Below are 57,671 nucleotides of genomic sequence, written 5' to 3'. Positions count from 1 at the left end.
GAAGGGCTGGTCGACTTCCACCTGGACTTCGCGTTCGGCGAGCCCGAACTCATTCGCATCCAGGACCGGGACCTGGACAACGTGCCCGCCGGCCCGCGGCGCGAGCTGCGCCGCACCCAGCGCCAGTACGTGGAGGTCTGGGTGGAGGTGCTGCGCAAACTGCACCCCCGCCTGCCCGAGGAGGCGGCGCGGGTGCAGGCGCACGCCGCGTTCGGCCTGCTCAACTCGACCCCGCACAGCGCGCCCCCGGCGACCGCGAGCAAGGCAAGGCCGATCCTGCGCGAGATGGCGCTGTCCGCGCTGACCCGAACCAGCTGATCGCGCGCGGATCGGCCCTCGCACGCTCATCGCGCGCTCCAGCCCCCGTCCATCGTGTAGGAAGCGCCGGTGACCATGCCCGCGTGCGGGCCGGTGAGCCAGCCGACCAGGGCGGCGACCTCGTCGGGTTCGACGAGGCGCTTGACGGCGCTCTCGGTCAGCATGATCTTCTCGATCACCTGCTGTTCCGGAATGCCGTGCGTCCTGGCCTGATCGGCGATCTGCTTGTCCACCAACGGGGTTCGGACGTACCCCGGGTCGACGCAGTTGCTGGTGACGCCGTGCGCGCCGCCCTCCAGCGCGGTCACCTTGGACAGCCCTTCCAGCCCGTGCTTGGCCGTCACGTACGCGGCCTTGTACGCCGAGGCGCGCAGCCCGTGCACCGATGAGATGTTGACGATGCGCCCGAATCCGTTGCGGTACATGTGCGGCAGCGCCGCACGGATGAGCAGGAACGGAGCCTCGACCATCAGGGCGAGGATGTCGCGGAACTGCGCGGGCGGGAAGTCCTCGATCGGGTGAATCCGCTGCACGCCCGCGTTGTTCACCAGTACGTCCACCTCGAGGCGCAGGTCCTCGAGGGCCGCGACGTCGAGAAGGTCCACGTGCCAGGGTTTTCCGCCGATCTCGTTGGCCAGCTTCAGCGCGCCGTCGCCATCGATGTCGGCGACGGTGACCTCCGCGCCGCGGGCGGCGAGCTCCCGCGCGCACGCCGCGCCGATGCCGCTCGCGCCGCCGGTGACCAGGGCGCGTCGTCCGAGTAGGTCGCTCATCGAGCGGTCACCTCGGCGTCGGCCCGGTCGACCGCCTGCAGGTCGAGACCGCTCGTCTCCCTGGCGAAGAGCACGGCCACCACGGTGACGGCAGCCGCTGCCGCCAGGTACGAGGCGATCGGCACCGAGGATCCGAAGCTGTCGAGCAGCCGGACGGCGATGATCGGCGCGAGCGAGCCCGCCACGATGGAGGTGACCTGATAGCCCAGCGACACACCGGAATACCGCATCCGGGTGGGGAACATCTCCGCCATGATCGCGGGCTGCGCCGCGTACATCAGCGCGTGGAAGACCAGCCCGACGATGATGGCCGACATGATGACCAGGTGGTTTCCGCTGTCCATCATCGGGAAGGCGAAGAAGCCCCAGGTTCCGGCGGTGAGCGCGCCGACGAGATACACCGGCCGCCTGCCGAATCGGTCGGACAGGTGCCCGGCCAGCGGGATCGCCGCGAAGTGCACCGCATGCGCCGCAAGCAGCCACCACAGGATGGTCTTCGTGTCCGCGCCGACGTGCACCTTCAGGTACGTGATGGAGAACGTGACCACCAGGTAGTACATGATGTTCTCGCCGAAACGCAGACCCATCGCGGTGAAAACCCCTCGGGGATAACGCTTCAGCACCTCGACCACGCTGAACGAGGTCGCCTTGATCTGTTCCGCCTCGCGCTGGGCCGCCAGGAAGATCGGCGCGTCGGTGACCTTGGTGCGGATGTAGTAGCCGACCAGGACCACCACCGCCGACAACCAGAACGCGACCCGCCAGCCCCAGGACAGGAACGCCGCGTCCGACAGCGTCGAGGTCAGCACCAGCAGGACGACGGTGGCGAGCAGGTTGCCCGCGGGCACGCCCGCCTGGGGCCAGCTCGCCCAGAAGCCGCGACTGCGGTCGGGACTGTGTTCGGCGACGAGCAGCACCGCGCCGCCCCATTCGCCGCCCACCGCGAAGCCCTGGATGAAGCGCAGCGCGACCAGCAGCGCGGGCGCCCAGTAGCCGATCTGCGCGAAGGTCGGCAGACAGCCCATCAGGAACGTCGCGCTGCCGACCAGCAGCAGGCTGAACTGCAGCAGCTTCTTGCGGCCGTAGCGGTCGCCGAAGTGTCCGAAGACGATGCCGCCGAGCGGTCGCGCGGCGAAGCCGACCGCGTAGGTGATGAAGGCGGCGAGGATCGCGTCCAGGTCGCTGGTGCCCTTGGCGAAGAACACCTTGCTGAAGACGAGCGTGGCCGCGGTGCCGTAGAGGAAGAATTCGTACCATTCGACGACCGTGCCCGCCATCGACGCGGAGACCACCCGCCGTAGTCCGGCCGTTGTCGGGCCGGGATCGCCGTCGGTCGCCCGCAGGGTATCGCGCACGCTCATCGCACTCTCCTTCATGACCGGGACCGCATCACCCCTCATCTGTGATGCGGCCCACACACTGTGCTGAGACCGAGTATTCGTGCAGATCTCTTTCGATCGCAATGCCCAGATGTGCAGGACCAATCTGCAAGGATGCAGATATGAGTCCGGCTTCACCCGGATTCGGCCGCCGTCCGAGCGCCGATGACCTGCTGGTGCTGCTCGCGGTGGGCCGATCTGGTCGTTTCGTGTCCGCCGCCGACGAGCTCGGCATCAACCACACCACCATCTCGCGCCGCATCGCCGCGCTCGAGGAAACACTCGGCGGTCGGGTGCTCACCCGGGTGACCGGCGGGTGGGAACTCACCGATCTCGGACGCGACGCGCTGGCGGCGGCCGAAGCCGTCGAATCGGCGGTCAAATCGCTCACCGTGGACCCGGCAGGGAACCGGACGCTCGAGGGCGTCGTGCGCATCTCGGCCACCGACGGTTTCAGCGCCTACCTCGCCGCGCCCGCGGTGGCGCAGGTGCAGCGCAGGCATCCGAAGATCGCCGTCGAGATCGTCACCGCCACCCGCCGCGCTTCCCAGCAACGCTCGGGGTTGGACATCGAAGTCGTCGTCGGCGAGCCACAGGTGCACCGCGCCACGGCGATTCGGCTCGCCGACTACCGGCTGGGGCTGTACGGCTCGCGACAGTACTTGCGCGAGAACGGGATACCTCGCGGGATCGACGATCTCGCCCGATACCCGCTCGTCTACTTCATCGACTCCATGCTCCAAGTCGACGACCTCGACCTGGCCTCCAGCTTCGCTCCCGCGATGCGCGAATCCGTCTCGTCCACCAACGTTTTCGTGCACGTCGAGGCGACGCGAGCCGCGGCCGGACTCGGGCTGCTGCCGTGCTTCATGGCCGACCGGCACGAGGATCTGGTGCGGGTTCTGCGGGAGGAGGTTTCGGTGCAGTTGGCGTACTGGTTGGTGACGCGGACGGAGACGTTGCGCAGGCCGGAGGTGGCGGCGGTGGTGGAGGCGATTCAGACGCGGGTGCGGGAGCAGAAGGGGATGTTGATGGGGGAGGACGCGTGAGTCCGTTTCCTTGGCCGGACCTGTCGGTGCGAGCGCCTAGGGTGTGCGCATGACCTCACTGTCGGATCCCCAGGTGCGCGAATTCCTCAGCCACGGCACGCGGACGGGCAAGGTCGCCTTCGTCGCGTCCGACGGGCGTCCGGTGGTCACGCCGGTGTGGTTCCTCGTCGATGGCGAGGAGATCGTGTTCAACACCGGGAAGGCGACCGCCAAGGGCAAGGCGTTCACGCGCGACGGTCGGGTCGCGCTGTGCGTCGACCTGGAGGAGCCGCCGTACGCGTCGATCCAGATTCAGGGCGTCGTCACGATGTCCGAAGACCCGGACGAACTGTTGCGCACCGCGACGGCACTCGGCGGACGGTACATGGGTGAAGACCGAGCCGAGGAGTTCGGCAAGCGCAACGGAGTTCCCGGGGAACTCGTGGTCCGGCTGCGCCCGACCAAGGTGATCGCCCACTTCGACGCCACCGCCTGAGCGAAGGGCTGGATTCCGGCGACCTGTGGCGGACATTTGTGCCGTCCGTTGTCGTGACCAGGCCCCGGCGTCCCACTGCCGCAGAGAGCTGATCCGCGGGGTGTCTGCGCCGTTCGACCTCCCAGACGATCGACGTTACGAGGCGGCCGAGGACAGGTCGTGCCGCCACCTAGACTGACCCGCATGACCGTGCACTTCATCGGGGCTGGGCCGGGCGCCGCGGACCTGCTGACCGTACGAGCGGTCAACCTCCTGCGCACCTCCCCTGTCTGCCTCTACGCGGGCACCTACCTCGACCCGGAGGTGCTGGCCAACTGCGCGCCAGACACCGAGCTGATCGACACCCAGCGCTTGGACATCGACCAGATCACCGCCCATCTGGTGCGCGCCCACGAATCCGGTCGCGACGTCGCGCGCCTCTGCTCCGGCGACCCATCCCTGTACTCGGCGCTCACCGAACAGACCCGCCGCCTCGACGCCCACGGCATACCCTGGGACGTCACCCCCGGCGTCCCCGCCTACGCCGCCGCGGCCGCGCTGCTCGGCACGGAACTCACTGTCCCTGAACTCGTGCAGTCGGTCGTGCTCACCCGCACCCAGGCCCGCTCCACCGCCATGCCGGAATCCGAGTCCCTGGCCAACTTCGCCCACACCGGCGCCACCGTCGTCCTGCACCTGGCCATCACCCGCATCCGGACCCTGGCCGCCGAACTGGTCGCCGACTACGGACCCGACTGCCCCGTCGCAGTCGTGTACCGGGCAAGCCAGCCCGACCAACTGATCCTGCGCGGCACCCTCACCGACATCGCCGACCAGGTCGAAGCCGCCGCCCTCCGGCAGGCAGCCGTCATCCTCGTCGGCCGCGCCCTGACCCCCGCCCTGTCGTGCACCGTCTCCCACCTCTACGACCCGGCTCGCGACCGTCACTCGGTGACGGCGGATGAACCGGGTCGCCGCTGAAAGTCGGCGGTGAGCGGGTTGCGCGGTCTTCGTCCCGCGGGATGAACCGATTGTCACCTTCGATCGCGGGCGAGCCGTACGACCGAAGGTGGCTCCCGTACGTCCGACGGTCCCTTCGATCGGCCGCCGCTCCGCTGATGAAATAGCCCTGGTTGCCGACTGAGCTCAGAAGTTGCGTGGCACTAAGCGATTCGCCTTGGCGGCGTGACGGTCCGGGACGTGGACCGTCGAGGCCGGGCAGCGGGAGGTCGGCACACACTTTTCGTACGTGTCACAGGGTCGCCGCCTATGTGCGGCGTACGAAACGTCTGTGTGGAAGGGCAAGGCGGGGATTCTTGCCGCCGGTGCTCAGAAGTAGGACAGCACTTCCGCCGGGGTTCAGAAGTAGGACAGCACTTCCGCATCGAACTCGTCGCTGTCCGGCACTTCGGTCGGCGGCTGGTAACCCGCGTCCCGGACGTGGAACAGGAACGCCTCCGGGAAGTTCAACCGGTAGGTCGCCAGGTAGTGGATCGAATCCACCCGCCAGATCCACTGCCCATCCGAGATCAGCGACGGACCGCCGGGGATCACCGTGGTGTTGTCGAACAGGTCGACCACGTCCTCCAGTACGTCGAAAACCGGTGGGGCCGAGCGCATGTACTCCAGGATCGCCTGCCGATCCGTGAGCGGTTGGGTAGCGTTCGCCTCCCGCAGCGAAGGCAGCTCGTCTTTCGGGTTCCGGTACATCTCCCGGTAGATCCCGACGGTGTTCAGGGTGGGCATTCGTCCCCTTCTTCGCGGTACTTGTCGGCGGGCGCGGTCGCTCGTCCTGGATGTCAGGCCGGCTGTGCCCAATCCCTTTCCAGGAGAGCCGACGGGAGGTAGTTCGACTCGACTTGGATTTGTATGCCGCGGTTTACGGCCTCGGAGGCGACGGCGAGAAGGGGCCAGGCGATGAGTCCGTGGGGATTCATTTCGCGATCGCCGCTGGACCAGTACGCGGAGTGGTCTTCGAGGGCTTGTGCGAGAGCTGTGTTGAAGTCGGCGACTTGGCGGTGCACAAGGAGGGAAAGGAGGTTTATCGCGGGGTAAGCGATGAGGATGCCGTAGGGTGCGGTGTCGGGCTCAGGGCGATTGTAATTCTCTGGAAGCGTTGCCTTTTCGGCGTCGAGGACTGCCTGGACTTCGTCGGCGCGTGCTGTCCAGTACTGCCGCCATGCCTTCGCCCAGAGGAAATGGTAATCGTTGATTTCGTTGCCGGAGCCGATGAGACGGTCGACGGAAAGTGGTTCTGTATCGGGAGTGCCGAGCAAGAAGTTGATGAGGCGGTGGTCGCGGCAGATGAGTGCTGCCCAGAGTCCATCGAGCCAGGCGGTGATCGGTGGCGGTGTGCTCTCGCCCGTCGTGGGGATATCCCACATACGGCGGTCGATGATTGCGGTGATGGTCGCGGCTCCGCCCGCAGCGTTGTAGGACTGGAAGCGAGCCACCTGTGCGTTGGCAGCGTTGACTACGGCGCGTTGCAGCCAGTCGGACTCCCCGTTGGGGTGCGTCAGGCTCAAGATCTCGGCTGTTGTGAAGGAACCCTGAGCTACTGCGGCGAGTGCACCTTGCGGGTCGTTCGAGATGACCTCGCGGGACAGAGTCGTCGCTATCGTCTGGGTGGCCACGCCCAGTTCGGACATGATTTCGGCGCGTGACCCGAAGCGGCCGCGGAAGGGCGCTTCGTGGCGGGGAACGACATGCGGGCTGGTCAAGCTTGCCTCCGGCTGGTGTCAGGAGATCTGCGGTCAGTAGTCCGGCGAGTGGCGAGCCGGCCACTCAGGGTCGAGCAGGGCTTGCGGCAGGTAGTCGGACTCGACGGTCAGGTCGATGCCGCGATCGATCGCCGCGCAACTGAGCGCCAAGAGCGGCCAGGCGATGAAGTCCGACGATCCGATGCCCGACTCGGGAGCGTGCCAGTACGAATCGTAGTTTCGGAGGGCATTCGCCAACGTCTCGTTGAAGGCGGCACCGTCTGTTCGGATGAGATGCCCGAGCAATTCCAGGGACGGACGGGCAATGCGATCGGCGTAGTCACGCCACCCGGTGCTCGCGTTTTCGGCATACGTGTAGGTGGCGGGATCGGTGGCACGCAAAGCATCCTCCACTGTATCCCCCGCGCCGGGGGCGTCGGTGAGGAACTCTTGCCAGGCCTGTGCCCACAGATAGTGGTAGGCATTGAACAAGTTCGTGGGGTGTCGTGTCGCGTCCAGCGGATATGTCGCGAGAAAGCCGCTCTGTTCGCTGTCGCGACAGACGATCACGGGCCACAGCGTTGCGAGAAAATCGCCAATCGAGCGGGAATGGGTCTTTATTCCCAAGCCGCGCACTGTGTGATCGCGCCCATCGATGCGCAGCGTGAAACTCTCGTTCTTTGTTTTGTAGTAGCTCAGGAGCCTAGCGTTTCTGATTCGGGTGCCGAGTAGGACCGCACGTTGTAGCATGTCCGATTCGCCGCGAGGGTCTGAATAGCTGAGGTTTCCCGCCAGATCGAATGCGTTGTTGGCAAGAAAAGACTCCAGTTTGCGCTCTAAATTGGTATCGCGAGAGAGGTCGCTGAGAGACTTGACACAAAGCCCGGTGCTGATGTCCAGGTGATCATGGCCTATAGGCGTGCGCGACACAACGACTCGATTGCTCAACGGTTGTTCCCCTCGTCTTGGGTGAGTTCCGACTCGGTGCGGAGGTCGAATTCTCGAATCACGGCGCCGGTGTAGTCATCCGACTTCGATACTTTGGCACGGGATTCGGCGTATACCACTCGTTTCTCCTCCAGTGCTCTCTCGAGTTCGTCGGCCAATAGCTTCTCGTCCGGAGTGGATCCCGGACCCCGCATTTTCCCGATTATGTGTTCGAAGTATTTCCGACTACCTTGCTGATGCCCACCGGCCGCGCCGAGCTGAGCATTCGGAGCTTTCGCTTCATAGACAACGTATCGGGTCGATCCGTCGGCCAGCTCGACTGCATAGATGAGATCGAATCGCCCCTGCTTGCGGTCATCCGTGATGCCGAGATCGGCGTCGGTGATCTGCGTGATCGCCGTGACGCCGGGATCCGCGAAGCGGTCACGGATGTGGGCGTCGGAGGCATGGTCGGCGGCCGACTCACCGAAGTCTTCGCTGGCCGTCGTGGCTCTTGCGTAGGCGTCCTTGAGCCGTTCTTCGCCTTGATCCAGATAGGGCTGCGGATCGTTGCGCTCGGGTGGGTTGAGGTTGTTGTTGTCGACCGCTTCGCGCATTTCCTCGACGACCTGACGGACATCCCTTAGGCGCTGCAGTGCGAGTTCGCGTGCGGTGGCGTGCTTTTCCGCGGTTTCGCGCCGCTCCTGATCCTGCTCGGAGGTGTTGGGAGTGGTCGCGTCGAAGTCGAAGGGCGGGCGCCCGGCGTACCGCATCGGCGTATCCGCCTTGATGACTTCCCACGAGCCGTCGGCCATCAGTCGAATGCGCGGCAGCGGATCGCCCCACTCGTCCAGACCTTGTTTGAACAACCGCAGCTCGGTTCCGGACTCGTACTCGCGGTAGTAGCGGCGGCGATAGTCGGGATCGTTGATCCGTTCGTCCATCGACCTGTCCGATAGATCGGGAAAGTTCGGGACATGCCGCCCGCGTACCCGGCCCTGTTCGTCGACGTCGTTGGGCCGTCCGGGAGGTGGCGCCGCAGCAGGTGTTTGCGGTGATGTGGTCGGTGTTTGCGGCGATGTGGTCGAGTTGTCGACCGGCGTCGGCCGAGTCGTGTCGGTGTTGCGAGCCGGTGGCTCGGATTCCCGTGTTGGGTCCGTTGCCGCGCTCTCGGTCCGCTGTGCTCCCTCGTCCGGATGCATATTGGTAGGCGGTTGACTCCGAACAGGTTCGTCGGCCGTTGTAGGCGCGCTGGTCGACGGCGCGGGCCGTTCTGCTGGATTCGGTTCGGTGTCGTCGTTGGGTGGGCTGCCCCAATCGGGCGGGGTGTCGTCGCCCATGTAGTCGACGGGTTCGTCGGGATTGGGTGGGGTCGAGGGTGTGGTTGGGGTGTGGGTGGTGGGGGCGGGGGTGTGGCCTTCGGGGGTGGTGGGGTGGTGGGTGGTCCAGGTGCCGTTGTTGCGGATGTGGGCGGGGGAGTTGGGTTTGTTGGGGGTGCCTACGGCGTCGGAGGGGGTGTGGACGGGGGCGCCGAGTTCGTTGGCGATGTGGCGGGCCAGGTCGGGGTTGTTGGCGGTGTTGCAGGCGATGAGGCGGATGGGGGTGCCGGGTTTGTAGTTGGGGTTGCTGCGGATGGCGTCGACGATTTGGTCGGGGGTGAGGTTGTTGAGGGGGGTGCCGTTTTGGTCGGCGTGGAAGATGACGTCGAAGTCGCCTTCGTTGCGGAGGTTGTTTTGGACTCGGTGGGTGGCGGGGTCGTCGCCGAGGGCGGTGCTGGTGGGGGTGTGGGTGACCGGTGGGGTGGTGGGGTCCGATGGTGTTGCTGGGGTGTCCGGTGTGACGGGGGCGTTGTCTGCGGGGGTTTGGGGGCCGCTCGGGGATTGAGTGTTGGTGAGTGGCGTGGTCGGGTGGTCGGCTGGGTTGGTCGTGGGGGCAGGCGTGTTCGCGGGGTGGCTTGCGGGCGTTTGTGATTGGGCGGGGGTAGTCGAGAGGTCGGTGGGGGAGCCCGGTGGGGTGGTGGACCATGGGCTGGAGTTGGGGTTGTACTCGTGCTGTTTGAACCAGTTCTGCCAGTCTTCGATGCTGCGCCGGTTCGGGTTTTGCGTCGTCGGGTTTTGTTGGGGCGTGGTGCGGTTGACGTCGTTGGACGGGTTGTCCTGGGTGGTGCGGTGCTCCGGGCGGGTGGGGTTGTTGGAGAGGGGAGTTCGCGGTTCCGGCCGGGTGGGCTGATTCGGTGAGGGGGTGCGGTGTTCCGGCCGGGTGGGTTGGTCCTGTGACGGGGTGCGGTGCTCGGGCCTGGTGGGTTGGTCCGCTACGGGGTCGCGGTTTTGCGGTCGAGTGGGGTGCTCGGACGGGGGTGTCCGCGCGGGGTCGCCGGATGTGTTGCGGGGGTTGGGGCTGCGCTGTGCAGGCGTGCGGGTTTCAGGCCTCGAGTCACCGACTGGCTGTCGGTTGTCGGTCTGTGCCGGGTTGCCCGGTGTGCCGGTGGTGTTGCTCGGGTTCGCGGGGTCGGGTGTGGTCGCACGGTTGTCGGGGCGGCCGGGCGCAGTGGTGCGGTTGTCCGGGCCTGTCTGGGCGCCGGTGCTCGTCGGCTGGTTGTCGGGGCCGCTCGGCGGAGCGCCGGGTGCCTGCATGGAAGGACCGGATTGCGTTGTCCCGGTGGGTGATTGGGTTCGGTCCGTGTAGTCCTGGGTGGGGCGCTGCGGTGCGGCCGATGTGGGGGACGTGGCCGGTGTGGTCGTCGACTCGGTGGCCGACGGGGAGTTCAGAACTCGAACGTCCCCGTCTCCGGCCAGGTTCCCGTCTGGCTGCGGGCTTGCGCCCATGCCGCCGCCCGACGGCAGGCCAGATGGGTTGCCGGAATCTCCGTGTGGAAGCGGTGACTGCGTTTGTTGATCGTCAGCTGATGGTCGGCTGGCGGTTGGGGCGGCTGGGTCAGAGACTCCGCTCGGACTCGGTAGTCGATCTCTGCCGGGGTCTCCCGGATTCGTTCGATCTGGACTCTCCACGTCGGTGGATACACCTGGTAGCCCTGGACCGGTTGTCCCGTCCGAATCGCTTCGTCGAATTCCCTCCCGATCACTGTCGGAGGCAGACTGCGGTGCGCCGTCACTATTCCGGTCTGTTTGTTGACCACGTAGTTCCCCAGGCCCAGTCCCCGGCCGCTCGCTAGCTCCTCCGGTGTCAGAATCGGTTGGCAGACCCAGCCGTGCTCCGTCTCGTAGATCGTGCACTGCTGGTTCGAGCCGAGGAACTCCGTCAGGTAGTCCTGCACTTGTGCTCGGGTTTGTAGCTGGCGCGCCATTGTTGCCTCCTTGATCGGGTGCGATCGGGATGGACCATAGGCCGCACGACTCGTCGACCATCCATGCGGGCGGTGTGTCGGACGTCTGCCCAGACTGCGGGTCCCACCACACGGGCCCGGACGCTCCAGGCGGGTAGACGATTACGGTCGCGTGGCTGCTGACTGTGATCGGCCTGTTGTTCTCGTCGTATCGCAGATCGCCGTTCGCATCGCGCGCATGCCATTCGTTGATGACGAGTGCGGCCGAGCCGGGACCGAGGGCAGCGACCCGGTTGTGCAGGTCCGTGAACTGGTTGACAAGCGGCGTGCCGGAATTGGAGTGGTATTCCCACGGCTGGTTGAGCCATTGGGCGGCGCGTTGGGGTCCCTTCCGTTCGCCCGAAGAGTTGTCTACGGTGCCGTCCGGCAGTACGTCGCCATATCGTGGCGCCGAGATCTGTGGGTTGCCGAAGAAGGAGGACAACGCCGAGAGCGAGCAGTCGAGGCAGTTGTTGCTGCGGCCAGGGAAAGTTGGTCCGCCGTCGTTGATGAGTTGCCCATACGGATGTGTACGCGGATCGGCACCCACTTGGAACTCGTTACCGTTCCGCAGCGAGTCCTCGACGTAGTGCTGGTAGGACGGATCTTCGACGGACTCGAGTCGTTCCGGTCCTTCGATTCGCGTATCCGAGGGATTGTCGAAGCGGGTGTCGGTGTTTGCGGCGGCGATGTCGTTGCTGAGTTGGCGGAGGTCGTCGGGGGTGAAGCCTGGGTCGCCGCCGGTGGGGCTCGGCATCAGGCCGAGGTGCATGCGGAGGTTGTCGGCGAGGGTGGCGGGGCTGTCGCCGGGTGACCAGTTGTTGCGGCCTTCGCCGATCGGGGTGGCGTTGACGTCGAGGTGGGCATTCGCGGGGTCGTTGGTGAAGACGACGTCGACGAGGACGCGGTCGCCGCTGAGCAGGCTCGGTGCGGAGTTGAAGGCGGCGTCGGCGGCGTTCTCGGTGTTGGACATCAGGCGGCGGGTGTCGTTGGGGGAGATGCCTGCGTTGGGGGAGACGTGGACGCGGACCGTCACGACCGAGACGTACTCGCCTGACGGCAGTCGGTGTCGGCGGACTTCGTAGTCGGGCCGGCCGAGCCCCGCGTGAATGCCTCGGGCTTGGACGGATGTGGTGCCGCCCAAAGGGGTTTGTCTGCGGTAGAACTCGCGGGCCGAGCGGGCCTGGTCGATCTGACGCTGTAGCGGGGAGTCCGGGGTCTGCGGGCGGTTCGATGGGCCCGGGGGTGTGCCGGGGGAGTTGGGGTTCGGTTGTGTGGTTCGGGCGGGGTCGGGGGCGGGCTGGTTGTGGCGCGGGTCGGCGTTCTGGGGGTTGGTGTGGGGGTGTTGCGGTGTGGGTGTGTTGCGCGGGTCGGCGTTTTGCGGGGACGTGCGGGGATGTTGGGGTGCGGGCCTGTTGCGGGGATCGGCGTTGCGCGGGTTGGTGTGGGGAGGCTGCGGTGCGGGTCGGTTGGGCTGGTTGTTGCGCGGGTCGCTGTTTTGCGGGGTCGTGTGGGGAGGCTGCGGTGCGGGCCGGTTGGGTGTGTTGCGGGGATCGGGGTTCTGCGGGTTGGTGCGGGGTGGCTGCGGTGCGGGGCGGTGTGGTGTGTTTCGCGGGTCGGCGTTTTGTGGGTTGGTGCGCGGAGGCTGAGGTGCGGGCCTGTGCGGTGTGTTGCGTGGGTCGGTCGTGCGGGGAGGCTGCGGACCGGGGCGGTGGGGTGTGTTGTGGGGGTTGGCGTTCTGCGGGGTCGCGCGGGTGGGCGGCTGACCGTGTTGCGGGGGAGTCGATTCCGGCGCGCGGACGTTAGGGAGGGGCGTCTGGGGGCGGCCCGGATCAGCAGGTGTGCTGGTCGGTGTGGTCGCGTTGGGCTGCGGCTGGACCGGATAGGCGCTGCTGCCGGGATGCGTTGAGGTGTCGGAGGACGGGTCGGGCGACGTGGTGTTGGTCGTCGTGGTGTCCGTGCTGTTCGAGTTGTTCTGGAGTTGCTCGCGTTCGGCGCGGATTTCGGCTTCGGTGGGTTGGTAGCGGCCGATGTGCGGGTTGTATTGGCCCGCGTAGAAGGGGTCGCGGGGGATGGGGCGGCCGTCGTTGTAGTGGGCGATGTATTTGTGGTTCGCGGGGTCGAAGCCGGGGCGGTTGGCGGGGCCGAGGGGGTTCGGTTTCTGTTGCGGGGGAGTCGAATTCGCCGGGGTTTCGTTGCCCAGACGCGACTGTGTCGGTTGGCCGGAATCGTCGGCGCGGTTGGAGGCGTTCGTGGGCGTGCCCGGTCGCGGCGCGGTTGAGGGCTGGGTGTCGTCGTCCGCGGGCGTGCCTGGGCGCTGGCTCGGCGAGGTCTCCGCCGTGCTGCTCGGGGCGGTTCCGGTCGGCTGGGCAGCGTCGGTCGGGGTCGCTGGGGCGCCGGGGCTTCGGGTGTCTGCCGGAGATTGATTGGCGGATGCGGGATTTGGTGTAGTGCCGGGTCGCTGGGGTGTCGGCGGGGTTTGCCGTCCGGTGTTCGGGGTAGTTGCCGCGGGTTGGTTTGGAGCGGTTGAAGGCTGAGTGTTCGTGGGCGTGCTCGGGCGCTGGCTCGGCGAGGTCTGGGCCGTGGTGTTCGGTGTGGTTCCCGTCGGCGGGGCGGCGTTCGTCGGAGTGCCGGAGTACCGGGTGTCTGCCGGAGATGTGTTGGTGGATGCGGGATTTGGTGTAGTTCCGGGGCGCTGAGGCGTCGACAGGTTTGGCGGGCCGGCGTTCGGCGTGGTGCTTGCGGGTTGGTTCGGGTTGCTTCCCGGCTGGGCGGTGGTCGGCGTGCTCGCCGGAGTGGACGCGGGTGTGCTGTCGCCCGTGGGCCGCGCGGTGTCGGTGGGAGTGGATGCCGGGAATGCGGGTCCCGATGGGGCGGCGGTCGCTGTAGCGGAGGCGGTGGCGGTGTCCGTCGACACCGGGCCGGTGGGGTGCAGCGTGGTGGGGATGGTGGGGTTCGACGAGCTGGGTGTGGACGAAGAGGGCGTGCCCGCGGTGGGCGTGTTCGCAGCAGGGCTGGCCGACGTGCTCGAGGTGGGAGAGCCGGCGGTGTCCGTCGAAACGGTGCCGCTCGGGTTCGACTGGGTGGGGCCGGTAGGGGGCGGTGAGGTGGGTGCGGACGGAGGTGGCGTGGCTGCCGCTGGCGCGTTCGGTGCGGGGGTTGTCGGGTTGCTCGCGGCCGGAGTGCCGGTGGTGCCCGGAGGGGTGGTGGCTGACGTTGTCGTGTCGTCCGCGTTCGATGTGCCCGGGTTCGCCCCGGTTGGGGTTACCGGTGTCGTCGCGGGGCTCGACGGGGTCGTGTTTCCCGGGGTCGACGGTGTAGACGGAGTGCCGTTCGCGGGAGTCGACGGTGTAGACGGTGTGCGGTCGTCTGTATTGCGGGACGGGTCCTGGGTGGGAATCGTTCCTGGGACGCCGGAGGTCGGGGTGGTGGGATTGCTCGGTGTGGTCGGTTGGGTGGGTACCGAACCGGTCGGGGTGCTGGACGTGGGGTTGTTCTCGCGACCGTTCTGGTCGGTGGCGTCCGGGCTGGTGGACGGTGCGTTCGTGGAACTCGGGTTGGACGGGCTCGTCGGCGCAGGGTTCTGGCTCGACGGGTTGCCGCCGCTGTTCTGGCCGGTCGGCGGCGTGCCGGTTTGGTTGGACGGGCCTTCCTGGGTGGTCGCGTGGCTCGACGGATCATCCGGAGTGGTGTCGCGTGCAGGTGGGGTGTTGTCCTGGCCGGTCGAGTCACCGGGGCCGGGACGTTGCGGGTCGCCGCCGGTCGGGGTGCTCGAGTTTGTCGAACCCGTGGGGTTCGGGGTGTTCGGTTGCGAGTCGTTGCGCTGGGTCGGGGTCTGCTCGGTGCCCGGGGACTGGTCCTGTTGGGTGCTCTGACCGGGCTGGGTGGACTGACCCGACGGCGGCTGGCCCGGATCGCCTGCCGAACCGGACGGCTGTGACTGCTGACCAGAGGGTTGTGCGGACTGGTCCGAAGGCTGCGGCTGCTGACCGGAGGGCTGTGACTGCTGACCCGATGGTGGCGTCGACTGCTCTGGTGACTGGTTCTGTTGACCTGCGGGTGTCTGCTGGCCTGAAGGCTGGCTTTGTTGGTCCGAGGGTGGCGACTGCTGGCCCGTCGGCTGGCTCGACTGTGACGGCTGTTCCGGCGACTGGTTCTGTTGACCCGAAGGTTGCGTCTGCTGGCCCGTCGGCTGGTCCGGCGATTGCGACTGCGGACCCGGTGGTGGCGTCGACTGCTCCGGTGACTGGTTCTGCTGACCCGAGGGTTGTGTCTGCTGGCCCGACGGCTGGCTCGACTGGTCCGATGACTGGTTCTGCTGACCTGTCGGCTGGTTCGGCTGCTCCGAGGACTGCGACTGCTGACCCGACGGCTGGTTCTGCTGACCCGACGGCTGCGACTGCTGACTCCCCGCAGGCTGGGACTGCTGACCGGAATCGTTCTGCGTCCCCGACGGCTGCGTCCGCCCCGGATCCTGCTGATCCCGTCCCGGACCATCCTGCTGATTCTGATTCTGATTCTGCTGACCCTGATCACCCTGCCGACCCGGATCGTCCTGCTGACCCTCATCCTGGTTCTGCCCAGGATCGTCCTGCCGACCAGCATCATCTTGCTGGTTCCGATCCCCCGGATCGCCCTGCTCCCCCTCCCCGGGACCACCCTCATCCCCGGCCCCCTCATCACCGGCACCATCCCCCGCATCCGACCCACGATCCCCCGCCGACTCGATCCCCGACTGCACACCCCCCACCAACGACGACGTCAACGTCTCCGCCGTCAACACCTCCCCCAAATCGAACGGCCTATCGTTCAACGCCGCATCCGTCGCCGCCCCCGCAACCTCCCCCGCCAACCCCGTCAACGACTCCTTCCCCACCTCCTTCAACCCCTCCACCACCGGACTCCCACCCCGACCCGGACCCCCCGAACCACCCAACAACCCCTCCGTCGCACCCGCCACCCCCGCGGTCAACAACGTCTTCCCAGACTCGACCCACTCCTCCTTCGACAACGGATCCCGCCGATCCGCCGCCACCTGCGCCAACTTCAACCCCACATCCAGGAACGCCTCCTCCAACACCGCCTCCCACGCCCCCCGCAACACCGCCCGCCCCGCCGCCTTCATCGCCGCCTTCGAAATAATCCGCTTCACCAACGCCTTGATCGCGACCCGAATCGCCACCTGCGTCGCCGCCCGCGCCGCCGCACCCGCCGCCGCCCCCGCAGGCGCACCCACCCCCGTCGCCATCGCCGCCAACGCCGCAGCCATCTCCACCGCGAAAATCACCAACGACGCAATGATCACCAACTTCGTGTGCTCGATATCCGCAGCACCATCACCGATCTGATCAGCCAACGTCTCCACATGCTTGATCAGCCCATCGAAAGCCCCCGCACCCCCACCCAACTTCTCCCAATGCGACGCCAACGCCGCACCGGTCTCACCATCCAACGCCGAGATCGCAGCCTTCACCACATACGAAGCCTCGGAATCCAACCCCCGCAACGTCTCCGCCAAACCCGACCACGCCGACTCCACCCGACGCATCGCCGTCTCATCACCCTCAGGCCAATCCCCAGCCCCCACAACATATTTCGCAGCCCACTGCAACGGCTCCGGAATCTCGATACCCACGACCGACCCCTCCGCTACTCCGCCCGAACCGTGCTGGTCCAAAACATACCGACAACCCTCTAGACGCTGCCGAACCGGCGACGGTTCCATCGAAGTCTGCGAAAGGCCGGCGCGCGGGTCTCGTGGGTGCGGAGGGTGCGGCCGAAGCGGACTGTGTGCCACGGTGTGTCCGAGCCGCGCTGGGGAACGAGCCTCCCGCCGATCGGGTCTCGTGCGGAAAGGGCACTGAACGGATTCCGCCCGGGTCTCGCGCAGTGAGCGACATCGCTGTGAGAACCGCTACATCGGATCCAGCAAACCTGACCCGAACGCGCTGCCAGGGGTGATGTTCCAACGCTATGGATCTTGGTTGGTCGGTCAGGGGAGGCGCGGGTAGATTGTTCCGGTGATCTGCGAGAAACATCCCGGCTCGGCCGGTCGGTGGGTAGTGGGCGCGGTCGAGCCCATGTAACAAGATCGGCCCACTGGACAGATAGTGCCAGTGAACATTTTTGCCTGATTGATATTGAGAACTGAACCCGGGAACGCGGGCGCCACGCTGTGAAAGGTGAGCGTCCTGTCCGGGTGTCGTCGGGGAGCGCTTGCGTGGTGTTCCGGAAGCGAGGTTACGGTTGGACCGGCTGGATTTCGGCGGGAACGGCGAAGCTGGTGGCGAATTCTTCCCGCTGTCGCCCGCACAGCTGGGCATCTGGTATGCCCAGCACGTCGATCCGCAGGTGCCGATCAACATCGCACAGTACGTCGACCTGCGCGGTGACCTCGATGTCGCCGCGTTGGAGCAGGCCAGCCGCGAGGCTGCGCTGGAGCTGGGTTCAGGCTTCCTGAAGGTCGTCGAGCGCGATGGTCAGCCGTTCCAGACCGTCGACCCCACGCAGGACTCCACGCTGGAGTACGTCGACTTGCGTGACGCCGCGAACCCGGAGGCCGCCGCCGCCGAGTGGATGCGCGCCGAGTACAGCCGTCCGCTGAACATCGCGGGCGATCGCCTGGTCCGTGCCGCCGCCCTGCGGCTCGAGGATTCCCGCTGGTTCTGGTACTCGCGGGCGCACCACATCGCGCTGGACGGCTTCGGCGCGATGACCTTCGTCACCAGGATCGCCGAGCGCTACACGGCCGCGGTGAACGGCGTCGAGCCGGACCCGGCCAAGGCTGCTGATCTGAAGTCGCTGCTCGAGTCGGAACTCGGCTACCGCGACAGCACCCGTTTCCAGTCGGACAAGGAGCACTGGGCCGGGCGGGTCGCCGGTCTGGAGGAGGGCTCCAGCCTGGCGGGTCGCTCCGCGCCGCCGGCACCGGTCAACGGGATTTCCAGCGCCACGCTGTCGCCCGACCAGGACGCGCTGCTCGCCGAGGCCGTCGCCCGGCACGACAACTCGCCCGCCGGCCTGCTCATCGCCGGTTTCGCGACCTACCTCGCGCAGCTGACCGGCGCCGAGGACGTGATCCTCAGCCTCCCGGTGACCGCGCGCACCACCGCGACCATGCGCCGCTCCGGCGGCGTGGTCTCCAACATCGTGCCGCTGCGCTTGCGGGTCGGGCACGACACGACCGTTGCCGAGCTGCTGAAGTCGGTGCAGGTCGAGGTGTCGGGCGCGCTGCGCCATCAGCGTTACCGGCACGAGGACATTCGCCGTGACTCGGCAGGCGACGGCGTCGTCACCACGGAGTTCTTCGGCCCGTGGGTGAACATCATGCTGTTCCACAGCGAGATGGCACTCGGCCCGATGGTCGGCCAGCTGAACCTGCTGTCCACCGGCAGCATCGAGGACCTGGGCGTCAACTTCTACCAGTCCGTCGGGGGCACTCGGTCGAATATCGACTTCGAGACCAACCCGAACCTCTACACCGAGGACGAGGCGCGCGCGCATCACGGCCGGTTCCTGGAGTTCTTCGACCGGTTCCTGGCTGCCGATGCCGGGGCTCGGGTGTGGGATCTGCCGGTGACCACGGCCGCCGAGCGTGAGACCACGCTGGTGGAGTGGAACGACGCCGAGCAGGACGTTCCCGATACCACGTTGGCGGCCTTGCTCGATGCCCAGATCCCGCTGACTCCCGACAACATCGCCCTCGATTTCGAGGGCGAAACGCTGACCTATGCCGAGTTCGGTGCGCGGGTGAACCGCCTGGCGCGGTTCCTCATTGCCGATGGTGTGGGCCCGGAGTCGTTGGTGGCTTTGGGGATGCGGCGTTCGCTGGAGCTGGTCATCGGCATGCACGCGGTGCTCAAGGCCGGTGGCGCGTATGTGCCGATCGATCCGGATCATCCGGCCGATCGCACCGCCTACATTCTGGATTCGGCCGATCCGGTGTGCGTACTGACGGTGTCGCACGACGAGTTGGAGTTGCCGGAGTCGGTGCGGCGGGTGGAGATCGACACTCTGGACGTGTCGGAGTTCTCCGCCGAGCCGGTGACCGATGCGGACCGGCTGGCGCCGTTGCGTCCGGCCAACACCGCCTATGTCATCTACACCTCGGGTTCGACGGGTCGCCCGAAGGGTGTGGCGGTCACTCATCACGCGATCGTCAACCAGCAGCTGTGGATGCTCGACGAGTACCGGTTGACCGCGGCCGATGTGTATCTGCAGAAGACCGCGACCACCTTCGACGTGTCGCTGTGGGGTTACTTCCTGCCGTTGATGGTCGGCGCGAAACTGGTCGTCGCCGCACCCGACGGGCATCGCGATCCGCTGTACGTGGCGCAGATGATCGAGCGCCACGGGGTGACGGTCACCGACTTCGTGCCCTCGATGCTGACGGTGTTCGTCGCGCACGCCACCGCGGAGCAGTGCGCGACGCTGCGCGCGGTGTTCGTGATCGGTGAGGCGCTGCCGCCGGAGACCGCCGCGGGCTTCCGCGCGATCACCTCCGCGGGCCTGCACAACCTGTACGGCCCCACCGAGGCCGCGGTCTCGGTGACCTACTGGGAGGCCACCGCCGCCGACACGGTGACGGTGCCGATCGGCATCCCGGAGTGGAACGTCGAGGTCTACGTGCTGGATTCGCGGCTGCGTCCGGCCGCGATCGGCGCTCCCGGCGAGCTGTACCTGGGTGGTCGCCAGCTGGCCCGCGGTTACCGCGGCCGCCCCGACCTGACCTCGGATCGATTCGTGGCCAACCCGTTCGGCACGAACGGCGAGCGCATGTACCGCACCGGTGACTTGGTGCGGTGGAGTGCCGTGGGCACGTTGGAGTACATCGGTCGTACCGATTTCCAGGTGAAGTTCCGTGGTCAGCGGATCGAGCTGGGTGAGATCGAGACGGTGACGTTGGCTCATCCGGCGGTGAGCCAGTCGGCGGTGCTGGTGGTCGATACCGCGACCGGTCAGCAGTTGGTTGCCTATGTGGTGCCTGCGCCGGGGCTGTCGATCGATCCGGTGGAGTTGACGCGTTTCGCGTCCGAGCAGCTGCCGAGCTACATGGTGCCCGCGTCGGTGATGGTGTTGGAGGCGTTCCCGCTCAACACTTCCGGCAAGCTGGATCGTAAGGCGTTGCCGGAGCCGGTGTTCGCCGCGGATACGGGGTATAGGGCGCCGCGGACGCAGGCCGAGCAGATCGTGGCGGGGATCTTCGCCGATGTGCTCAGCAGGCAGCAGATCGGCATCGACGACAACTTCTTCGACCTGGGTGGTAACTCGCTGGTCGCGACGCAGGTGGTGTCGCGGATCGGTGCGGCGTTCGGCACGCAGATCGGTGTGCGGGCCTTGTTCGAGACTCCGACGGTGGCCGGTCTCGCGGCGCGGGCGGAGACGGCGGGTCCGGGTGACGGTTCGCGTCCGCCGTTGGTGGCCCAGCAGTTGCCTGCGCGGGTGCCGCTGTCGCTGGCGCAGCAGCGGATGTGGTTCATCAACCAGTTCGATCCGGCGGCGCCGACCTACAACTTGCCGTTCGTGGTGCGGTTGCGCGGGCATGTCGACATTGCGGCGCTCAAGGCTGCGCTCAATGACGTGATGGCGCGTCAGGAGTCGTTGCGGACGGTGTTTCCGGAGTCCGGTGACGGCGGGTATCAGCAGGTCGTTCCGGATGACGAGATCAATTTGGCGATCTCGGTGCAGGCGATCGACGAATCCGAGTTGGCCGGTGTGCTCACCGAGTTCGCCAGCCTGGGCTTCGATGTGGCGCGTGAGCTGCCGATCCGGGTGCGGATCTATCAGGTGACGGGTGGATCGACCAACGGGACGCCCGACCACGCGGTCGCGTTCGTGGTGCATCACATCGCGGCCGATGGTTTCTCCTTCGGTCCGCTCTCGCGCGATGTGGCCAGCGCGTATCTGGCGCGGGCCGCCGGGGAGGCGCCCGCGTGGTCGCCGCTGCCGGTGCAGTACCAGGACTACAGCATCTGGCAGCGCGAACTGCTCGGCTCCGAAGCCGATCCCGGCTCGATGGCCGCCCGTCAGATCGCCTACTGGCGACGCCAGCTCGGCGGCCTGCCCGATCAGCTGGATCTGCCCACCGATCGGCCGCGTCCGCCGGTGCAGAGCTTCCACGGCAGCACGGTGCGCTTCGACATCGACGCCGAGCTGCACACCGCCCTCGCCGGGTTGGCCCGCGCGCAGGGCGTCAGCCTTTTCATGGTCGTGCACGCCTCGCTCGCGGTGCTGCTCGGTCGCCTCTCGGGCACCAGCGACATCGCGATCGGCACGCCGATCGCGGGTCGTGGCGAGCAGGCGCTCGACGACCTGATCGGCATGTTCGTCAACACGCTGGTGCTGCGCTCCGACGTGGACAGCGGCAAGTCGTTCACCGACTTCCTCACGCGCACAAGGGAAACCGACCTCGCGGCGTTCGCATACGCCGACGTGCCGTTCGAGCGTCTCGTCGAGGTGCTGAACCCGACCCGCTCGCAGGCCAGGCATCCGCTGTTCCAGGTGATGCTCTCCTTCCAGGAGATGGCGCACGGCGCGCTCGAGCTACCCGGTCTCTCGGTGACCGCCACCGAGCTCGAGGTCGACATCGCCAAGTTCGACCTGCAGTGGACCATCACCGAGGAGCGCGGCGGCAACGGCGAGCCCGACGGCATGACGGCGGCGGTGCAGTTCGCCACCGACCTGTTCGACACCGAGACGGTGACCTCGTTCGCCGAACGCTTCGTGCGCATCCTGCGCAGCGTCGTCGCCGATCCCGCGGTCGTGGTCGGCGAGATCGACGTGCTCGCCGCCGACGAGCGGCTCGCCGTCTCGCGGGACTGGGTGTTCTCCGGCGCCGACGGCGGCACGGGCCGCTTCGCCGACCCCGAAATCACCCTGGCCGCGCTGTTCGACCAGGCGGTCGCCGCGTACCCCGAGCGGATCGCCGCGCGATTCGGCGCGGAGTCGCTGACCTACGCCGAGCTGGATCGGCGCGCGAATGTGTTGGCGCGCAGGCTGATCGCCGACGGCGCCGGCCCGGAATCGATGGTCGCGGTGATCCTGCCGCGCTCGATCGAGCTGGTCGTCGCGCTGCTTGCGGTGGTGAAGACCGGTGCCGGTTATGTGCCGGTGGACCCGACCTACCCGGCCGATCGCATCGCGTACGTGTTGTCGGATTCGCGTCCGACCAGCGTGGTCATCGATTCGTCGGTGGACGTCGTCGTCCCGGACGAACTGCCCACCGTGGTGCTGGACGAATTCGCCGTCGACACCACCGATTTCGCCGATACCCCGATCACCGACGCGGACCGCTCCGCGCCGCTGAACCCCGGCAACGTCGCCTACGTCATCTACACCTCCGGCTCCACCGGTCGTCCGAAGGGTGTGGCGGTCGCGCATCGGAATGTGGTGCGGCTGTTCGCCAATACGGATCGTGATTTCGGTTTCGGTCCTGATGATGTGTGGACGTTGTTCCACTCGTATGCGTTCGACTTCTCGGTGTGGGAGTTGTGGGGTCCGCTGCTGTTCGGCGGCACCGTGGTTGTTGTCGACTACTTCACTTCGCGTTCGCCGGAGCAGTTCCTGGAACTGCTGCGCGAGGAGCGGGTGACCGTTCTCAACCAGACTCCGTCGGCGTTCTACCAGCTCGCCGAGGCCGACCGCACCGCCGGACCCGACGCGCCGCCGCTGTCGCTGCGTTACGTGGTGTTCGGCGGTGAGGCGCTCGAGCTGCGTCGTCTGTCGGATTGGGTTGCCCGCCACGGTGATTCCGCTCCGGTGCTGGTGAACATGTACGGCATCACCGAGACCACGGTGCACGTGTCGTACCGTGCCCTGGATGCCGCGACGATCGAAGCGGCTTCCGGCAGCATCGTCGGCCGTGCCATCTCTGGACTCGGCGTCTACGTCCTGGACAACCGGCTCCAGCCGGTCCCGGTTGGCGTTGTCGGCGAAATGTATGTCGCCGGACCGCAATTGGCGCGCGGCTACCTCGGCCGCCCCGACCTCACCACGGCTCGCTTCGTGGCCAACCCTCTCGCCGACGCCGACACCGCGGGCTCGCGCCTGTACCGCTCCGGTGACCTCGCGCGCTGGAACCGTTTCGGTGAGCTCGAGTACCTGGGTCGCGCCGACGACCAGGTCAAGGTGCGTGGTTTCCGTATCGAGCTCGGCGAGATCGAAGCCGCCGTTCTCGAACAGCCCGGTATCGCCCAGGCCGCGGTCATCGTCCGCGAGGACCAGCCTGGTGGCCAGCGCATCGTCGCCTACGTCGTCGCCGAACCCGGCGCCGAACTCGACCTCGACACGGTCCGCCACGCCGCCTCCGACCGGCTGCCTGCCTACATGGTGCCCTCGGCCTTCATGGCCCTGGACGCGATCCCGCTGACCGTCAACGGCAAGCTGGACCGCCGCGCTCTGCCCGCACCGGTGTTCGAGGTACGCGAATTCCGCGCTCCCGCAACCCCGATCGAAGAGATCGTCGCCCAGGTCTTCGCCGACGTGCTCGATCTGCCCCGCGTCGGTGTCGACGACGACTTCTTCGACCTCGGCGGCAACTCCCTCATCGCCACCCAGGTCGCCTCCCGCGTCGGCATCGCCCTGGACACCCGTGTCCCGGTGCGCATGCTCTTCGAAGCACCCACCGTCGCCGCACTCGCCGCCCGCGTGGAATCGCAGGCGGGCGACGGCGCGCGCAAGGCGCTCGTCGCGCGCGAGCGGCCCGACGAGGTGCCGCTGTCGCTTGCCCAGCAGCGCATGTGGTTCCTGAACCGCTTCGACATCTCCTCGGCGGTCAACAACATCCCGGTCGCCATCCGGCTCTCCGGCGAACTCGACGTCGCCGCCCTGCAGGTCGCGGTCATCGACGTCATCGACCGGCACGAGTCGCTGCGCACCGTCTTCCCGGAGACCGGAGACGGCCCGGTGCAGGTGGTCCTCGACGCGGCCCAGATCGTGCCGGACCTCACCCCGTACCGGGTGACCGAGGAGACCCTGCTCGAGCACCTGATCGACCTGGCCACCATGGCCTTCGACGTGACCAGCGAAGTGCCGCTGCACGCACGGCTTTTCGAGATCAGCGAGACCGAGTACGTGCTCGGCATGGTGGTGCATCACATCTCCGCCGACGGCTGGTCGATGGGCCCGCTCTCGCGCGACGTCATCGTCGCGTACGCGGCGCGCACCACCTGGGAAGCGCCGACCTGGGCCGAATTGCCGGTCCAGTACGCCGATTACGCCCTCTGGCAGCGCGAGATCCTCGGCTCGGAGGACGATTCGCGTTCGCTGATCTCCAGCCAGATCAACTACTGGACCCGCGAGCTCGCCGACCTGCCCGACGAGCTGGTGCTGCCGTCCGATCACCCGCGTCCGGCGGTCGCCTCCTACCAGGGCGGCACCTACGCGTTCGTGATCTCCGGCGAAACCCAGCGCGCCCTGGTCGAATTGGGCCGCCGCTACAACGCCTCGCTGTTCATGGTCATGCACAGCGCCCTCGCGGTGCTGTTGGCGCGGGCCAGCGGCACCTCCGACATCGCCATCGGCACGCCCGTCGCGGGCCGCGGTGAGGCCGCGCTCGACGACCTGATCGGCATGTTCGTCAACACCCTGGTGCTGCGCACCGAGGTGGACGGCGCGGGCACCTTCGCCGAGCTGCTCGACAATGCCAGGGACACCGACCTGCAGGCGTTCGCGCATTCCGACGTGCCGTTCGAGCGGCTCGTCGAGGTGCTCAACCCGGCTCGCTCGCAGGCGCGGCATCCGCTGTTCCAGGTGATGCTGGCCTTCCAGAACACCAAGCAGGCCACCCTGCAGCTGCCCGGCCTCTCGGTGCACGGCGTCGACTACGACGCCCGCCTCGCGAAGTTCGACCTGCAGCTGACCCTGCAGGAGACCCAGGACGAGCGCGGCGAGGCCGCCGGCATGTCGGCCGAGTTCTCCTATGCCCTCGACCTTTTCGACGAGTCGACGGTGGCCGCCTTCGCGCGCCGCCTGGACCGCATTCTGGCGGCCGTCATCGCCGATCCGAACGTGCCGATCGGCGATATCGACCTGCTCGCGCCCGACGAGAACGCACAGGTTCTCGTCGACTGGAACGGCACCGCCCACGCGGTGCCCGCGGAGACGCTCGTCTCGCTGTTCGACGCGCAGGTGACGGCGACCCCGGACGCCGTTGCGCTGGTCTATCAGGACGAACAGCTCACCTACCGCGAGCTCCAGGAGCGCGCCAACCGGATCGCCAGGCAGCTGATCGCCTCCGGCGTCGGCCCGGAATCCCTGGTAGCGCTGGCGATGCGGCGGTCGACGGAGCTGGTCGTCGCGATGTACGCGGTGCTCCAGGCGGGCGCGGCCTACGTGCCGCTCGACCCGGATCAGCCCGCCGACCGTATCGGCCACATTCTCGACACCGCGCGGCCCAGCCTGCTGCTGACCACCCGCCGCGACGGTTTCGTCGCGGACGACGCGATCACCGCGCTGTTCGTCGACGACCTGCCGAGCGCGGCGCAGACCAGCGGCGCGCCGATCACCGACGCCGAGCGGGTGCGCCCGCTCCTGCCGGGCAACACCGCCTACGTCATCTTCACCTCCGGCTCGACCGGCAGGCCGAAGGGCGTGGCGGTCAGCCATGCCGCGATCGTGAACCGTCTGCTGTGGATGCAGCACGAGTACCCGATCGACGCAGCCGACGCCGTGTTGCAGAAGACCCCCGCCACCTTCGACGTGTCGGTGTGGGAGTTCTTCTGGCCCTTGCAGACCGGCGCCCGGTTGGTCGTGGCGAAGCCGGACGGTCATCGCGACCCGGTGTACCTCGCGCAGATCATCGCCGAACACGGCATCACCACGGCGCATTTCGTGCCGTCGATGCTGTCGGTGTTCGTCTCGACGCTGGGTAATACGACGCCGGGCGACACCGCGAACGTCCCCGTGCCGCGCCTGCGTCAGGTGTTCGCCTCCGGTGAGGCGCTGCCCGCGCCGACCGCACAGCGGTTGCGCGAGCTGACCGGTGCGCGCCTGCACAACCTGTACGGCCCGACCGAGGCCGCGGTCGACGTCACCTATCACGAGGTCGTCGATTCCGACGAGGTGTCGGTGCCGATCGGTCGTCCGGTGTGGAACACCCAGGTGTTCGTGCTGGATTCACGTTTGCATCCGGTCGCGCCGGGTGTCGCGGGTGAGCTGTACCTGGCGGGCGATCAGCTGGCGCTGGGCTACCTGAGCCGCACCGACCTGACCTCGGATCGCTTCGTCGCCAACCCCTACGGCGCCGTCGGTTCGCGGATGTACCGCACGGGTGACTTGGTCACCTGGACGAAGCAGGGTGAGCTGGAGTACCTGGGCCGCACCGACTTCCAGGTGAAGTTGCGCGGTCTGCGTATCGAGCTGGGCGAGATCGAGGCGGCGCTGCTCGCGCAGCCCGGTGTCGCGCAGTCGGTGGTCGTGGTGCGCTCGGACGCGCACGCGGGCGACCAGCTGGTGGGTTACGTTGTCGCCGAATCGGATTCCGTCGTCGATCAGACCGCGGTGAAGGCGGGCCTCGCCGCGGCGCTGCCCGGGTACATGGTGCCCGCGGCGCTGGTCGTGCTGGACGCGTTCCCCGTCAACGCCTCCGGCAAGCTGGACCGCAAGGCGCTGCCCGCGCCGGTCTTCGAGGCCAAGACCTTCCGCGCGCCGTCCACGCCGATCGAGGAGATCGTCGCCGACATCTTCGCCGATCTGCTCGGCGTCACCCGGGTGGGCGTCGACGACGACTTCTTCGAGCTGGGCGGCAACTCGCTGGTCGCAACCCAGGTCGCGGCGCGACTGAGCAAGGCGCTCGACGCCGAGGTCGGTGTGCGCACGCTCTTCGAGGCGCCCACCGTCGGCGCGCTGGCCGCCCGTGTCGAATCGCACGCGGGCACCGGTGTGCGCCAAGCGCTCAGCGTCCGCACCCGTCCGGAGTATCCGCCGCTGTCGCTGGCACAGCAGCGCATGTGGTTCCTCAACCGCTTCGACTTCGGCACCGAGCCGGGCGCGGCGGCGGGCACCTACAACATCCCGGCCGCCGTCCGGCTGCGGGGTCTGCTGGATCCGACCGCGCTGCGCGGTGCGCTCGGCGACGTGATCGCGCGGCACGAGTCGCTGCGGACTGTGTACCCGTCGCAGGAGGGTGTCCCGTACCAGCGGGTGCTGCCGTCCATCCACGCCATTCCGGAACTGGACATCGTCGAGGCCGACGAGCCCGAGATGTACGGCGCCCTCTACGAATTCGTGAACCGCGGCTTCGACGTCACCGCCGAACCGCCGGTGCGCCTGCGCATCTACGAACTGGGCGAGCGCGATTACGTGCTCGCGGTCGTCGTGCACCACATCGCCGCCGACGGCTTCTCCATGCGGCCGCTGGTGCGCGACCTGATGACCGCCTACGTGGCGCGCACCTCGAACTCCGAGCCGGGCTGGCCGCCGCTGGCCGTCCAGTACGTCGATTTCGCGCTCTGGCAGCGCGAAACCCTTGGCGAGGAGGACGATCCCACCTCGCTCATCTCCGAGCAGCTCGACTACTGGCGCGGGGCGCTGGCCGATCTGCCCGACGAACTGCGCCTGCCGGGCAAGCCGCGCCCGAGCGTGGCCTCCTACGAGGCGGGCACGCACCGCTTCCGGGTGCCCGGCGAGCTGATCGACGAGCTGAACCGGGTCGCGCACGCGCACGGCACCACCCTGTTCATGGTGGTGCACAGCGCCTTCGCGACGCTGCTGTCGCGCCTGTCCGGCGCCGACGACATCGCCATCGGCATCCCGGTCGCGGGCCGCGGCGAGCAGGCGCTCGACGACCTCGTCGGCATGTTCGTCAACACCCTGGTGCTGCGCACCCAGATCGACACCGCCGCCTCGTTCACCGATCTGCTCGCCCAGGTCCGCGAACGCGACCTGCAGGCGTTCGCGCACGCGGACGTGCCGTTCGAGCGGCTGGTCGAGGTGCTCAACCCGGCCCGCTCGCAGGCGCGGCATCCGCTGTTCCAGGTGATGCTCTCGTTCCAGAACATGGGCCGCACCTCGCTGGAGCTGCCCGGCCTGACGGTGTCCGAACTCGGCATCGATCAGCCGACGGCCAAGTTCGACATGCAGCTCACGCTGAGCGAGGTGCCCGAGGGCGCGTCCGAGATGGACGCCGAACTCGTCTACGCCACCGACCTTTTCGACCCCGCCTTCGCGAACGCCTTCGGCGCCCGCTTCCTGCGCGTGCTGCGCGGGATCGCCGCCGCGCCGTCGACCGTGATCGGTGACATCGAGCTGCTCGACGACGCCGAGCGCGCGCTGGTCCTGAAGCAGTGGAACGACACCGAATTCGCGGTCGACGCGGCCCTGGCCTCGCCGGTGGGCGACGACCCCGCGACGCTGGTCGCGCTGTTCGAGGCGCAGGCCGCGCGCACCCCGGACGCGGTCGCACTCACCTTCGAGGGGACAAGTCTGTCCTATGCCGAGTTCGCGAGCCGGGTGCACCGCCTGGCGCGCTGGCTCAAGCAGAACGGTGTCGGCCCGGAATCGTATGTGGCCCTCGGCATGCGCCGCTCGCTCGACCTGCTGGTCGGCATGTACGCGGTGTCCGCCGCCGGTGGCGCGTACGTGCCGCTGGACCCGGACAACCCGACCGAGCGCATCGAACACATCCTCGACACCGCCCGCCCCGTCTGCGTGCTGACCTCCGGCTCGGATCTCGGCGTCGCGCTCGCGCGCCAGGTGCGCATCGACGAGCTGGACCTGTCCGCGTACTCCGACGAGCCGCTCACCGACGCGGACCGGCACCGCCCGCTGCGCACCGGCAACACCGCGTACGTCATCTTCACGTCGGGCTCCACCGGCCGCCCGAAGGGCGTGGCGGTCTCGCACGCCGCGATCATCAACCGTCTGGTGTGGGGCCACGCGCAGTACGGCCTCGCCGCCGACGACGTGGTCCTGCAGAAGACGCCCGCCACGTTCGACGTGTCGGTGTGGGAGTTCTTCTGGCCCTTGCAGGTCGGCGCGCGCCTGGTGGTCGCCAAGCCGGACGGTCACCGCGACCCGGCCTACCTCGCCCAGCTGATCATCGACGAGCAGATCACCACGGCGCACTTCGTGCCGTCGATGATGTCGCTGTTCGTCGTCGAGCCGCGCGCGGCGGAATGCACCGGCCTGCGCAACGTCTTCGCCTCCGGTGAAGGCCTGCCCGCGGTCACCGCGCAGCGCTTGCGCGAGCTGACCGGCGCGCGCCTGCACAACCTGTACGGTCCCACCGAGGCGGGCGTAGAGGTGACCTTCCACGAGGTCACCGACGCCGACACCGTCACGGTGCCGATCGGCGCCCCGGTGTTCAACACCCAGGTGTACGTGCTGGATTCGCGCCTGCGGCCGGTGCCGGTCGGCGTGCCGGGCGAGCTGTACCTGGCGGGCGCGCAGCTGGCCTACGGCTACGTCACCCGCCCCGATCTGACCACCGAACGCTTCCTCGCCGACCCGTTCGGCCACGGCGTGCGCATGTACCGCACCGGCGACCTGGTGGCGTGGACGCCCGCCGGTGAGCTGGAGTACTTGGGCCGCACCGACTTCCAGGTGAAGCTGCGCGGCCTGCGCATCGAACTCGGCGAGATCGAGGGCGCGCTGACCGCGCTGGACGAGGTCTCGCAGTCGGTGGTCGTGGTGCGCACCGACGAGCGCACCGGCGATCAGCTGGTGGCCTACCTCATCGCCAAGCCGGGCACGGTCATCGACATCGAGCGCGGCAAGTCCGCGCTCGCCACGCAGCTGCCCGCCTACATGGTGCCCGCGGCGTTCGTGGTGCTCGACGCGTTCCCGCTGAACACCTCGGGCAAGCTGGACCGCAAGGCGCTGCCGGAGCCGACGTTCGAGGCCAAGGTCTTCCAGGCCCCGGTCACCCCGGTGCAGCAGATCGTGGCCAGCGCGTTCGCCGACGTGCTCGGCATCGACCGCGTCGGCCTGGACGACGACTTCTTCGGTCTCGGCGGCAACTCGCTGGTAGCGACCCAGGTCGCGGCCCGGCTGGGCGAGGCGCTGGACACCCAGATCCCGCTGCGCACCCTGTTCGAGGCCTCCACCGTCGCCGCGCTGGCCGCCAAGGTGGAATCGGCCACCGGAACCGGCGCCAAGGCGCCGCTGGTCGCGCAGCCGCGGCCGGAGCTGGTGCCGCTCTCGCTCGCTCAGCAGCGGATGTGGTTCCTCAACCGCTTCGACAACCGCACCGCGGTGAACAACATCCCGGTCGCCATCCGGTTGACCGGCAAGCTGGACGCCGTGGCGCTGCAAGCCGCGATCCGCGACGTGATCGCGCGCCACGAGGCGCTGCGCACCATCTACCCGGAGGTGGAGGGCGAGGGCTACCAGCGTGTCCTGCCCGCCGACGAGGTGCGCTTCGATCTGGCGACGGAGTGGGTGCCGAGCACCGAACTGCCGTCGCGCATCGTCGAACTCGCGAGCGTGCACTTCGACGTGACCCACGAGATCCCGTTCCGCGCCGACCTGCTCACCGTCGACGAGCGCAGCAACGTCGTGGTGCTCGTGATGCACCACATCAGCGCCGACGGCTTCTCGCTGCGTCCGCTGCTGCGCGATGTGGTGGTGGCCTACACCGAGCGCGCCGGCGGGGAAGCGCCCGGCTGGGCGCCGCTCGAGGTGCAGTACGCCGATTACGCGCTGTGGCAGCGCGAGGTCCTCGGCTCCGAGGACGACGCGGAGTCCGTGGCGGCGAAGCAGATCGCCTACTGGGCCGAGCAGTTGCGTGATCTGCCCGATCAGATCGAGTTGCCCGCGGATCGGCCGCGTCCGGAGGTCGCGTCGAATGCCGGTGGGCTGCACGCATTCTCGGTGGACGCCGAGCTGCACCGCGCGCTCGAGGATGTGGCGCGCGCGCATGGCGTGACCCTGTTCATGGTCGTGCACGCCGCGTTGGCGACGTGGGCGGCGCGGTTGTCCAACAGCACCGATATCGCGATCGGCACGCCGATCGCGGGTCGTGGCGAGCGTGCGCTCGATGATCTGGTCGGCATGTTCGTCAACACGCTGGTGTTGCGCAACGAGATCGATCTGGGCGGGAAGTTCAGCGATCTGCTCGAGCAGGTGCGGCGCACGGACCTGGCGGCGTTCGCCAACGCCGACGTGCCGTTCGAGCGGTTGGTGGATGTGCTGAGCCCGGCGCGTTCGCAGGCGCATCATCCGTTGTTCCAGGTGGGGTTGACCTTCGAGGCGGCTTCGGCCGCCGATATGGGCACCGTCTCGCTGCCGGGCTTGGCTTTGGATGTCGTCGAGTTCGATGCGGGCACCGCGAAGTTCGATGTGCAGCTGACCGTGGGCGAGTCCCGCGACGGTGGGCTGGCGATGTCGTGGAACTACGCGAGCGAGCTGTTCGATCCGGAGACGGTCGCCTCGTTCGCCGATCGCCTGGTGCGGATCCTGCGCGGTGTGGCCGAGGACCCGTCGGTGGTCGTCGGTGACATCGATCTGCTGGGTGAGGCCGAGCGGCTGGATCTGTCGCAGCGGTGGGTGTCGGCGGGCGCGGATGCCGGTGTGGGCCGGTTCGCCGAGCCCGGGGTGACGCTGGTCGAGTTGTTCGATCAGATGGTCGTCGCGCATCCGCATCGGGTCGCGGCCCGGTTCGGCGCGGACTCGTTGAGCTACGCCGAGCTGGACAAGCGTGCGAATGTGTTGGCGCGCAGGCTGATCGCCGACGGCGCGGGGCCGGAGTCGCTGGTCGCGGTGATCCTGCCGCGGTCGTTGGATCTGGTCGTCGCGCTGCTGGCGGTGGTCAAGACCGGTGCCGGTTACGTCCCGGTGGACCCGACCTACCCGGCCGACCGGATCGCGTACGTGCTGGCGGATTCGCGTCCGACCAGCGTTGTCCTGGACTCCACGGTCGAGGTCGAGATCCCGGCGGGTCTGCCCTCGGTGGTGCTGGACGGATACGCGGTGGAGACCGGCAATGTCGAGGACGCCGACGACGCGCCCGTCACCGACGCCGATCGCCGTGCCGCGCTGACCCCGGACCACGTCGCCTACGTGATCTACACCTCCGGCTCCACCGGTCGTCCGAAGGGTGTGGCGGTCGCGCATCGGAATGTGGTGCGGCTGTTCGCCAATACGGATCGTGATTTCGGTTTCGGTCCGGATGATGTGTGGACGTTGTTCCACTCGTATGCGTTCGACTTCTCGGTGTGGGAGTTGTGGGGTCCGCTGTTGTTCGGCGGCACCGTGGTTGTTGTCGACTACTTCACTTCGCGTTCGCCGGAGCAGTTCCTGGAGCTGTTGCGCGACGAGCGCGTGACGGTGTTGAACCAAACCCCGTCGGCCTTCTACCAATTGGCCGAAGCCGACCGCAATGCCGCCGCGGATGCCGCGCCGCTGTCGCTGCGGTACGTGGTGTTCGGTGGTGAGGCGCTCGAGTTGCGTCGCTTGTCGGATTGGGTTGCCCGCCACGGTGATTCCGCTCCGGTGCTGGTGAACATGTACGGCATCACCGAGACCACGGTGCACGTGTCCTACCGTGCCCTGGACGCGGCGACGATCGAGGCCGCCTCCGGCAGCATCGTGGGTCGCGCGATCGCGGGCCTGAAGGTGTACGTGCTCGACAACCGGCTGCGCCCCGTGCCTGTCGGTGTCGCAGGCGAAATGTATGTCGCGGGACCGCAGTTGGCCCGCGGCTACCTCGGCCGCCCCGACCTGACCGCCGCCCGTTTCGTGGCCAACCCGCTCGCGACCCCGGACGATTCGGGTTCGCGTCTGTACCGCTCCGGTGACCTCGCGCGCTGGAACCGTTTCGGTGAGCTGGAATACCTGGGTCGCGCCGACGACCAGGTCAAGGTGCGTGGTTTCCGTATCGAGCTCGGTGAGATCGAAGCCGCGGTGCTCGCGCAGCCGGGCATCGCCCAGGCCGCGGTCATCGTCCGCGAAGACCAGCCCGGTGATCAGCGCATCGTCGCCTACGTCGTCGCCGAACCCGATGTGGTTCCCGACTTGGACGTGGTGCGTTCCGGTGCGGCCGAGCGGCTGCCCGCCTACATGGTGCCCTCGGCATTGGTCCGCCTGGAATGGATCCCGCTGACCGTCAACGGCAAGCTGGATCGCCGCGCGCTGCCCGCGCCCGCCGCCCAGGCCAGGGCGTTCCGCGCCCCGGTCACGCCGGTGCAGGAGACGGTGGCCGCGGTGTTCGCCGAGGTGCTCGACCTGCCGCGGGTCGGCGTCGACGACGACTTCTTCGACCTCGGCGGCAACTCGCTCATCGCCACCAGGGTGGTGTCCCGGATCGGCGCGGCGCTCGGTACCTCGGTGCCGGTGCGCACGCTGTTCGAGGCGTCCACGGTGGAAGCCCTTGCCGCACGGGTGGAATCGCACACCGGCGGCGACGGCCGGGCCCCGTTGGTGGCGCGCAAGCGCGCCGCCGACGAACTGGTGCCGCTGTCCTACGCGCAGCAGCGCATGTGGTTCCTGAACAAGTACGACACCTCCTCGGCCGCCTACAACCTGCCGATCGCGATCCGCATGTCGGGCGCGCTCGACATCGAGGCGCTGCGGCTCGCGGTGGCAGACGTGGTGCGCAGGCACGAATCGCTGCGCACCCGCTACCCCGAGCACGGCGGCACGCCGGTGCAGGTGATCGTTCCCGCCGAGGACATCGCGCTCGATCTGCACCCGGTCGCGGTGCCGCAGGCCGAGCTGCTCGCCGCGGTGACCGAGTTCGTCACCGCGGGATTCGATGTGGCCGAACAGGTTCCGCTGCGCACCCGGCTGTACGCCGCGGGGCAGGACGAGCACGTGCTCGTCGTGGTCGTGCACCACATCGCGGCCGACGGCTTCTCCATGGCGCCGCTGACCCGCGACGTCATGCTGGCCTACACGGCCCGCACCCAGGACAGCGCGCCCGGCTGGTCGCCGCTCGCGGTGCAGTACGCCGACTTCGCGGTCTGGCAGCGCGAGGTCCTCGGCTCCGAGGACGATGCGGAGTCGCTGCTTGCGCGCCAGGTGGCCTACTGGCAGCGCACCCTCGACGGTGTTCCGGACGAGCTGGCGCTGCCTGCCGACCACCCGCGTCCGGCGATCGCCTCGCACCGCGGCGCGACGCTGCACCACGAGCTGCCCGGTGAGCTGATCGCCGCGCTCGACGAGATCGCCCGCGGCAGCGGCGCTTCGCTGTTCATGGTCATGCACAGCGCGCTGGCCGTGCTGCTGGCACGACTGTCCGGCGGCGACGACATCGCGGTCGGCACGCCGATCGCGGGCCGTGGCGAGCAGGCGCTCGACGACCTCGTCGGCATGTTCGTCAACACCCTGGTGCTGCGCACCGGCATCGACAACGGCGAATCGTTCACCGACCTGCTCGACCGCGTCCGCAAGACCGACCTCGACGCCTACGGCAACGCCGACGTGCCGTTCGAGCGCCTGGTCGAGCTGCTCGCGCCGGAGCGCTCGCAATCGCGCAACCCGCTGTTCCAGGTGATGCTGGCCTTCCAGAACCTGGAGCGGACCGCGCTGGAACTGCCGGGTCTTTCGGTCTCCGCGCTCGATCTCGAAGAGAACGTGGCGCGCTTCGACCTGCAGTTCACGCTGTCGGAGAACGACCGCTCGGGCATGACCCTGGCGCTGACCTACGCCACCGAGCTGTTCGACGCGTCCACCGCGCAGGAGATCGTGGACCGCTGGGTGCGCGTGCTCACCGCCGTCGCGGCCGATCCGGCCGTCACGGTCGGCGCCGTCGACGTGCTCGACGCGGCCGAGCTGGCCGATCTCGTCGCGCGCACCGGCGCTCCCGCGGTGCCCGCGCGCACGCTGCCTGAGCTGCTCGCCGAGGCCGCCGCACGCGACCCGCAGGCGCCCGCGGTCGTGTTCCAGGGGACAACTCTGTCCTACGCCGAGCTCGATGAACGCTCGAACCGCTTGGCCCGCTTGCTGATCGCCGAAGGCATCGGCGCGGAGGACTTGGTCGCGGTCGGCGTGCCGCGTTCGGCGGATTCCGTGTTCGCCGCGTGGGCGGTGTCCAAGACCGGCGCCGCGTTCGTGCCGGTGGACCCGAACTACCCGGCCGAGCGCATCGCGCACATGGTCACCGATTCCGGTTCACCCGTCGGCATCACGGTCACCGCGGTGCGCGAGGGGCTGCCGGAGTCGGCGCGCTGGCTGGTGCTCGAGGAGCTCGAGCTGGGCGGCTTCGACGGCGGTCCGATCACCGACGCCGACCGGGTCCGCCCGGTGCGTCCGGAGCACCCGGCCTACGTCATCTACACCTCCGGCTCCACCGGCGTGCCCAAGGGCGTCGTGGTGACGCACGCGGGTCTTGCCAACTTCAGTGTCGAGCAGATCGAGCGCTACGGCCTCGACTCCGAGTCCCGCGCACTGCATTTCGCCTCGCCGAGCTTCGACGCCTCGATCCTCGAGCTGTTGCTCGCGGTGGGCGCGGGCGGCGCACTCGTGGTGGTGCCGCCCGGCGTGTACGGCGGCGAGGAGCTGTCCGAGCTGATCCGCGGCGAGCGGGTCACGCACGCGTTCATCACCCCGGCCGCGCTGGCCACCTTCGACCCGAGCGGCCTCGACACGCTGCGCGTGCTGGTCGCGGGCGGCGAGGCGTGCCCGCCGGAGCTGGTCGCGAAGTGGGCCGTCCCGCTCGGCGAGAGCGGCGCGCTGCGCGCCTTCCACAACGGCTACGGCCCGACCGAGACCACCATCATGACCAACATCAGCGATCCGCTGGTGATCGGCGAGACGGTGACCATCGGCGGACCCATCCGCGGCATGCGGTCGCTGATCCTGGACGCCCAGCTCAGGCCCGTTCCGGTGGGTGTCGCAGGTGAGCTGTATCTGTCGGGTATTCAGCTGGCGCGCGGCTACCACGCCCGCCCCGGCCTGACGGCCGAGCGTTTCGTGGCCAACCCGTACGTCGACGGCGAGCGCATGTATCGCACCGGTGACGTGGTCCGCTGGACCCGTACCGGCGAGGTCGAGTACGTGGGCCGCTCCGACTTCCAGGTGAAGGTCCGCGGCTTCCGCATCGAGCTCGGCGAGATCGACGCCGCGCTCGCGGCGCACGAGAGCGTCGACTTCGCGGTCACCGTCGGCCACAAGAACGCCGCGGGCGCGGTGTCGCTGGTGTCGTATGTGGTTGCGGCCCAAGGACATTCCATCGATGTCGCGGCGCTCACCGCGCACGTCGAGGACCGGCTGCCCGCCTACATGGTGCCCTCGTCGATCATGGTGATCGACCGGGTGCCGCTGACTCCGGTCGGCAAGCTGGACCGCAAGGCGCTGCCGGAGCCGGTGTTCGCGACCGAGGTCGTGTTCCGCGCCGCGCGCACGCCGGTCGAGCAGATCATCGCCGAGGTGTTCGCCGAGGTGCTCGGCGTGCAGCGGGTCGGCGTCGACGACTCGTTCTTCGCGCTCGGCGGCGACAGCATCGTCTCGATCCAGCTGGTCTCGCGCGCCAAGGCGCGCGGCGTGGTGTTCACGCCGCGGCACGTGTTCGAGCAGAAGACCGTCGCGGGCCTGGCCTCGGTGGCCGAGACCGCCGACGCTTCGGCTCCGGCCGTCGCCGCGCTGGCCGAATTGCCCGGCGGCGGTGTCGGTTCCCAGCCGCTCACCCCGGTGGTGCGGTTCATGGCCGAGCGTCCCGGCTCCTTCGGCCGGTTCAACCAGACCCTCGCGCTGGAGCTGCCGCTCGGCATCGACCGCGCGGGCATCGCGACGACCGTCGGCGCGGTGATCGACCGGCACGACATGCTGCGCGCGCGGCTCTCCCGCGAAGGCGACGACTGGGTGGTGCGGACCGCCGAACCCGGCGCCGTCGACGTGGACGCGCTGATCGAGCGCGTCGAGTTCCCGGCCGCGGCCACCGATGCCGAACTGCTCGCCATCGCCTCCGCCGCACTGGATTCCGCGCTGGACCGACTCGACCCGGCCACCGGTGTCGTGGTCCGGTTCGTCTGGCTCGATCCCGCGGACGGCGGCCGGATGGGCCGCCTGATCGTGGTCGCCCACCACCTGGTGGTGGACGGCGTCTCCTGGCGCATCCTGGTGCCGGACTTCGTCGCGGCCTGGGGCCAGCTCACCGCCGGGCAGCAGCCCGAACTGGTGGCCCCCGCCACCTCGATGCGCGCCTGGGCGCACGCGCTGGAGCGCGAGGCCGAAAGCCCCTCGCGGGTGGCCGAACTCGACTACTGGCGCGGCGTGACCGGCACCCCCGATCCGCTGCTGACCTCGCGTCCGATGGATCCCGCGGTCGACGTCTCCGGCGCGATCGAGAAGGTTCAGGTCGAGGTCTCCGCCGAGGTCACCAAGGCGCTGCTCACCACGGTGCCCGCGCTGTTCCACGGCGGCGTGAACGACGGTCTGCTCACCGCGCTCGCCTTGGCGACCGCGAAGTGGCGAGCAGGCCGCGCGGGCGCGCGCACCGATGACGCGCTGCTGATCCGCCTGGAAGGCCACGGCCGCGAGGAAGACGTCGTCCCCGGCGCCGACCTGTCCCGCACCGTCGGCTGGTTCACCGCCATCTTCCCGGTGCGGCTCGACCTGACCGGCGTCGACGTGGACGCCGCCCTTGCGGGCGGTCCCGCGCTGTCCAAGGCCGTGAAGGCGGTGAAGGAGCAGCTGCTCGCGGTGCCGGACAAGGGCATCGGCTACGGCCTGCTGCGTTACCTCAACCCGCGCACCGCCGCGGAGCTGCCCGCACAGCTGCCCGGCCAGGTCAGCTTCAACTACCTGGGCCGCGTCTCCGACAGCGACGTGCCCGAGGCGCTGCGCGGCTTCGGCTGGACTCCCGCGCCGGAACTCGGTGCGCTCGGCGGCGCCTACGACGCCGACATGCCCGCCATGGCCCCGCTGGACGTCAACGCGATCGTGGTGGGCGACAAGCTGACCGCGAACATCGGCTACCCGGCCACCCTGCTCGACGCCGCCGAGGTGCGCGAGTTCGCCGAGCTGTGGAGTACCGCGCTGGAAGCGGTTGCCCGGCACGCGAATTCGACCGGAGCGGGCGGGCACACGCCGTCCGATTTCGCCCTGGTGCGCGCGAGCCAGCGCGATATCGAGGGCTGGGAACGGCGCTTCCCCGCGCTGGCCGACGTGTGGCCGCTGTCCGCGCTGCAGGCGGGTCTGCTCTTCCACGCCCGCCTCGCCGCGAGCTCGGTGGACGTCTACACCGCGCAGGCGGTGCTCACCCTCACCGGCCGCGTCGACGCGGCCCGGCTGCGGGCGGCCGCGCAGGCGCTGGTGGACCGCTACGAGAACCTGCGCACCGCGTTCGTCAGCGACAACGACGGCAACCCCGTGCAGGTGGTGCTCGACAGCGTGCGCGTCGCGTGGGCCGAGCACGACCGCACCGAGACCGGTTCGGCCGCCGACCTGATCGAGGCCGACCGCATGCAGCGGTTCGACCTCACCGCGCCGCCGTTGATCCGCTTCACCCTGATCCAGGTGGCGCCACAGCGTTGGCAGTTCGTGGTGTCCAACCACCACATCCTGCTCGACGGCTGGTCGATGCCGCTGCTGATGCGCGACCTGATCGTGCTCTACGCGGTGCACGCCGACGCCACCGCGCTGCCCGCGGTGCGCTCCTACCGCCACTTCCTGGAATGGACCGCGCGCCAGGATCATTCGGCCTCGCTGGCCGCGTGGTCGGCGGCGCTGCGCGGGGTGAGCGAGCCGACGCTGCTGGCGCGCCCCGACGCCGGTCGCGAGATCACCGCGCTCTCCGGCGAGTACCTGTTCGACCTCGACGAGGCGGCGACCGCGCGGCTCACCGGACTGGCGAGCGCGCTGGGCGTCACCCCGAACACGGTGCTCCAGGTGGCCTGGGGCATCCTGGTCGGCCGCATGACCGGCACCGAGGACGTGCTGTTCGGCACCACCGTCTCCGGCCGCCCCGCGCAGCTGTCCGGCGTGGAATCCATGGTGGGTCTGTTCATCAACACCGTCCCGGTGCGGGTGCGCTTCGATCCCGCGGAGTCCGCGCGCGACCTGCTGACCCGCACCCAGGGCGAGCAGGCCGACCTGCTCGACCACCACTACATCGGCCTGGCCGACATCCAGTCCGCCGCCGGTGTCGGCGGCCTGTTCGACACCCTCGTGGTGTTCGAGTCCTACCCGGTGGACGCCGATGGCATCCGCGCGCAGGCCGCCGACATCGACGGCATGGCGGTGGCCGACCTGGAGGCCGCCGACGCGACGCACTACCCGCTGACGCTGATCGCCCAGCTGGATTCGCGCCTGCGCATCCGCGCCGGCTACCTGCGCGACCTGTTCGACGAGCAGACCGTGCGCCGCATCGCCGACCGCCTGGTCCGGGTGCTCGCCGCCATCACCGCCGATCCCGCTGTGGCCGTCGGCGACATCGAGCTGCTCGACACCGCCGAGCGCGAGCTGGTGGTGTCCGGCTGGAACGAGACCGCGCACGAGGTCGACGCCGCGGCGACGCTGGTGTCGAAGTTCGAGGCGCAGCTGGCGAAGACGCCCGCGGCGAGCGCACTCACCTTCGATGGGACGAGCCTTACTTACGACGAGTTCGCGGGACGGGTCTATCGCCTGGCGCGCTGGCTCATCGAACGCGGCGTCGGCCCGGAGACTTCGGTGGCGCTCGGCATGCGGCGCTCGATCGACCTGGTCGTCGGCATGTACGCCGTCACCGTGGCGGGCGGCGCGTACGTGCCGCTCGACCCGGATCACCCGGCCGAGCGAACGGAATACATTCTCGCCACCGCCGATCCGGTGTGTGTGCTGACCTCGGGCAGCGACCTGGAGATCGACACCGCGCAGGTGCGCATCGATCTGCTCGATCTGTCCGGCGTCTCCGAGACGCCGGTGACCGACGCCGAGCGCCGTGCCCCGCTCCGTCCGTCGAACACCGCGTACGTGATCTTCACGTCCGGCTCGACCGGCCGCCCGAAGGGTGTGGCGGTCTCGCACGCTGCCATCGTGAACCGCCTGGTGTGGATGCAGTCCGAGTACGGGCTCACCGAATCCGACGCGGTCCTGCAGAAGACCCCCGCCACGTTCGACGTGTCGGTGTGGGAGTTCTTCTGGCCCTTGCAGATCGGCGCGCGCCTGGTGGTCGCCAAGCCGGACGGCCACCGCGACCCGGCCTACCTCGCCGAGGTCATCGCGACCGAGCGGGTCACGGTCACCCACTTCGTGCCGTCCATGCTCGCGGTCTTCGTGGCCGACGCCGCCGCGGCCCGCTGCGACACGCTGCGCATGGTGTTCGCCTCCGGTGAGGCGCTGCCGCCCAAGCCTGCGCACCGCCTGCGCGAGCTGACCGGCGCGGAACTGCACAACCTGTACGGCCCGACCGAGGCCGCGGTCGACGTCACCTACCACCGGGTGACCGCGGCCGACACCGACACCGTGCCGATCGGCGCGCCGGTGTTCAACACGCAGGTGTACGTGCTGGATTCGCGGCTGCGACCCGCTCCGGTGGGTGTCGCGGGTGAGCTGTACCTGGCGGGCACCCAGCTGGCGCGCGGCTATGTGGCGCGGCCGGATCTCACCTCGGATCGCTTCGTGGCCAACCCGTTCGCCGACGGACAGCGCATGTACCGCACCGGTGACCTGGTGGCGTGGACCGCCGACGGCGAGCTGGAATACCTGGGCCGCACCGACTTCCAGGTGAAGCTGCGCGGGCTGCGCATCGAACTGGGCGAGATCGAGCAGGCGCTCACCGCGCTCGACGAGATCGCGCAGTCGGTGGTCATGGTGCGCGGCGATCAGCGCACCGGCGATCAGCTGGTGGCCTATGTCGTGGCCGCGCCGAACTCGCGCGTCGACGCCGACGTGGTGCGCGAGGACCTCGGCAGGCAGCTGCCCGCCTACATGGTGCCCGCGCTGGTCGTGGTGCTCGACGAGTTCCCGCTCAATGCCTCCGGCAAGCTGGATCGCAAGGCACTGCCCGCTCCGGTGTTCGAGGCCGCGGTGTTCCGCGCGCCGACCACGCCGGTGGAGGAGATCGTCGCGCGCACCTTCGCCGATGTGCTCGGCCTGGACCGGGTCGGCCTGGACGACGACTTCTTCGCGCTCGGCGGCAACTCGCTCAGCGCCACCCAGGTGGCGGCGCGGCTGTCCGCGGCGCTGGAGACCGATCTCGGCGTCCGCGAGCTGTTCGAGGCCTCCACGGTGGCGGCCCTTGCGGTGCGCACCGAGTCGAAGGCGGGTGCGGGCGCCAGGGCGGCGCTGGCACCGCAGCGGCGGCCCGAGCGGGTGCCGCTCTCGCTGGCCCAGCAGCGCATGTGGTTCCTCAACCGGTTCAACATGGGCGGCACTGCGGCCGAGCACAACGCGGCCGCCGCGGCCGACAACATCCCGGCCGCCGTGCGGCTGTCGGGTCTGCTCGACCGGCAGGCGCTGCAGGTCGCGGTCGCCGACGTGCTGGCACGGCACGAGTCGCTGCGCACCTACTACCCGGAGATCGACGGCGTCGGCTACCAGCAGATCGTCCCGACCGCGCAGGTGATCCCCGACCTCTCGCCGATCGACCTCACCGAAGCCGATCTGCCGCAGCGTCTTGCCGAGGTCGTGCTGACCGCCTTCGACGTCACCGCCGAGGTGCCGTTCCGGGCCAGCCTGTTCGAGATCAGCCCCACCGAGCACGTGCTCGCGCTGGTGGTGCACCACATCTCGGCCGACGGCTTCTCCATGGGTCCGCTGACCCGCGACGTGATGATCGCCTACAGCGCGCGCGTCGACGGCGACGAGCCCGCGTGGCGTCCGCTCGAGGTGCAGTACGCCGACTACGCGCTGTGGCAGCGCGCGGTGCTCGGCGCCGAGGGCGACCCGGACTCGCTGATCTCCGGTCAGATCGAGTTCTGGAAGAGCGAATTGGCCGGGCTGGTCGAGCAATTGGACCTGCCCGCCGACCGCCCGCGGCCCGCGACCGCCTCGAACCGCGGCGACACGGTGGCCTTCACCGTGGACGCCGAGGTGCACGCGGCGCTGCGCGCACTGGCGCAGCAGCACAATTCGACGCTGTTCATGGTCGTGCACGCCGCGCTCGCGGTGCTGCTCTCGCGCCTGTCGAGCACGTCGGACATCGCCATCGGCACCCCGATCGCGGGCCGTGGTGAACGCGCCCTCGACGACCTGATCGGCATGTTCGTCAACACCCTCGTGCTGCGCACCGAGATCGATCCCGGTGTCGCGTTCGAGGAACTGTTGCGCACCGTGCGGCGGGTCGACGTGGACGCCTTCGGCCACGCCGACGTGCCGTTCGAGCGTCTCGTCGAGGTGATCGACCCGGTGCGTTCCCCGGGCAGGCACCCGCTGTTCCAGGTCGCCCTGACCTTCCAGAACACCGCGCCGACCGCGCTGGAGCTGCCCGGTCTGACGGTGTCCGGCGTGGACATGGCGGTGCCGCTGGCCAAGTTCGACCTGCAGCTGACGCTCGAGGAGAAGCTCGGCGCGGACGGCGGCCCGCAGGGCATGTCGGCCGAATTCAGCTTCGCGACGGACCTTTTCGAGGCAGGCACGGTGCGCGCGTTCGCGGATCGCCTGCTGCGTATCCTCGGCGCGGTCTCGGCCGACGCGAGCGTCGTGGTCGGCGACATCGACCTGCTCGCTGCCGGTGAGCGCGAACTGGTGCTGCGCGAGTACAACACCGAGGGCGTCGACGCGCCCGCGGTCACGCTGGTGGACCTGATCGGTGCGCAGGCGCAGCGTCGTCCGGACGCCGTCGCGGTGCGTTCCGGCGCGGCCACGGTTTCCTTCGGCGAGTTCCAGAGCCGGGCCAACCGGATCGCGCGCGCGCTCATCGAGCTCGGCGTCGGACCGGAGTCGAAGGTGGCGGTGGCGGTTTCGCGCACCGAGGAACTGCCGATCGCGCTGTACGCGGTGCTGCTGACCGGTGCGGCCTACGTGCCGATCGACACCACCTACCCCGTCCAGCGACTCGAGTTCACCCTCGCCGACGCCGCACCGGTGTGCGTGCTGACCACCGCCGCGGACGCGGATGCCGTTCCGGCGGGCGAGATTCCGCTGCTGCTGCTCGAGCAGGCCGCGGAGCAGTCCGACGCGCCGATCACCGATGCCGACCGCATCCGGCCGCTGCGCCAGGACAACCTCGCCTACGTCATCTACACCTCCGGTTCGACCGGTGTGCCCAAGGGCGTCGGCGTCTCGCACCGCAACGCGGTCGAGCTGTTCGCGAACACCCAGCCGCTGTTCGGCTTCGACGAGTCCGACGTGTGGACGCTGTTCCACTCGTTCGCCTTCGACTTCTCGGTCTGGGAACTGTGGTGCGCGCTGGCCTACGGCGGTTCGGTGGTCGTGGTCGACTACCTGACCTCGCGTTCGCCGGAGCTGTTCCGCGAGTTGCTCGTTCGCGACCGGGTCACCGTGTTGAACCAGACGCCGTCGGCGTTCTACCAGCTGGTGGAGGCCGATCGGGCGGCCAGCGCCGCCGACGACAACGGCGAATTCGCGCTGCGCCACGTGATCTTCGGCGGTGAAGCGCTCGATCTGCGTCAGCTGCGGCGCTGGTACGAGCGCCATCCTGCGGACGCGCCGCGCCTGGTGAACATGTACGGCATCACCGAGACCACGGTGCACGTGTCGTTCCTCGCCCTGGACGAGCGGGACGTCGACAACCCGGCCAGCGTCATCGGCCGGGCGCTGCCCGGACTGAGCGCCGTCGTGCTCGACAACCGGCTGGCCCCCGCGCCGGTCGGCGTCGCGGGCGAGATCTACGTGACCGGCGCGCAGCTGGCGCGCGGCTACCTCGGCAGGCCCGGCCTGGCCGCGAGCCGCTTCGTCGCGAACCCCTTCGGGGAGCCCGGTTCCCGGATGTACCGCTCCGGCGACGTCGGTCGCTGGTTCGGCACCGGTGACGCGGCCAACCTGGAGTACGCGGGCCGCAGCGACCAGCAGGTGCAGCTGCGCGGCTTCCGCATCGAGCTCGGCGAGATCGAGTCGGCGCTGGTGCGCTGCGACGGCGTGCGCCAGGCCGTGGTGCTGGTCCGCGCCGACGAGCACGCGGGTGATCGCCTGGTCGGCTACGTGGTGCCCGAGACCGGCATTGCGCTCGATCCGGCGGCGCTGCGCGAGGCGGTCGCCGAATTCCTCACCGCGTACATGGTTCCGGACGCCCTCGTCGTGCTGGACACCCTGCCGCTCACCCCGAACGGCAAGCTGGACCGGCGCGCGCTGCCGGAGCCGGAGTTCGTCAGCACCGCGGTCTTCCGCGCGCCGAGCACCCCGATCGAGCAGGCCGTCGCCACGGTCTTCGCCGATCTGCTCGGTGTCGAGGAGATCGGTCTTGACGACGACTTCTTCGCGCTCGGCGGCAACTCGCTGCTGGCCACCCGGGTGGTCGCGCGGATCAACGAGGCGGTCGACGCCGACCTCGCCGTGCGCGAGCTGTTCGAGGCGCCGACCGTGGCCGCGCTCGCCGCGCGCACCGCGGCGAAGGCGGGCAGCGGACGGCGGCGCGAACTGGTCGCCGGGCCGCGGCCGGACCGGATTCCGCTGTCGCCGGCGCAGCAGCGGATGTGGTTCCTCAACCGCTTCGACAACCAGACCGCGGTCAACAACATCCCGCTCGCGGTGCGGCTCACCGGCGCGCTCGACACCGACGCGCTGCGCAGGGCCGTGGCCGACGTGGTGGACCGGCACGAGGTGCTGCGCACCGTGTACCCGGAGACCGCCGACGGTCAGGGCGTGCAGGTGGTGCTGCCCGCCGGCCAGGAGAGCCTGGACCTGACCCCGATCGTGGTGTCGGAGACCGAGATTCAGGAGCGCATCGGCGAGCTGGTGCTCACCGGGTTCGACGTCACCGCCGCCGTGCCGGTGCGGGCCGCGCTGTTCCGCATCGCAGGCTCGATGGACGGCTCCCAGCCGGACACGCACGTGCTGGTTTTCGTGGTGCACCACGTCTCCGGCGACGGCTGGTCGGTCGGACCGCTCGCCCGCGACGTGATGATCGCCTACGCGGCGCGCTCGCGCGGCGAGGCGCCGGGCTGGGCGCCGCTGCCGGTGCAGTACGCCGACTACGCGCTGTGGCAGCGCGAGACGCTCGGCTCCGAGGACGATTCGGACTCGCTGATCGCGGCACAGGTCGCGTACTGGTCGCGCAACCTCGCGGGCCTGCCCGACCAGCTCGACCTGCCGTCGGACCGCAAGCGTCCGGCCGTCGCGTCGAACCGCGGCGGGGTGTACGAGTTCGAGCTCTCGGCCGAACTCGCGCAGGCGGGCGAGGCCCTGGCGCGCGAGCACGGCGCGAGCCTGTTCATGGTCGTGCACGCGGCGTTCGCCGCGCTGCTGGCGCGCCTGTCCGGCAGCGACGACATCGCCATCGGCACCGTGGTCGCGGGCCGCGGTGAGGCCGTGCTGGACGACGCCATCGGCATGTTCGTCAACACCCTTGTACTGCGCAGCGCGGTCGAACCGGCCCTGCCGTTCGCCGAACTGCTCACGCGGACAAGGGAAACCGACCTCGCCGCGTTCGGTCACGCCGACCTGCCCTTCGAGCGGCTCGTCGAGCTGCTGAACCCGGCGCGTTCGCAGGCGCGGCATCCGCTGTTCCAGGTGATGCTCTCGTTCCAGAACACCGGCGAGACCACCTTCGAGCTGCCCGGCCTCGAGGTCTCGGGCGTGCCGCTGGACGTGGTGACCGCGAAGTTCGATCTGCACCTGAACTTCACCGGCACCGCCGCCGAGGGCATGAAGGCCGAGATCGCCTACGCCGCCGACATGTTCGACGGCGCGACGGTGGCCTCGTTCGCCCAGCGCCTGGTCCGCATGCTGGACGCGGTGATCGCCGATCCGGCCGTGCAGATCGGTGACGTCGAGCTGCTCGACGCGACCGAGCGCACCACCGTGGTGCAGACCTGGAACGCCACGGCGCACCGGGTCGACCAGAGCGCGACCCTGGTGTCGATGTTCGAGGCGCAGGCGGCGCGGACGCCGAACACGACGGCGCTGACCTTCGAGGGGACGAGCCTCACCTACGCCGAGTTCGCGTCCCGCGCACAGCGTTTGGCGCGACACCTGATCGCCTCGGGTGTCGGACCGGACTCGCTGGTCGCGCTCGGCATGCGCCGCTCGGTGGAGCTGGTCGTCGGTATGTACGCGGTGAGCATCGCGGGCGGCGCGTACGTGCCGCTGGATCCGGATCACCCGGCCGACCGCACCCGCTATGTGCTGGATCTGGCCGACCCGGTGTGCGTGCTCACCACCTCGCGGGACGGCTTCGACGCGGGCGCGGTCACCGCGCTCGAGATCGACACCCTGGATCTGTCGGCTTACGACGACGCCCCGGTGGCCGACGCGGAGCGCCGCGCCCCGCTGCGTCCGTCGAACACCGCGTACGTGATCTTCACGTCGGGTTCGACCGGTCGCCCGAAGGGTGTCGGCGTCTCGCACGCGGCGATCGTGAACCGCCTGGTGTGGATGCAGTCCGAGTACGGGCTGGACGGCACCGACGTGGTGTTGCAGAAGACCCCGGCGACGTTCGACGTCTCGGTGTGGGAGTTCTTCTGGCCCTTGCAGATCGGCGCGCACTTGGTGGTCGCCAAGCCGGACGGTCACCGCGATCCCGGCTACCTGGTCGAGGTGATCAAGCGCGAGCGGGTCACCACGGCGCACTTCGTGCCGTCGATGATGTCGGTGTTCGTCGCCGAGGAGCGCGCGGACGAATGCACCAGCCTGCGTAACGTCTTCGCCTCGGGCGAGGCGCTGCCCGCGGTGACGGCACAGCGCCTCCAGGAGCTGACCGGCGCCCGCCTGCACAACCTGTACGGCCCGACCGAGGCCGCGGTCGACGTGACCTATCACGAGGTCACCGAGGACGACACGGTGTCGGTGCCGATCGGTGCCCCGGTGTTCAACACCCGGGTGTACGTGCTGGATTCGCGCCTGCACCCGGTGCCGGTCGGCGTCGCGGGTGAGCTGTACCTGGCCGGTGTCCAGCTGGCGCGCGGCTATGTGGCGCGGCCGGACCTGACCTCGGATCGGTTCGTAGCCAACCCGTTCGCGTCGGGCGAGCGCATGTACCGCACCGGTGACCTGGTCACCTGGACCGGTAAGGGCGAGCTGGAATACCTGGGCCGCACCGACTTCCAGGTGAAGCTGCGCGGTCTGCGCATCGAGCTCGGCGAGATCGAGGCCGCGCTCACCACGCTGGATTCGATCGCTCAGGCCGTCGTCGTCGTGCGTTCGGACGAGCGCCTCGGCGACCAGTTGGTCGGCTACGTGATCGCGGACGCCGGTCAGGTGATCGACGTCGAGTCCGTGCGGACCCAGCTGGGCGGCGAGCTGCCCGCGTACATGGTGCCCACGGCGTTCGTGGTGCTCGACGAGTTCCCGCTCAACGCCTCGGGCAAGCTGGACCGCAAGGCGCTGCCCGCGCCGGTGTTCGAGGTCAAGGCCTTCCGCGCGCCCTCGACGCCGATCGAGGAGATCGTGGCGGGCACCTTCGGCGACGTGCTCGGCGTGGCCCGCGTCGGCCTGGACGACGATTTCTTCGAGCTGGGCGGCAACTCGCTGGTCGCCACCCAGGTGACCGCGCGTCTCGGCGCGGCACTGGACACCCAGCTCGCGGTGCGTGACCTGTTCGAGGCGTCCACCGTGGCCGCGCTGGCGGCCAGGGTCGAGCGCATCGCGGGCTCCGGCCGGTCGCGTCCGGAACTGACCGCCGCCGAGCGGCCCGAGCGGATTCCGCTCTCGCCCGCGCAGGCCCGGTACTGGTTCCTCAACCAGTTCGACACGGCCACTTCGGCGGTGGACAACATCCCGCTGGCCGTCCGGCTCTCCGGCGCGCTCGACGTGCGTGCGCTGGAACAGGCGATCGGCGACGTGTTCGCCCGCCACGAGGTGCTGCGCACCACGTACCCGAGCTCGCCCGACGGGCCGCACCAAGTGATCCTTCCGGTGAACCTGCCGCAGCTGGATCCGGTCGAGATCGACGAGTCGGAGCTGATCGAGCGCGTCATCGCCTTCGCGATGACCACCTTCGACGTCACCGCCGAGGTGCCGTTGGCGGTCGCGCTGTTCCGCATCTCCGAGCAGGAGCACGTGGTCGCGTTCGTCGTGCACCACGTGGCCGCGGACGGCGCGTCGATGGGCCCGCTGGCGCGCGACCTGATGGCCGCCTACGTGGCCAGGGTCGGCGGCGACGCCCCGCAGTGGACGCCGTTGCCGGTGCAGTACGCCGACTACGCGCTGTGGCAGCGCGCGGTGCTCGGCTCCGAGGACGATCCGGAGTCGGTGGCCGCACGCCAGGTCGCCTACTGGAAGTCCGCGCTCGCCGGGCTGCCCGATCAGCTGGAGCTGCCCGCGGATCGGCCGCGCCCGCCCGCGCAGTCGTTCCACGGCAAGGCACTGCGTTTCGAGCTCTCGCCGCAGCGGCACAACGAGCTGGCGGAGCTGGCGCGCGCCAACAACGCCTCGCTGTTCATGGTCGTGCACGCGGCGCTCGCGGTGCTGCTCGCGCGCCTCTCCGGCACCGACGACATCGCGGTCGGCACGCCGATCGCGGGTCGCGGTGAGCGTGAACTCGACGACCTGATCGGCATGTTCGTCAACACGCTGGTGTTCCGCACCGCCGTGCAGCCGGGCGACCGGTTCGCCGACCTGCTGGCCGACGTGCGCGAACGCGACCTGGAGGCCTTCGGCAACGCGGACGTTCCGTTCGAGCGCCTCGTCGAGGTGCTCAACCCGGAGCGCTCCACCGCGCGCAACCCGCTGTTCCAGATCGGCCTGTCCTTCCAGAACCTGGCCGAGACCACGTTGACGCTGCCCGGGCTCCAGGTGAGCGCGGTCAACTTCAACTCGCAGCTGGCCAAGACCGACCTGCATGTGACGCTCTACGACCGGTACGCCGACGACGGCACCCCGGCCGAGATCATCACCGAATTCGGTTACGCCACCGACCTGTTCGACGAGGCCACGGTGCAGGGCTTCGCGGACCGGTTCGTGCGGGTGCTCGACGCCGTGATCGCCGACGTGACGGTGCCGGTGGGCGAGATCGACCTGCTCGCCGACGCGGAGAGCGAACGGATCCTGCGCACCTGGAACGACACCGAGCACGCGGTCGACGCCGACGCCACGCTGGTGTCGCTGCTCGACGCCGCCGTGGCCGAGGCCGCGGCAGGCACGGTGGCGCTGGTCGCCGACGCGGCTTCCGGTGTGCGGACGCAGCTGACCTACGCCGAGCTGGACACCCGGGTGAACCGGTTGGCGCGGTACCTGATCGGTCGCGGTGTGCGTCCGGAGGATCGGGTGGCGTTGGCCATTCGTCGTTCGGCAGATCTGGTGATCGCGATGTACGCGGTGGCCAAGGCCGGTGCGGCGTACGTGCCGATCGATCCGGATCAGCCCGTGGATCGTGTCGACTACATCCTCGGCACGGCCGCGCCGGTGTGCGTGCTGACCACGGCCGCGGACGCGTTCGAGACGGGCACGGCGGAGACGGTCGCGATCGACGAGCTGGAGCTGTCCGGTTACTCGGATGCCCCCATCGCGGCGGACGAGCGCAACGGTGTTCTGGTTGCGGCGAATACGGCGTATGTGATCTTCACGTCGGGTTCGACGGGTCAGCCCAAGGGTGTGGCGGTGCCGCACGGTGCGATCGTGAACCAGTTGCTGTGGAAGTCGGCCGAATTCGGTTTGGACAGCGAGAACGTGGTGCTGCTCAAGACCGCGGCGACCTTCGATCTCTCGGTGTGGGAGTTCTGGTCAGCGGCGGTCAGCGGTGGCCGCCTGGTGGTCGCCACCGCCGACGGGCACCGGGATCCGGCGTATCTGAACGAGCTGATGCGTTCGACCGGTGTGACCACGTTGCATGTGGTTCCGTCGATGCTGGACGCGCTGCTCACCGAATCCGACTGTCGCATGCCCGATTCGCTGCGGCGGGTCCTCGCCATCGGCGAGGCGCTGCCCGCGGCGACCGCGCAGAAGTTCCGGCGCGGCACCGCGGCCGGGCTGTTCAACCTGTACGGCCCGACCGAGGCGGCGGTGTCGATCACCAACCACGCCGTCACCCGGGCCGACGAGTTCTCGGTCTCGATCGGTGCGCCGGAGTGGAACAGCCAGGTCTTCGTGCTGGATTCGCGCCTGCGTCCGGTTCCGGTCGGCGTCTCGGGCGAGTTGTACCTGGCCGGTGCGCAATTGGCGCGCGGCTACTTCGCCCGTCCCGACCTGTCCGCGGAGCGGTTCGTCGCCAACCCGTTCGGCGAGCAAGGTGCGCGCATGTACCGCACCGGTGACCTGGTCGCCTGGAACGCCGACGGCGAGCTGGAATACCGGGGCCGCACCGACTTCCAGGTGAAGATCCGGGGCTTCCGCATCGAGCTCGGCGAGATCGAGGCCGCGCTGCTGCGGCAGGACTCGATCGCCGCGGCGGCGGTGCTCGCGCACAACGATCCCGGCCTCGGCGATCGGCTCGTCGCCTACGTCGTGCCGACGGCGGCCGGAATCGACACCGAGACCGGCGAACTGGACAAGCGCAAGCTGCAGTCCGCGCTGGCGGCCGAGCTGCCGTCCTACATGGTGCCGAGCGCCTTCATGGCGCTGGAAGCCTTGCCGCTCAACGCGAACGGCAAGCTGGACCGCAACGCGCTGCCGCAGCCGACGTTCGAGAAGGCCGCGTTCCGCGCGCCGGTGACCCCGGCCGAGCAGATCGTGGCCGGCGTGTTCGGCGACGTCCTCGACGTCGAGCACATCGGCGCCGACGACGACTTCTTCGCGCTCGGCGGCAACAGCATCCTGTCGATCCAGCTGGTGTCGCGGGCCAAGGCGCTCGGCGTCGAGTTCAGCGTGCGCGACGTGTTCGACCAGCGCAGCGTTGCCGCGCTGGCGGCCATCGCGACCGCAACGCAGGCCGAGCGGGAACAGCCCGCCGAACTGCCCGGCGGCGGTATCGGCGAGATGCCGCTGCCGCCCGCGGTGGCCGCTGCGGTCGCCGGCGGTGCGCCGTTCCGGCGATCCGCGCAGTCCGCACTGCTGGCACTGCCCGCCGCGCTCGACTGGTACACGCTGATCGACGCGCTCGAGGCGCTGTTCGACCGCCACGACGCGCTGCGCACGACGCTGCGCGCCGACGGCGACGGCTGGGTGTTCGAGGCCGTGGACCGGGTCGACGTGGAGTCGCTGCTGCGCGAGGTCCGGGTCGAGAAGAGCGCCGAGCTGGCCGACCTGCTCGCGGCCGAGCGTGCCGCGGCAGTCGACCGGCTGGATCCGGCCGAGGGCGTGATGGCGCAGTTCGTGCTGTTCACCTTCGCGGACAACCGTCCCGACGAATTGCTGGTCGTGGCACACCGTTTCGCGGTGGACGCGCGGTCCTGGCAGATCCTGCTCACGGAGCTGACCACCGCCGCCGAGCAGCTCGGCGTCGACGCGCCGCTCGAGCTGCCCGCCACCGGCACCACGCTGCGGCGCTGGGCGCACAGCGTGGCCGCCGACGATGCTGCCGCGCACGAGTCGGAACTGCCGTTCTGGCAGGAGATTTCGGCGACGGACGAGCCGCTGATCGGCGCTCGGGCGTTCGATCCCGCGGTCGACACCGCGGCCACCGTGGACCGGGTGCGGATCACCGTGCCCGCCGAGGTGACCGACGCGGTGCTGAACACGGCGCCCGCCCGCTACCACGGTGCGGCGGCCGACGGCCTGCTCGCGGCATTGGCGATGGCGCTGCTGCGCTGGCGTGGCGATCAGCACGGCGCGACCGCGCTGATCCGCCTCGCGGGCGACGGACGGGCCGCGCACGCCGCGGGCGCCGCCGACCTGGGCCGCACGCTCGGCTGGTTCGATTTCGCCCACCCGGTGCGCGTCGACCTCGACGGCGCCGACCTCGACGACGCCTTCGCGGGCGGAATCGCGGTGGACCGCATCGCGAAGTCGGTCAAGGAGCAGCTGCTCGCCGTGCCCGATCACGGGCGCGGTCACGGCCTGCTCGAACTGGCGGACCACGCGCAGGTCGGCTTCCGCTACCTGGGCGCGCTGCCCGCCGAGGTCGTCACCGTCTCCGACGGCGACCGGCCCGCCGACGCGGTGCTCGACATCGAGGCGATGGTGCTCGACGGTGCGAGCGGTCCGGAGCTGGTGGCCTCCTTCGCCTTCCCGACCGGCCTGCTCACGGCCGAGCGCGTCGGCGAACTCGCCGAGGGCTGGGTGTCCGCGCTGACCGCGCTGGCCACTCGCGTCCGCAGGCCCGACGCGGGCGGCCACACGCCGTCCGACATGCCGCTGGTGCGGGTCGGCCAGACCGACATCGAGCTGTGGGAGCGGACCTACCCCGGCCTCACCGAGGTCTGGCCGCTCACGCCGCTGCAGTCCGGCCTGCTCTTCCACGCGCTGATGACCACCGCCACCGTGGACGTCTACAACATGCAGGCCGTGGTGGAGCTGAGCGGCGAGGTGGACGCCGAGCGGCTGCACACCGCGGCGCAGGCCCTGCTGGACCGCTACCCGAACCTGCGCACCGCGTTCGTCACCGACGCCACGGGTCAGTCCGTGCAGATCGCGATGGACGGGGTCGAGGTGCCGTGGCGCGAGGTGGATCTCACCGATCTGCCCGAAGCCGAGCGGGACGCGGAACTGCGCAGGCGACTGGCCGAGGATCTGGCGCAGCGGTTCGACATGGCCGTGCCGCCGCTGGTGCGCTACGGCCTGTACCGCACCGCCGCCGACCACTGGCACCTGGTCATCAGCACCCACCACGTGCTGCTCGACGGCTGGTCGATGCCGCTGCTGATGCAGGACCTGCTGGTGCTGTACGCGGTGCACGGCAACGCCGCCGCGCTGCCGGAGGTCGCGTCCTACCGGACGTTCCTGGAGTGGCTCGCGGGCCGCGACCTGGACGCTTCGTTGCGCACCTGGGCAGGCGCGTTCGACGGGCTCGACGCGCCGACCGAGCTTGCCCCGCAGGCGCGTTCGGCCGAGGACTACCGGACCGGCAAGCTGGTCACCCACCTCGACGCCGACCGCACCCGCAGGCTCACCAAGCACTGCGCCGAGCTCGGCATCACGGTGAACACCCTGGTGTCGGCGGCCTGGGGCATCCTGCTCGGCAGGCTCACCGGACGCTCGGACGTGGCCTTCGGCGCGACGGTGTCGGGCAGGCCGGCGGAGCTGCCCGGCGTGGAATCGATGGTCGGCCTGTTCATCAACACGCTGCCCGTCCGGGTGCGGATCGATGACCGCGCCACCCTCGAGGAGCAGCTGCGGCAGTTGCAGCGCGAGCAGGCCGATCTGCTGGATCACCACTACGTCGGCCTGGCCGACATCCAGCGGGCCGCCGGGGCCGGGTCGCAGTTCGACACGCTGTTCGTGTTCGAGTCCTACCCGATCGACCGCGAGGCAATCGCGGCGGCGAGCTCGATCGACGGCATGTCGGTGACCGGGGTGGACGTCAGCAATACGACGCACTACCCGCTGACGCTGAAGGTGGCGGCCGAGTCGATCCTGGAGATCAGCCTCGAGTACCTGCTCAGCCGGTTCACCCCCGAGGAGGCGCAGACGCTGTCCACCCGGTTGGTCCGGGTGCTGGATTCGCTGCTCGGCGATCCGGCCGGGCTCGTCGGCGACATCGACATCCTGGACAGCGCCGAACGCGCCAAGCTGCTCGCCGAGTCCGGCGTCACGACGACGGCCGCGGTGCCGGAGTCGGCGAACCGGGTCGGTGCGCGGACCGTGGCCACGGTGCTCGCCGATGTGGTCGAGGCGGATCCGCAGGCGCCCGCACTGCTCGTGGAGGGCGACGAGATCGCCTACCACGTGCTGGATCGGCGTTCCTCGCAGCTGGCTCGGGTGCTGATCGCGCGGGGCGCAGGTCCCGGCGACGTCGTCGCGGTGGCGCTGCCGCGCGGTGTCGACGCCGTGGTCGCGGCCTGGGCCGTGCAGAAGGCCGGCGCCGCCTGCCTGTTCGCCACGGGCCTGAGCGCGGACGAGATCGCCGCGGCCGGAGCCGGTTTCGGGATCAGCATGGAACCGGTGGCCGAGGGCTCGGTGCGCTGGCTGGTGCCGAGCGATCCGCAGGTGCAGACCGAACTGGCCGCGGCCGCCGGGCATCCGGTCTCCTACGCCGATCGGGTACGCCCGCTCGGCGAGGAACACCCGGCCATCGTGGAACTGGTCGACGGCGCGCCGGTCGCGCTGAGCCAGACCGAGGCGCTCGACCTGGCCGAACGGATCCGCGACGAGAACGCGATCGACTACGAGTCGACCACGTTCACCACCGCCGCCGCGGGCCGCGCCGCCTTGTGGGAGTTCGTGGCCACAGCCACCGCGGGCGCACTCTCCGTGCTCCCCACGGCCGACGACCTCGCCGACGACCTGGCCGACGGCGAAGTCACCCACTGGTTCGTCACCCCCGGCGAACCGACCGACGCCGCCGACGAGGAGATCCGAATCATCGTCGCGGAGTAGATAGTTCGACCACGAAGGCCGCCGCCGGGATTCCGGCGGCGGCCTTCGCGTTCCTGGACCTGCTCAGTAGGGCGGGAGGCGAACGAGTCGACCGGGCTCTAGACTCCGGCGATGAGAATTATTTAACTGGCCAATCAGTTAATGATATTGTCGATGTATGGCCCGATCCATCGATCCACAACGTGTCGCCGAACGGCGCAGTGCCATCACGCATTCCGCTGCTGAACTGTTCGCCACCCACGGCTACGAGCGCACCACCGCCGCGCAGATCGCACGTGCGGCGGGACTCAGCTCGGGCAGTGTTTTCTACTACTTCGCGGACAAGGCGGCGGTCTTCCGTTCGATCTTCGAGCTGTCGATTCCCGAGCACACCGAACTCATCGCCCGGCACATCGACCGAACCGATTGTCTCGACGCGATTCTCGACATCGTCGACGCGCTGGCGGGTGAGTCGCTCGATCCGGTGGCGCCGGGTCTGATGGTGGAGCTGCTGCGTCGTCTCGATCAGGACGAAGAACTCACCGCCGTCGTGCTGGAGGATGCGCGCCTCAGTGCCGCCGCACTCACCACCCTGCTCGAACGCGGTATCGCGCAGGGGCACATCGATCCCGGGTTCGAGCCCGCGGAAACGGCTCGCTGGATTCTGTCGATCGTCGACGCGACCTTCCTGAACGCCGACCCCGAGCAACCGTACGACCCGCGGCCACTGGTGCGCGCGACGATCTCCCGCTTGCTGCGTCCGATCGGAATGGAGGACCGATGACGAGTAAATCCGCGCCCACCGAGCTGCGTTTTTCCGCAGTGTGGTTGTGGCTGTTCGCCTTCGGCGGGCTCGCACTCGGCTGCGGCATCGGGTTCGCCGTGCCGCCGGTCGGTGGCTGGGCGGTCGACACCCTGCCCTCGGTGCCCGGCCCGCTCGAGCTGGCGATGACGATCTCGCCGGTCTGGCTGGTGCCCATCGCCGCGGTCGTCGGTTTGCTGGCCGGGCTCACCCTTTTCGATGCCGCGCGCAAGGAGAGTCTTGCGCTCATCGTCGCCGACGATCATGTCGAGTTGTCCAAGGACAGGCGAGAGAAGTACGTGCCGCGTGCCCAGGTCGACGCCGTGTTCCGCGAGGCTGGCGACCTGGTCCTTGTCGACCGAAATCGGTTGCGGCTGGCCCGTTTCGGCGCGTCCGATCTCGGCCGCCGCAAAATCGCGGCGGCTTTCCGCAAGCACGGCTATCCATGGCTGGATCGCGACGATCCCTTCGGCGTGGAATTCGCCCGCTGGCTCGATGGCATGCCCGGAGTCGATGAGGATGTCAATGTCCTGCTGCGGGCCCGCAGACGTGCTATCGCCGACAAGAAGCCACTCATCATCGAAGAAGTCGACGAGAAGCTGATCGCCCTCGGCGTCGATGTCCGGGAGCGAAAGGGCGAGCAGCTCATTCGCACCGTCCAACGACCGAGTTGACAGCGTTCGCCCTCGAACGCTTATGAGCCCCCCGTGGCACGGGCGGAGCCAATCCCACCCGTGCCGTCGATGGGCTACGCGCCGGGCACCTAGACGCAGACGGCGGCGGAGCCGCACCGCAGGGTGCGCAACAGCTGCTCGAAGACGTTGGTCAGCGCGCTACCCGACGACGTCCCGCCCGGTGCGGGCTCGCCGGGCGCGATCACCGGTGTGGGGGTGAGCGGTTCGGCGAGAGCCGGGCCCGCGGTGAGGACTGCCCCGAAAGCCAGCGCGGCGACGCCTGCGCTCAGCAGCTTGGTGAACGACATGATGAATCCTTTGTTCAGTTCTTCGGTTGTGGATGGCGGCTCGCAGTGTTGCATATTTGACCGATCGGTCGCAATAGTCTTCTTGTGCTCGGAAAGTGGTGCGTACCAAGGAATTCGACCGCGAAGACATGCTCGGCCGCGCGCTGGATCTCTCCTGGCAGCGCGGCTACGGGTCATGTCGATCCTGGGTTGAGTCCGTATCGGCTGTACACACTCCATTTCAGAACGATCGGTAATATTCGCGCGGACGGTTTGCTTCAATTCATCTGCGGCGGCACGAATCTCGGCCGAGGACGTCCGGACCGCTACACCAGTCCGACGGGTGCGTCTGCGCAAGGAATACATCGACCGGACCGCCGCCGGCGTTTCGGGTCAGGCGGGGATCGCGTGTTCCTCGGCGAAGAGTTTGCGGCAGACGGGGGCACAGAAGGCGTAGTGGACGCCTTCGTGGGTGAGGGTGAGGGAGGCGGTGGCCAGTTCGACGGTCATCCCGCAGACCGGGTCGATGGCGAAACCCTCGGGGGCTTCGCGGATTTCGCCGGACTTGCGGTAATCGTCGGTCATCAGTTTGGTGATCTCGGTGCTGGTCAGCGAGCGGCCGAGGGTGGCGAGGCCGTGTTCGCGCAGGCCGACGATCTGCACCACGCAGTGCGGTTCCCGGGTGAGCCGTTCCGGATCGGGTTCGGTCGCCGCGATCGCCTCGGTGATCGCTGGCACGACGTGACCGGCGAAATGCGGGTTGTTGCTCCACGAACCGGGGACGGTGAGGCGGACGAGGTAGCGCGGCGCTGCGGGTCCACCGGTGGCCCACACGTCCGGCTCCCTGACGAGCACGTGGGTGAGTTCGCGCGCCTTGTCGAGCACCGCGTCCGGCGCACCGTCCTCGGTGGTCAGCGTGTGCAGGATGCGTTCGGCGAGTAGGTGTTTGCGCTCGGCGTCGAGGACACCCGCGGTCACGAACAGCTCGATGGTCATCATGGGTGTGTCTCCTTTTCGATTGCGGGATCGTTCGACATGGTCAGCAGGACGATCAGGGCGAAGGCCAGCAGCGCGCAGCCGGTGCGGGCGAAATGGAATGCCTCCCAACGTCCGAGGATCTCGGCGTAGTCGGCGGGCGGGCCCTCGATCGCCCAGCGCTTGATGTGCTGGTTGATCGGCACATTGCCGAGACGCGTGATCAAGAAGGACGAAAAGGCCAGCGCGGCAGCTGCTCCGGCGGTCCACCGGTGCCGACCGGTAGCGCGTACCGCCAGCACCGCACAGCTCAGGATGGCCAGCCCCATCAGCGACTGCATGACCACCCCGTTGACCTGCATCAGCGCGGTGTGGAAGGTGAAGCGGACGTCGAGCGGCACCTCGCGAAAGGCATAGACCACGTTGACGGCGCCGTAGCCGAACGCGCCCGCGAGCAGCCCGGCGCTCAGCAGCGCGCACGCCCTGACGACACGTGGCTGCTTCGCTCCGGCCGTGCGCGGGGCAGGCAGCGGCCTGGCAATCGCCGTCACCGGAGCTGCTCGGCGGGCACGAGGGCCAGCAGTTCGTCGACCGACCACTGGTCGTAGACGTGCGACCCGTGCTTGGACGCCAGCACGCGGCCGTCGGGCGCGATGAGGAAATCCGCGGGCAGGCCGAGCGGGCCGCCGTCGGGCCGGGCCGGGGGAGCG

17 protein-coding genes and 3 pseudogenes (1 of these 20 running past the window's edge) are annotated in these 57,671 nt (G+C 69.1%); 8 read left to right on the top strand and 12 right to left on the bottom strand.

Going from position 1 to position 57,671, the window contains the following annotated elements; translation table 11 throughout:
• Positions 1-318, top strand: the 3' portion of a protein-coding gene (locus NL1_RS14130) for an SACE_7040 family transcriptional regulator (RefSeq protein WP_067839292.1). It extends 285 nt beyond the left edge of the window; the window shows 318 of its 603 coding nt (coding positions 286-603); its start codon lies off the left edge, out of view; it ends in the stop codon at positions 316-318.
• Between the two features lie 26 nt (positions 319-344).
• Here the strand turns inward: NL1_RS14130 and NL1_RS14125 are convergent, their stop codons facing one another.
• Both NL1_RS14125 and NL1_RS14120 read right to left on the bottom strand, forming a co-directional pair.
• On the bottom strand, positions 345-1,091 hold the full coding sequence (locus NL1_RS14125) for a 3-hydroxybutyrate dehydrogenase (RefSeq protein WP_067839208.1): 747 nt from the start codon (positions 1,089-1,091) through the stop codon (positions 345-347).
• Positions 1,088-2,452 (bottom strand): MFS transporter, encoded by a 1,365-nt coding sequence (locus NL1_RS14120; RefSeq protein ID WP_067839289.1) that lies wholly within the window; start codon positions 2,450-2,452, stop codon positions 1,088-1,090. Before NL1_RS14120 ends, NL1_RS14125 begins: the two co-directional genes overlap by 4 nt.
• A gap of 140 nt (positions 2,453-2,592) precedes the next feature.
• On the opposite strand from NL1_RS14120, the gene NL1_RS14115 reads away from it, so the two are divergent.
• The 3 genes from NL1_RS14115 to cobM all read left to right on the top strand — a co-directional run bounded on the left by NL1_RS14115 (position 2,593) and on the right by cobM (position 4,954).
• Positions 2,593-3,519 (top strand): LysR family transcriptional regulator, encoded by a 927-nt coding sequence (locus NL1_RS14115; RefSeq protein WP_218024411.1) that lies wholly within the window; start codon positions 2,593-2,595, stop codon positions 3,517-3,519.
• Between the two features lie 49 nt (positions 3,520-3,568).
• Positions 3,569-3,994: a PPOX class F420-dependent oxidoreductase gene (locus NL1_RS14110; RefSeq protein ID WP_067839201.1), complete on the top strand. Its 426-nt coding sequence runs from the start codon at positions 3,569-3,571 to the stop codon at positions 3,992-3,994.
• Between the two features lie 183 nt (positions 3,995-4,177).
• Positions 4,178-4,954 carry a precorrin-4 C(11)-methyltransferase gene (cobM, locus tag NL1_RS14105; protein ID WP_067839198.1) on the top strand — a complete coding sequence of 259 codons (777 nt, stop codon included), beginning with the start codon at positions 4,178-4,180 and terminating at the stop codon, positions 4,952-4,954.
• Between the two features lie 378 nt (positions 4,955-5,332).
• Here the strand turns inward: cobM and NL1_RS14100 are convergent, their stop codons facing one another.
• The 5 genes and pseudogenes from NL1_RS14100 to NL1_RS40490 form a co-directional block, all read right to left on the bottom strand.
• Positions 5,333-5,719, bottom strand: a complete 387-nt coding sequence (locus NL1_RS14100; RefSeq protein ID WP_067839195.1) for a hypothetical protein — start codon at positions 5,717-5,719, stop codon at positions 5,333-5,335.
• Positions 5,720-5,772: 53 nt separating this feature from the next.
• Positions 5,773-6,693 carry an immunity 49 family protein gene (locus NL1_RS14095; RefSeq protein ID WP_156094840.1) on the bottom strand — a complete coding sequence of 307 codons (921 nt, stop codon included), beginning with the start codon at positions 6,691-6,693 and terminating at the stop codon, positions 5,773-5,775.
• 33 nt (positions 6,694-6,726) lie between these two features.
• Positions 6,727-7,620, bottom strand: a complete 894-nt coding sequence (locus tag NL1_RS14090; protein WP_156094839.1) for an immunity 49 family protein — start codon at positions 7,618-7,620, stop codon at positions 6,727-6,729.
• Entirely contained in the window at positions 7,617-10,232 is a 2,616-nt protein-coding gene (locus tag NL1_RS40495; RefSeq protein WP_507763275.1) for a DUF8616 domain-containing protein, read from the bottom strand. Before NL1_RS40495 ends, NL1_RS14090 begins: the two co-directional genes overlap by 4 nt.
• Positions 10,233-11,003: 771 nt before the next feature.
• A pseudogene (locus NL1_RS40490) lies at positions 11,004-11,384 on the bottom strand (toxin glutamine deamidase domain-containing protein); the annotation flags it as partial.
• 2,269 nt (positions 11,385-13,653) lie between these two features.
• Here NL1_RS40490 and NL1_RS14050 point away from each other — a divergent pair.
• Positions 13,654-14,796 carry a hypothetical protein gene (locus NL1_RS14050; protein WP_067839167.1) on the top strand — a complete coding sequence of 381 codons (1,143 nt, stop codon included), beginning with the start codon at positions 13,654-13,656 and terminating at the stop codon, positions 14,794-14,796.
• 1,370 nt (positions 14,797-16,166) lie between these two features.
• On the opposite strand, the pseudogene NL1_RS40410 reads toward NL1_RS14050, so the two are convergent.
• Positions 16,167-16,646, bottom strand: a pseudogene (locus NL1_RS40410) (WXG100-like domain-containing protein); the annotation flags it as partial.
• A gap of 521 nt (positions 16,647-17,167) precedes the next feature.
• Between NL1_RS40410 and NL1_RS14040 the strand changes: the two are divergent.
• The 3 genes from NL1_RS14040 (at position 17,168) to NL1_RS14030 (ending at position 55,699) form a co-directional block, all read left to right on the top strand.
• Positions 17,168-54,244 (top strand): non-ribosomal peptide synthetase, encoded by a 37,077-nt coding sequence (locus NL1_RS14040; protein WP_067839160.1) that lies wholly within the window; start codon positions 17,168-17,170, stop codon positions 54,242-54,244.
• Between the two features lie 157 nt (positions 54,245-54,401).
• Positions 54,402-55,007 (top strand): TetR/AcrR family transcriptional regulator, encoded by a 606-nt coding sequence (locus tag NL1_RS14035; protein WP_067839157.1) that lies wholly within the window; start codon positions 54,402-54,404, stop codon positions 55,005-55,007.
• On the top strand, positions 55,004-55,699 hold the full coding sequence (locus NL1_RS14030) for a YqeB family protein (protein ID WP_067839155.1): 696 nt from the start codon (positions 55,004-55,006) through the stop codon (positions 55,697-55,699). The genes NL1_RS14035 and NL1_RS14030 overlap by 4 nt, the downstream gene beginning before the upstream one ends.
• A gap of 89 nt (positions 55,700-55,788) precedes the next feature.
• On the opposite strand, the gene NL1_RS14025 is transcribed toward NL1_RS14030, so the two are convergent.
• From NL1_RS14025 to NL1_RS39435, 4 genes and pseudogenes are all read right to left on the bottom strand, one after another.
• Positions 55,789-56,007 carry a hypothetical protein gene (locus NL1_RS14025; RefSeq protein WP_156094838.1) on the bottom strand — a complete coding sequence of 73 codons (219 nt, stop codon included), beginning with the start codon at positions 56,005-56,007 and terminating at the stop codon, positions 55,789-55,791.
• A gap of 372 nt (positions 56,008-56,379) precedes the next feature.
• Positions 56,380-56,985 carry a YHS domain-containing protein gene (locus NL1_RS14020; protein ID WP_067839149.1) on the bottom strand — a complete coding sequence of 202 codons (606 nt, stop codon included), beginning with the start codon at positions 56,983-56,985 and terminating at the stop codon, positions 56,380-56,382.
• Positions 56,982-57,512, bottom strand: a complete 531-nt coding sequence (locus tag NL1_RS14015; protein WP_245673253.1) for an anthrone oxygenase family protein — start codon at positions 57,510-57,512, stop codon at positions 56,982-56,984. Before NL1_RS14015 ends, NL1_RS14020 begins: the two co-directional genes overlap by 4 nt.
• Positions 57,509-57,671 (bottom strand): annotated as a pseudogene (locus tag NL1_RS39435) (AhpC/TSA family protein); the annotation flags it as partial. The gene NL1_RS14015 and the pseudogene NL1_RS39435, both read right to left, overlap by 4 nt.

Origin of the sequence: Nocardia lijiangensis NBRC 108240, assembly GCF_001613045.1 — a bacterium.
In the GTDB taxonomy this organism is placed as follows: domain Bacteria; phylum Actinomycetota; class Actinomycetes; order Mycobacteriales; family Mycobacteriaceae; genus Nocardia; species Nocardia lijiangensis.
This window is presented reverse-complemented; position numbering and strand designations above follow the sequence as displayed.

What these genes read in the sequence shown, in the direction of transcription:
- NL1_RS14125 (WP_067839208.1), bottom strand. Translation starts at nt 1,091, where the DNA reads ATGAGCGACCTACTCGGACGACGCGCCCTGGTCACCGGCGGCGCGAGC.
- NL1_RS14115 (WP_218024411.1), top strand. Translation starts at nt 2,593, where the DNA reads ATGAGTCCGGCTTCACCCGGATTCGGCCGCCGTCCGAGCGCCGATGAC.
- NL1_RS14030 (WP_067839155.1), top strand. Translation starts at nt 55,004, where the DNA reads ATGACGAGTAAATCCGCGCCCACCGAGCTGCGTTTTTCCGCAGTGTGG.
- NL1_RS40495 (WP_507763275.1), bottom strand. Translation starts at nt 10,232, where the DNA reads ATGCAGGCACCCGGCGCTCCGCCGAGCGGCCCCGACAACCAGCCGACG.
- NL1_RS14025 (WP_156094838.1), bottom strand. Translation starts at nt 56,007, where the DNA reads ATGTCGTTCACCAAGCTGCTGAGCGCAGGCGTCGCCGCGCTGGCTTTC.
- NL1_RS14035 (WP_067839157.1), top strand. Translation starts at nt 54,402, where the DNA reads ATGGCCCGATCCATCGATCCACAACGTGTCGCCGAACGGCGCAGTGCC.
- NL1_RS14020 (WP_067839149.1), bottom strand. Translation starts at nt 56,985, where the DNA reads ATGATGACCATCGAGCTGTTCGTGACCGCGGGTGTCCTCGACGCCGAG.
- cobM (WP_067839198.1), top strand. Translation starts at nt 4,178, where the DNA reads ATGACCGTGCACTTCATCGGGGCTGGGCCGGGCGCCGCGGACCTGCTG.
- NL1_RS14110 (WP_067839201.1), top strand. Translation starts at nt 3,569, where the DNA reads ATGACCTCACTGTCGGATCCCCAGGTGCGCGAATTCCTCAGCCACGGC.
- NL1_RS14120 (WP_067839289.1), bottom strand. Translation starts at nt 2,452, where the DNA reads ATGAGCGTGCGCGATACCCTGCGGGCGACCGACGGCGATCCCGGCCCG.
- NL1_RS14100 (WP_067839195.1), bottom strand. Translation starts at nt 5,719, where the DNA reads ATGCCCACCCTGAACACCGTCGGGATCTACCGGGAGATGTACCGGAAC.